51 protein-coding genes, 1 tRNA gene and 2 riboswitches (1 of these 54 only partly in view) are annotated in these 55,953 nt (G+C 67.4%); of the genes, 20 read left to right on the forward strand and 32 right to left on the reverse strand.

The window, feature by feature from the left end; genetic code table 11:
* From purH to htpX, 4 genes are all read right to left on the reverse strand, one after another.
* A partial coding sequence (gene purH / locus ACRECX_RS04635; RefSeq protein ID WP_431557648.1) for a bifunctional phosphoribosylaminoimidazolecarboxamide formyltransferase/IMP cyclohydrolase occupies positions 1-1,007 on the reverse strand: 1,007 nt, incomplete at its 3' end.
* A gap of 4 nt (positions 1,008-1,011) precedes the next feature.
* A complete protein-coding gene (locus ACRECX_RS04640; RefSeq protein ID WP_431557649.1) occupies positions 1,012-2,775 on the reverse strand; it encodes a heparinase II/III family protein in 1,764 nt (587 codons plus the stop codon).
* 124 nt (positions 2,776-2,899) lie between these two features.
* Positions 2,900-4,264: a 16S rRNA (cytosine(967)-C(5))-methyltransferase RsmB gene (gene rsmB / locus ACRECX_RS04645; protein ID WP_431557826.1), complete on the reverse strand. Its 1,365-nt coding sequence runs from the start codon at positions 4,262-4,264 to the stop codon at positions 2,900-2,902.
* A gap of 54 nt (positions 4,265-4,318) precedes the next feature.
* Entirely contained in the window at positions 4,319-5,251 is a 933-nt protein-coding gene (gene htpX / locus ACRECX_RS04650; protein ID WP_431557650.1) for a zinc metalloprotease HtpX, read from the reverse strand.
* Positions 5,252-5,653: 402 nt separating this feature from the next.
* Here htpX and ACRECX_RS04655 point away from each other — a divergent pair, with 402 nt between their 5' ends.
* Positions 5,654-7,324 carry a M10 family metallopeptidase C-terminal domain-containing protein gene (locus ACRECX_RS04655; RefSeq protein WP_431557651.1) on the forward strand — a complete coding sequence of 557 codons (1,671 nt, stop codon included), beginning with the start codon at positions 5,654-5,656 and terminating at the stop codon, positions 7,322-7,324.
* A 96-nt stretch (positions 7,325-7,420) separates the two neighbouring features.
* Complete coding sequence (locus tag ACRECX_RS04660) at positions 7,421-7,897, forward strand: globin domain-containing protein (RefSeq protein WP_431557652.1); 477 nt, start codon at positions 7,421-7,423, stop codon at positions 7,895-7,897.
* Here the strand turns inward: ACRECX_RS04660 and ACRECX_RS04665 are convergent.
* From ACRECX_RS04665 to tsaD, 7 genes are all read right to left on the reverse strand, one after another.
* Positions 7,894-8,271 carry a hypothetical protein gene (locus ACRECX_RS04665; RefSeq protein WP_431557653.1) on the reverse strand — a complete coding sequence of 126 codons (378 nt, stop codon included), beginning with the start codon at positions 8,269-8,271 and terminating at the stop codon, positions 7,894-7,896. The two genes, ACRECX_RS04660 and ACRECX_RS04665, sit on opposite strands and share 4 nt — an antisense overlap.
* A gap of 44 nt (positions 8,272-8,315) precedes the next feature.
* Positions 8,316-10,283 (reverse strand): acetate--CoA ligase, encoded by a 1,968-nt coding sequence (gene acs / locus ACRECX_RS04670; protein ID WP_431557654.1) that lies wholly within the window; start codon positions 10,281-10,283, stop codon positions 8,316-8,318.
* A gap of 93 nt (positions 10,284-10,376) precedes the next feature.
* Positions 10,377-10,793, reverse strand: coding sequence for a DUF1761 domain-containing protein (locus tag ACRECX_RS04675; RefSeq protein ID WP_431557655.1), 417 nt, complete (start codon positions 10,791-10,793; stop codon positions 10,377-10,379).
* 64 nt (positions 10,794-10,857) lie between these two features.
* The gene (locus tag ACRECX_RS04680; RefSeq protein ID WP_431557656.1) at positions 10,858-11,289 is read right to left on the reverse strand and encodes an EVE domain-containing protein; all 432 of its coding nucleotides are present in this window, start codon (positions 11,287-11,289) and stop codon (positions 10,858-10,860) included.
* Between the two features lie 9 nt (positions 11,290-11,298).
* A complete protein-coding gene (locus tag ACRECX_RS04685) occupies positions 11,299-11,604 on the reverse strand; it encodes a YciI family protein (RefSeq protein ID WP_431557657.1) in 306 nt (101 codons plus the stop codon).
* A gap of 55 nt (positions 11,605-11,659) precedes the next feature.
* Positions 11,660-12,655, reverse strand: a complete 996-nt coding sequence (locus ACRECX_RS04690; protein WP_431557658.1) for an NAD(P)H-dependent glycerol-3-phosphate dehydrogenase — start codon at positions 12,653-12,655, stop codon at positions 11,660-11,662.
* Between the two features lie 52 nt (positions 12,656-12,707).
* Positions 12,708-13,802 (reverse strand): tRNA (adenosine(37)-N6)-threonylcarbamoyltransferase complex transferase subunit TsaD, encoded by a 1,095-nt coding sequence (gene tsaD, locus ACRECX_RS04695; protein WP_431557659.1) that lies wholly within the window; start codon positions 13,800-13,802, stop codon positions 12,708-12,710.
* Positions 13,803-13,911: 109 nt separating this feature from the next.
* On the opposite strand from tsaD, the gene hemC reads away from it, so the two are divergent.
* The 8 genes from hemC to ACRECX_RS04735 all read left to right on the forward strand — a co-directional run bounded on the left by hemC (position 13,912) and on the right by ACRECX_RS04735 (position 21,675).
* The gene (gene hemC, locus ACRECX_RS04700; RefSeq protein ID WP_431557660.1) at positions 13,912-14,832 is read left to right on the forward strand and encodes a hydroxymethylbilane synthase; all 921 of its coding nucleotides are present in this window, start codon (positions 13,912-13,914) and stop codon (positions 14,830-14,832) included.
* Positions 14,833-14,837: 5 nt separating this feature from the next.
* A complete protein-coding gene (locus ACRECX_RS04705; protein WP_431557661.1) occupies positions 14,838-15,557 on the forward strand; it encodes a uroporphyrinogen-III synthase in 720 nt (239 codons plus the stop codon).
* A gap of 36 nt (positions 15,558-15,593) precedes the next feature.
* A complete protein-coding gene (locus ACRECX_RS04710) occupies positions 15,594-17,006 on the forward strand; it encodes a mitofilin family membrane protein (RefSeq protein WP_431557662.1) in 1,413 nt (470 codons plus the stop codon).
* A gap of 3 nt (positions 17,007-17,009) precedes the next feature.
* Positions 17,010-18,605 (forward strand): heme biosynthesis HemY N-terminal domain-containing protein, encoded by a 1,596-nt coding sequence (locus ACRECX_RS04715; RefSeq protein WP_431557663.1) that lies wholly within the window; start codon positions 17,010-17,012, stop codon positions 18,603-18,605.
* 128 nt (positions 18,606-18,733) lie between these two features.
* A tRNA-Thr gene (locus tag ACRECX_RS04720) sits at positions 18,734-18,809 on the forward strand.
* Between the two features lie 65 nt (positions 18,810-18,874).
* A complete protein-coding gene (locus ACRECX_RS04725) occupies positions 18,875-19,630 on the forward strand; it encodes a hypothetical protein (RefSeq protein WP_431557664.1) in 756 nt (251 codons plus the stop codon).
* A 188-nt stretch (positions 19,631-19,818) separates the two neighbouring features.
* Positions 19,819-20,697, forward strand: coding sequence for a GIY-YIG nuclease family protein (locus ACRECX_RS04730; protein ID WP_431557665.1), 879 nt, complete (start codon positions 19,819-19,821; stop codon positions 20,695-20,697).
* Between the two features lie 99 nt (positions 20,698-20,796).
* Positions 20,797-21,675, forward strand: a complete 879-nt coding sequence (locus tag ACRECX_RS04735) for a DUF2971 domain-containing protein (protein WP_431557666.1) — start codon at positions 20,797-20,799, stop codon at positions 21,673-21,675.
* Between the two features lie 98 nt (positions 21,676-21,773).
* On the opposite strand, the gene ACRECX_RS04740 is transcribed toward ACRECX_RS04735, so the two are convergent.
* From ACRECX_RS04740 to ACRECX_RS04760, 5 genes are all read right to left on the reverse strand, one after another.
* Entirely contained in the window at positions 21,774-23,195 is a 1,422-nt protein-coding gene (locus tag ACRECX_RS04740; RefSeq protein WP_431557667.1) for an MFS transporter, read from the reverse strand.
* A 114-nt stretch (positions 23,196-23,309) separates the two neighbouring features.
* Positions 23,310-24,467, reverse strand: a complete 1,158-nt coding sequence (locus ACRECX_RS04745) for an osmoprotectant NAGGN system M42 family peptidase (RefSeq protein ID WP_431557668.1) — start codon at positions 24,465-24,467, stop codon at positions 23,310-23,312.
* Between the two features lie 61 nt (positions 24,468-24,528).
* Positions 24,529-26,220 (reverse strand): N-acetylglutaminylglutamine synthetase, encoded by a 1,692-nt coding sequence (ngg, locus tag ACRECX_RS04750; protein WP_431557827.1) that lies wholly within the window; start codon positions 26,218-26,220, stop codon positions 24,529-24,531.
* 103 nt (positions 26,221-26,323) lie between these two features.
* Positions 26,324-28,099 (reverse strand): N-acetylglutaminylglutamine amidotransferase, encoded by a 1,776-nt coding sequence (locus tag ACRECX_RS04755; protein ID WP_431557669.1) that lies wholly within the window; start codon positions 28,097-28,099, stop codon positions 26,324-26,326.
* 252 nt (positions 28,100-28,351) lie between these two features.
* Complete coding sequence (locus ACRECX_RS04760; RefSeq protein ID WP_431557670.1) at positions 28,352-28,909, reverse strand: nucleoside deaminase; 558 nt, start codon at positions 28,907-28,909, stop codon at positions 28,352-28,354.
* A gap of 211 nt (positions 28,910-29,120) precedes the next feature.
* On the opposite strand from ACRECX_RS04760, the gene ACRECX_RS04765 reads away from it, so the two are divergent.
* A complete protein-coding gene (locus ACRECX_RS04765; protein WP_431557828.1) occupies positions 29,121-31,628 on the forward strand; it encodes a L,D-transpeptidase family protein in 2,508 nt (835 codons plus the stop codon).
* A gap of 4 nt (positions 31,629-31,632) precedes the next feature.
* Here ACRECX_RS04765 and ACRECX_RS04770 read toward each other — a convergent pair whose 3' ends face one another.
* The 3 genes from ACRECX_RS04770 to ACRECX_RS04780 all read right to left on the reverse strand — a co-directional run bounded on the left by ACRECX_RS04770 (position 31,633) and on the right by ACRECX_RS04780 (position 34,368).
* Positions 31,633-33,585: a glutamate ligase domain-containing protein gene (locus ACRECX_RS04770; RefSeq protein ID WP_431557671.1), complete on the reverse strand. Its 1,953-nt coding sequence runs from the start codon at positions 33,583-33,585 to the stop codon at positions 31,633-31,635.
* 104 nt (positions 33,586-33,689) lie between these two features.
* A complete protein-coding gene (locus ACRECX_RS04775) occupies positions 33,690-33,974 on the reverse strand; it encodes a hypothetical protein (protein ID WP_431557672.1) in 285 nt (94 codons plus the stop codon).
* Between the two features lie 121 nt (positions 33,975-34,095).
* Positions 34,096-34,368 (reverse strand): hypothetical protein, encoded by a 273-nt coding sequence (locus ACRECX_RS04780; RefSeq protein ID WP_431557673.1) that lies wholly within the window; start codon positions 34,366-34,368, stop codon positions 34,096-34,098.
* 211 nt (positions 34,369-34,579) lie between these two features.
* Here ACRECX_RS04780 and ACRECX_RS04785 point away from each other — a divergent pair, with 211 nt between their 5' ends.
* Positions 34,580-35,050, forward strand: coding sequence for a DUF302 domain-containing protein (locus tag ACRECX_RS04785; RefSeq protein ID WP_431557674.1), 471 nt, complete (start codon positions 34,580-34,582; stop codon positions 35,048-35,050).
* A gap of 6 nt (positions 35,051-35,056) precedes the next feature.
* Here ACRECX_RS04785 and cobS read toward each other — a convergent pair whose 3' ends face one another.
* Positions 35,057-35,809, reverse strand: coding sequence for an adenosylcobinamide-GDP ribazoletransferase (gene cobS / locus ACRECX_RS04790; RefSeq protein ID WP_431557675.1), 753 nt, complete (start codon positions 35,807-35,809; stop codon positions 35,057-35,059).
* A gap of 34 nt (positions 35,810-35,843) precedes the next feature.
* Between cobS and cobT the strand changes: the two genes are divergently transcribed.
* Positions 35,844-36,857 carry a nicotinate-nucleotide--dimethylbenzimidazole phosphoribosyltransferase gene (cobT, locus tag ACRECX_RS04795; RefSeq protein ID WP_431557676.1) on the forward strand — a complete coding sequence of 338 codons (1,014 nt, stop codon included), beginning with the start codon at positions 35,844-35,846 and terminating at the stop codon, positions 36,855-36,857.
* 1 nt (position 36,858) lies between these two features.
* On the opposite strand, the gene ACRECX_RS04800 is transcribed toward cobT, so the two are convergent.
* A complete protein-coding gene (locus ACRECX_RS04800; RefSeq protein ID WP_431557677.1) occupies positions 36,859-38,172 on the reverse strand; it encodes a cobyrinate a,c-diamide synthase in 1,314 nt (437 codons plus the stop codon).
* Positions 38,173-38,225: 53 nt separating this feature from the next.
* Here ACRECX_RS04800 and ACRECX_RS04805 point away from each other — a divergent pair, with 53 nt between their 5' ends.
* Positions 38,226-39,350: a cobalt-precorrin-5B (C(1))-methyltransferase gene (locus tag ACRECX_RS04805; RefSeq protein ID WP_431557678.1), complete on the forward strand. Its 1,125-nt coding sequence runs from the start codon at positions 38,226-38,228 to the stop codon at positions 39,348-39,350.
* Here ACRECX_RS04805 and cobM read toward each other — a convergent pair.
* From cobM to cbiE, 3 genes are read right to left on the reverse strand one after another with little or no spacing between them, the layout of a single operon-like run.
* Positions 39,317-40,078 (reverse strand): precorrin-4 C(11)-methyltransferase, encoded by a 762-nt coding sequence (gene cobM, locus ACRECX_RS04810; protein ID WP_431557679.1) that lies wholly within the window; start codon positions 40,076-40,078, stop codon positions 39,317-39,319. The genes ACRECX_RS04805 and cobM overlap by 34 nt on opposite strands.
* A complete protein-coding gene (locus tag ACRECX_RS04815) occupies positions 40,075-40,458 on the reverse strand; it encodes a cobalamin biosynthesis protein (protein ID WP_431557680.1) in 384 nt (127 codons plus the stop codon). Before ACRECX_RS04815 ends, cobM begins: the two co-directional genes overlap by 4 nt.
* A complete protein-coding gene (gene cbiE / locus ACRECX_RS04820; RefSeq protein ID WP_431557681.1) occupies positions 40,455-41,702 on the reverse strand; it encodes a precorrin-6y C5,15-methyltransferase (decarboxylating) subunit CbiE in 1,248 nt (415 codons plus the stop codon). The genes ACRECX_RS04815 and cbiE overlap by 4 nt, the downstream gene beginning before the upstream one ends.
* Here cbiE and ACRECX_RS04825 point away from each other — a divergent pair.
* Entirely contained in the window at positions 41,680-42,462 is a 783-nt protein-coding gene (locus tag ACRECX_RS04825) for a cobalt-precorrin-6A reductase (protein ID WP_431557682.1), read from the forward strand. The genes cbiE and ACRECX_RS04825 overlap by 23 nt on opposite strands.
* Here the strand turns inward: ACRECX_RS04825 and ACRECX_RS04830 are convergent.
* The 7 genes from ACRECX_RS04830 to ACRECX_RS04860 are packed head-to-tail and all read right to left on the reverse strand — an operon-like array spanning position 42,426 to position 50,578.
* Positions 42,426-43,190, reverse strand: coding sequence for a precorrin-3B C(17)-methyltransferase (locus tag ACRECX_RS04830; RefSeq protein WP_431557683.1), 765 nt, complete (start codon positions 43,188-43,190; stop codon positions 42,426-42,428). The genes ACRECX_RS04825 and ACRECX_RS04830 overlap by 37 nt on opposite strands.
* The gene (locus tag ACRECX_RS04835) at positions 43,187-43,909 is read right to left on the reverse strand and encodes a precorrin-2 C(20)-methyltransferase (protein ID WP_431557684.1); all 723 of its coding nucleotides are present in this window, start codon (positions 43,907-43,909) and stop codon (positions 43,187-43,189) included. Before ACRECX_RS04835 ends, ACRECX_RS04830 begins: the two co-directional genes overlap by 4 nt.
* A complete protein-coding gene (locus ACRECX_RS04840) occupies positions 43,906-44,538 on the reverse strand; it encodes a precorrin-8X methylmutase (RefSeq protein ID WP_431557685.1) in 633 nt (210 codons plus the stop codon). Before ACRECX_RS04840 ends, ACRECX_RS04835 begins: the two co-directional genes overlap by 4 nt.
* Complete coding sequence (cobG, locus tag ACRECX_RS04845) at positions 44,531-45,784, reverse strand: precorrin-3B synthase (RefSeq protein WP_431557686.1); 1,254 nt, start codon at positions 45,782-45,784, stop codon at positions 44,531-44,533. The genes ACRECX_RS04840 and cobG overlap by 8 nt, the downstream gene beginning before the upstream one ends.
* Complete coding sequence (gene cobN / locus ACRECX_RS04850; RefSeq protein WP_431557687.1) at positions 45,781-49,122, reverse strand: cobaltochelatase subunit CobN; 3,342 nt, start codon at positions 49,120-49,122, stop codon at positions 45,781-45,783. The genes cobG and cobN overlap by 4 nt, the downstream gene beginning before the upstream one ends.
* A gap of 5 nt (positions 49,123-49,127) precedes the next feature.
* Positions 49,128-50,162 carry a cobalamin biosynthesis protein CobW gene (gene cobW, locus ACRECX_RS04855; RefSeq protein ID WP_431557688.1) on the reverse strand — a complete coding sequence of 345 codons (1,035 nt, stop codon included), beginning with the start codon at positions 50,160-50,162 and terminating at the stop codon, positions 49,128-49,130.
* Positions 50,159-50,578, reverse strand: a complete 420-nt coding sequence (locus ACRECX_RS04860) for a DUF1636 family protein (RefSeq protein ID WP_431557689.1) — start codon at positions 50,576-50,578, stop codon at positions 50,159-50,161. Before ACRECX_RS04860 ends, cobW begins: the two co-directional genes overlap by 4 nt.
* Before the next feature lie 96 nt (positions 50,579-50,674).
* Positions 50,675-50,862: riboswitch (cobalamin riboswitch) on the reverse strand.
* 63 nt (positions 50,863-50,925) lie between these two features.
* Positions 50,926-51,129, forward strand: a riboswitch (cobalamin riboswitch).
* 36 nt (positions 51,130-51,165) lie between these two features.
* On the opposite strand from ACRECX_RS04860, the gene ACRECX_RS04865 reads away from it, so the two are divergent.
* Genes ACRECX_RS04865 through ACRECX_RS04880 form a run of 4 tightly spaced genes read left to right on the forward strand, consistent with a single transcriptional unit; the run spans position 51,166 to position 54,410 of the window.
* On the forward strand, positions 51,166-51,789 hold the full coding sequence (locus ACRECX_RS04865) for a HupE/UreJ family protein (protein ID WP_431557690.1): 624 nt from the start codon (positions 51,166-51,168) through the stop codon (positions 51,787-51,789).
* 19 nt (positions 51,790-51,808) lie between these two features.
* On the forward strand, positions 51,809-52,333 hold the full coding sequence (gene cobU, locus ACRECX_RS04870) for a bifunctional adenosylcobinamide kinase/adenosylcobinamide-phosphate guanylyltransferase (protein ID WP_431557691.1): 525 nt from the start codon (positions 51,809-51,811) through the stop codon (positions 52,331-52,333).
* Entirely contained in the window at positions 52,330-52,947 is a 618-nt protein-coding gene (cobO, locus tag ACRECX_RS04875) for a cob(I)yrinic acid a,c-diamide adenosyltransferase (RefSeq protein ID WP_431557692.1), read from the forward strand. The genes cobU and cobO overlap by 4 nt, the downstream gene beginning before the upstream one ends.
* 2 nt (positions 52,948-52,949) lie before the next feature.
* On the forward strand, positions 52,950-54,410 hold the full coding sequence (locus tag ACRECX_RS04880) for a cobyric acid synthase (RefSeq protein ID WP_431557693.1): 1,461 nt from the start codon (positions 52,950-52,952) through the stop codon (positions 54,408-54,410).
* Here ACRECX_RS04880 and cbiB read toward each other — a convergent pair.
* The gene (cbiB, locus tag ACRECX_RS04885) at positions 54,394-55,359 is read right to left on the reverse strand and encodes an adenosylcobinamide-phosphate synthase CbiB (protein WP_431557694.1); all 966 of its coding nucleotides are present in this window, start codon (positions 55,357-55,359) and stop codon (positions 54,394-54,396) included. The genes ACRECX_RS04880 and cbiB overlap by 17 nt on opposite strands.
* On the opposite strand from cbiB, the gene cobD reads away from it, so the two are divergent.
* Positions 55,358-55,953, forward strand: partial view of a threonine-phosphate decarboxylase CobD gene (cobD, locus tag ACRECX_RS04890; protein WP_431557695.1) — the 5' portion only. 415 nt of this gene lie beyond the right edge of the window; 596 of the gene's 1,011 nt are visible here — the first part of the coding sequence; it begins with the start codon at positions 55,358-55,360; its stop codon lies off the right edge, out of view. The two genes, cbiB and cobD, sit on opposite strands and share 2 nt — an antisense overlap.

Raw genomic sequence — 55,953 nt, forward strand, 5'->3', positions numbered from 1 at the left:
GCGATGATCACCTCGGTGAAGATCTTGACCATCTCGCGCGCCGCCTCGGCGTCGAGGGGGCGGTTCAGGGCCACGATGCCGCCGAACGCGCTCACCTGGTCGCAGGCGAACGCCTTCTCGTAAGCCTCCCGCAAGGTGGGCGCGATGGCCACACCGCATGGATTGGCGTGCTTGATGATGGCGACGGCGGCCGACTTCTTAGGATCGAACTCGGCGACCAGCTCGTAGGCTGCGTCGGTGTCGTTGAGATTGTTGTAGGACAGCTCCTTGCCCTGCACCTGAAGCGCGGTGGCGACGCCCGCGCGCTGCTCGCCGGTGCGGTAGAACGCGGCCCATTGATGCGGGTTTTCGCCATAGCGGAGCGCCTGGCCTTGCCTCCCGGCGATGACCCGGATCGGTGGCGCTGTCTCGCCAAGCGTCTCGGCGAACCACGATGCGATGGCCGCGTCATAGGCGCTGGTGCGGGCATAGGCCTTGGCGGCGAGCTTTTGCCGCAAGGGGAGGGTGGTTGCGCCGCCGTTCCCCGCCATTTCGGCGAGCACGGCGGCATAGTCGGCGGGATCGACGACGACGGTGACGCTCTCGTGGTTCTTCGCCGCTGCGCGGATCATCGCCGGACCGCCGATGTCGATATTCTCGATTGAGGTGTCGTAGTCGGCGCCGCCCGCGACCGTCGCCTCGAACGGGTAGAGGTTGACCACGAGAAGGTCGATCGGCGGGATGGCGTGATCCTTGAGCGCCTGCTCGTGGCTCTTATTGCCGCGCACGGCGAGCAACCCACCATGGATGCGCGGGTGCAGGGTCTTCACCCGCCCGTCCATCATCTCTGGGCTTCCGGTGATCTCCGCGACGTCAGCCACTTTGAGTCCCGCATCACGCAGGAGCTTGGCGGTGCCGCCGGTCGACACCAACTCGACCCCGAGCCGGGCGAGGCCAGCCGCGAATTCGGCAAGGCCCGTCTTGTCGCTGACCGAGAGCAGCGCACGGGCGATCTTTCTGTCTTCCATAAGGCTAGGCGACTTCCGGGCCGGCGTCGTTTGGATCGACCAGCGGGTGCGCGGCCTCATCGCCGGTCTTTTCGAGGTTCCACACGATGCGCACCTCGCGGGCCTCTCCCATCATGCCGCTCAACACCACTTGCGACGTGGCTCGCGGCCCGCGCTGATCGGCAAGCAGCGCGCTGTCCTCGATGGCGGTCTGCTCGGCGTTGGACGAGAGCCGCCACGTCTCGCCGTTCCGAAGGATCAAGGTCACGGCGTTGCCTTCGCCCACGATCTGCGCCTTCACGCTCGGGTGGAGATGGAAGCGGATGGCGTAGGACCCGGCGATCAACGCGTCGGGGCTCTTCAAGCCCCGCGGCGCCGTGAGCTTGTCCTCGGCGGACAGGAGGTTGCCCGACGGCGCGATCAGGATCTGTCGCGAATGGCTCACGCCGTAGCGGCCCATATAGCCGTCGTGCGAGCCTTTGATGCGGAGCATGTCGCCCTGGTCCGAGAACGCACCTTGCGGATTGACCGGTCCAATCAGCTGGGCGTCGGAGGGCGGCTGGCTGCCGTTGGTCATACCGCTGAACTCGGCGAGCGAGTCGTCCTCGAGGCTCAAGGTGGAGTGCGCGGGGGTGGAGCGGGCGAACAGCCGCCATTCGTCATGGTCGGCGGACGGCGCGCCGCAATTGATGATCAGCGGCGCGTTGCCGGAGCTCATCTCGAAGGACAGAAACCCCGCATGCGCCTGGGTGGTGAGCGCGGCGACGGGCGGCGGCCCGAGATCGCAGACGATGAGCGTCGTGCCGCACTCGACCCGCACATAGCCGGAATTGGCGGCGCTCCTGACCGGCGCGCCTTCGATGTCGTCATAGGCGAGCACCGTGGCAAGCGCGTCGGTCGGCGTCGGGCCGGCGCCGTTGAACCGGGACATGGTGCCGTCGCCGAGCCGGAAGAAACGCAGCATGGGCATGATGCGGTCGATGGCGTCGGCGAGTTCCTTGGGCGGCGGCCGGTCGCGCGCCACGAAGCATTGGCGGAGCGGCAGGAGGTCGAGCAGAAGTTCGATCAGGGCCTCCGGATTGCGCGAGATATGCCCGCCGTCGGGGAGGATCTGGCGCTCGAGTTCCTTGCAGAAGGGCCGCGTGTAACGGTCGACCACGGCCTGCTGCTCGGCGATGCAGAGCCCGGCATAGAGCAGCGCCATGAGGGTGAGGAGGCGCGGCACGCCGTCGGGTGTGTCGCGGTAACTCGCTGACAGGTAGCGGAGCTGCGTCGTCAGCGCCTTGAGGAACTGCTCGTAGGCCTCGGGTTCCCCCGTGTCGAGAATGAGCACCGAGTTGGAGAGCCAGGAGATCACCCTGCGGGCGACGATCTCTGGCTGCCAGGCAAGGCCGTGGATGGAGCGGCGCAGCCTGATGAAGTCGTGGACCAGCGCCTTGGCCTGCTCGCGCGACAACTCGCTGTCGGCGGCGCGCAAATGCCTGAGCCAGCCGAAGCCGTAAAGCTCGCGCGCCCAGTTGGCTGACGGCGGGGCGATCTCGAACGGCGACTGCGCGCCAAGCTCGGCGAGCTTGCCGGCGAGACCGAAATGGCCGTTATAGACCTCGGTGGCGAAGGAGGGATCGGCGGTCCGAAGTTCCTGCGGCGCAAGCAGGAGCTGCTCGGCCTGGCTGCCCGGATAGCTGATGCTCGCCATGCTCGACAGCATGAAGCGGCGGAGCGGGCTCGGGCCGCCAAGATGTACCTCTTGAACGCGTGATCCGCGCTCGAAGGCCTGATCAGCCGCCATTTGGGTCATTCTCCAGCCAAAACCCGCGCATCTCAGATGGCGCAGGCTTCCCCGCCGCGTCGTGCTCCTGCCGGGGCATTTTCGGGCACGGGCGGCCCGGGGGCAAGTGGCATGCGGATAATCGTTAACCGGCGAGCTTAAGCCTGGCCACGAAAAACCCGTCCATGCCGCTCCATTCCGGCGTGCCGAGCTGGAGATCGAAGGGGAAGGTGCGGATGCAGCCGGAATTTTTCGCCCATTCCGTGCCGCCGAACGGCTCGTCGGGCCGGATGGAATCGAGGTGAATGGCGGAATTTCGAGCCATGAGCGCGGCGATCTGGGCCTCGCCCTCTTCGGGTTCGAGCGAGCAGGTCGAGTAGACGAGGTTGCCGCCAGGCTTGAGCAGGGTGACCGCATGGGCGAGCAGCCGGGTCTGGAGCGCCACCAGCTCAGCGATGTCCTTGTCCGACTTGAGGTAGGGAATGTCGGGATGGCGCCTGATCGTGCCGGTCGACGAGCAGGGCGCGTCGAGCAGGATGGCGTCGAAACGCTCGTCCGGCTGCCAGGTGGTCGCGTCCGCTTGGACGGTGTCAACCTTGAGTCCGAGACGTTCAAAATTCTCCCCGAGCCGTCCAAGACGGGTCCTCGACATGTCGACGGCGACAGTCGACGCGCCGGCCAGCACGAGCTGCGCCGTCTTGCCGCCCGGCGCCGCGCAGAGGTCGGCCACGCGCTTCCCTGCGACATCGCCGAGCAGCTGCGCCGGCAGCGACGCGGCGGCGTCCTGCACGAACCACGCGCCCTCGGCGAAGCCGGGAAGCTCCTCGATGCGCCCCTTGGGCAGGAGGCGGACGCCCCCCGTCGGCAGCACGCGGCCCGAGAGCCGCTCGGCCCATAGCGCCGGGTCGGACTTCACCGTGAGGTCGAGCGGCGGCTCGATAAGATGCGCTGCGGCGATGGCGTGCGTTCGCTCCTCGCCCCATGACTGCACCCAGCGCGACCATAGCCAGTCCGGCGTGTTGACTCGCGTCGCGTCGAGCGCTGCGGCGATTGCTCCGCCCTTCTCCGCCACCCGCCGCAGCACGGCGTTGACGAGCTTGTCGTAGCGCTGCGCCCGCGGGTCCCATTGGGCGAGGCGCACGGCAAGATCGATCGCCGCATGCGGCGGCGTCTCGAGGAACAGGAGCTGCGCCGCGCCCGAGAGGAGGATCGCGTAGAGCGAGCCCGACTTCGCCGGGAGACCGCGTTCGAGAAACGTAGTGAGCACCTGGTCGATCTGCCCGCGGCGCCGAAGACTCGCGCCGACAATGGCGCGGGCGAACGCCCGGTCGCGCACCGGCAGGTCGAACATATAGCCGCGATCGCGGGCGCGCGCGAGTACGTCGTCGAGCGGCTGCCTTTTCTGCAGCACGGCGTCGAGCAGGCTCGCGGCAGCGCGCCGCGCCGGCAGTCCGACTTGGTGGTCGCGGGTCGGCGACAACGCGCGGGGCGCGCCTTTGGGCGGAGTCATGGTCATGGGTTTAGCAGCAGTGCGGAACGGAGCCCAGGCGCTTCGCCTTAAGGCTTAGCCCCAAGGGCCGCGCGTTGCGCGGCGCTCACCGCCGGACCACGGGCCCGCTGCCTCGGTACTCATGCGAGGTGCGCCGCCGGTCTCGCCCATCGCCTTCGCCATGTCGGCGAGCCGCGCCACCCGGTTCTCCACATTGGGATGGGTCGAGAACAGATTGTCGATGCGCGCGCCGGACAGCGGGTTGACGATGAAGAGATGCGCCGAGGCGGGATTGCGCTCTGCCGTCATGTTGGGGATGCGGTGCGCCGCGCCGGCGATCTTCTGCAGCGCGGACGCGAGCCACAGCGGCTGGCCGCTGATCTCCGCGCCGCCGCGATCGGCCTCGTACTCGCGCGTGCGGCTGATCGCCATCTGCACGAGGCCCGCCGCGAGCGGCCCGAGGATCACGAGCGCGATCGTGCCGAGAAAGCCGATGCCCTGGTTGTCGCGGCTCCCGCCGAAGAACATCGCGAAGTTGGCGAGCATGGAAATGGCGCCGGCGATGGTGGCGGTCACCGTCATCAGCAAGGTGTCGTGGTTCTTGATGTGCGCGAGCTCGTGCGCGATCACGCCGGCGAGCTCTTCGGGGCTCACCGTGTTCATCAGCCCGGTGGTGACGGCGACCGCGGCGTTCTTAGGATTGCGCCCGGTGGCGAACGCGTTCGGCTGCGGGTTCTCCATGATGTAGACCTTAGGCATCGGCAGCCCCGCGTTGTGCGCGAGCTGCCGCACCATGTCGTGCAGCTCCGGCGCCGAGCGCGCGTCCACTTCGCGCGCGCCATACATGCGCAACACCATCTTGTCGGAGTTCCAATAGGTGAACAGGTTCATACCTGCCGCCACGAGGAACGCGACGATCATGCCGCCCTGGCCGCCGATGATAAATCCGATACCCATGAACAGCGCTGTCAGCGCCGCAAGCAGGATCGCGGTACGGAAATAGCTCATGGCCTCCTCCAAGCTCGCCGGCGGCTCCAAAGCGCCGGCCCCTCAATATGTTGGAAGCGTTGCCCCACGCCACAAGATCAGCCGAGGAGACGCATCCCCTCTCCCCTCCTGCCTTCGCCGAAGCGAAGCCCTGGCACGGGACATTGGTCGGGGATGAGGCGCTTCGGCTTCGCGCAGGCAGGTGTGGGAGAGGGTGAAGTTTCGAAGCGACCACCGCGGACTCCCATCCCTCCCCGCTTCCGCTAGGGCCCCACACCTCGCGGGCCTGACACCAATCTGTGACCTGTGCGTGAGCCCCAGCGTGCCGCACCTCGCGCGCATCACACCGATCTGTGACTTGTCAGTGATGTCCCCGATGCGCTTGGGCTTACCTCCAATGATCGGTTCTGCATGGAGGACGCCATGACCGTCACGCTCGTCAACACCGACAATGTCGCTGACGACGCAACTCTAAACCTCGCCTTCCCCTTCGGCGTGACCTCGGGCGTGGTGGGCGGCACGACCTATGTTTTTGTCACCGGCTCGGTTGACGATGGGGTCAGCGTGTTCAGCCTCGACGCCGGCGGCACTCTGACGAATGTGTTCAATGTCGATGACGACCAGAATCCCAATCTTGAACTCAATGGCGCCGGAGCTCCGACCATTGCGGTGATCGGCGCCGAGACCTTTCTGTTCGTGGCGGGAGGCGCGGATCAGGGCATCAGCGTCTTCTCCGTCGCCAACGATGGCAGCCTGACCAATGTCCATAACGAGCCCGATTCCGGCGGCACCGTTTTCCTCCAGGGCGTGCAGGCGCTCGCCACGGCGGTGATCGGGGACGACACCATTCTATACGCGGGCGGTACCGAGGACGGCGTCACGGCCTTCTCGGTCTCTGCGAGCGGTGAGCTAACACCCATCGGCGGATTGGGAGGAAACTATCGGTTCGAGGATGATGTACGGTCGATTCATACGGCCACGGTTGACGGCACGCCCTTCCTGTTCACGGCCGCAAGAGTCAACAATGTCGTGAGCGTGTTCGATATCACCGACGTTGACTTCGACCTCAGCGACAATACCGACACTGTCGTTGACAATGTTGAGCGGGAGCTTGAAGGCGCAGCAGCGGTCACGACGGCGGTCGTCGGGGGCAGGACATTTCTGTTCGCTGCCGGAAGCGACGACAATGGCATCAGCGTATTCGAAGTCTCGGCCAACGGCACCTTGACCAATGTCGACAATGTTGGGGACGATGCGGCGCTCGAGCTCGATTTCGTCTTCAGCCTGGCGACCGCCGAAATCGCGGGCACGACCTATCTGTTCGCAGCGGGAGCGCTCGATGACGGCGTGAGTGTATTCGCCGTCGCCGCCGACGGCAGCCTCGTGCACATGGCGAGTATAGACGACAGCCTCTCCCCGGACTTGGAGCTGGATAATGCGTTCCACCTCACCACGTCCGTGGTCGGCGGCAACACGTTTTTGACCGTGGCCGGCTCGGCCGACGACGGCGTCAGCGTGTTCCGGGTCGATACCACCGGCCTAACCATCAACGGCACGGCGGGGAACGACATCATCAATGCCTTGAACTCCGCCCCTGGACAGCTGCTGCCGAGCGAGCTTGGCGACATCATCAACGGCCGAGGCGGCAACGATACCATCGCCGGGCTCGGCGGCGATGATTTGCTGATCGGCGGCCATGGCTCGGACAGGCTGAACGGCGGCGCCGGCGACGATGTGCTCACCGGCGGGAGCGGCAGAGACTTTCTTACCGGCGCCCCAGGCAGCGACCTGTTCGACTTCAACGCGCTTTCCCAGTCGCGGCCCGGCGGTCAGAAGCGCGACACGATCCAGGATTTCACACGCGGGCAGGACCACATCGACCTCAGCGGCATCGACGCAAAGAAGGGCGTCTCCGGCAACAACGCCTTCAAGTTCATCGGCAGAGACGATTTCAACGACCGGAAGGGCGAGCTCCGCTACGACGACCGGGGCTCCAAGGTCATCGTCCAAGGCGACGTAAACGGCGACGGCAAGGCCGACTTCGAAATCCTGGTGAAGGTCGGCACGCTCGGAGCGGGCGACTTCCTGCTTTAGCCGCGACCTCAGCCTTAAGGTGGCGCTTACCTTAACGGTTCGTCAACGGCTCGCCTCCATGCTGCCTCGCATCTAGCGTTCGAGGAGTTGCCCGCCATGTCAGCCGCCCTTCAAGCCACCGCCGTCGCCAAACCCAGATCGCGCCGGGCCCGCAGCGTGCCCTCCGCCGAGACCCATCTCACGGCGGAGCAGAAGCGCCTCATCCGCCTGAGCTTCCTCCGAGTCGAGCCGGCGCTCGATCTCGTCGCCCAGCTCTTTTTCTTGAAGCTGTTCCGCCTCGATCCGACCTTGCGCAAGAAGTTCGCGGGCCCAGTCGAGGTGCAGGCGCGCAAATTCGCCTCCGGCGCCAAGCTCGCCATGATCTCGCTCGGGCATGAGGATGGACTGGCGCCGACCTTGAAGCTTCTCGGCGCGCGCCACCGCCAGCTCGGCATCAGGGCGCGCCACTACCGCACCATGTCCCGCGCGCTGGTATGGACCTTGGAGCGCTCGCTGGAGAAGGACTTCGACCGCGACACCAAGGACGCGTGGAACACGCTGCTGGCCTACTTCACCCGCATCATGGCGGGCTAGGGTTCCTCGGGGGCCTCTTCGGAGGCCCCTTCGCCGCTCTGCACCACCTTCACCTGGACCTTGCCGTCCTTGCTCACGTAGACCATGACGTCTTGGTCCGGCTCGATCACCTGGATCTTGCCGTCGACGGTGAGTTGGTCGGGCGAGACGTTGATCTCGTGGCCGTCGACCATGACCTTGACGCCGTCGGTCAAGGATTCCTGCGTGATGTTTTTATAGTGGCCGGCCACCGTGACGGTGCGGCCGCCGACGGTCATGGACAGCGCCTGGGTCTCCGGCCCGCCCGTCCCCCAGTTGCCGATCACCAGCACGATGACGATGAGGAGCGCGAGCGCAATCCCTAGCCCCACCAGAATCCGCATCAGCCACGACATCCGCTTCCCTCCCCCCAAAAGCTCACTTTGCGCCCCGCTGCCGATCAGGCCGATCTGCGGTTCTGGCGGTTCTCCACGAGATCCGAGACGACGCCGGGATCGGCGAGTGTCGATGTGTCACCGAGATTTCCGAAATCGTCCTCGGCGATCTTGCGCAAGATTCGGCGCATGATCTTGCCAGATCTCGTTTTCGGCAAGCCTGGCGCGAACTGGATTTGGTCTGGCGAAGCGATCGGCCCGATCTCGTTGCGCACCCAGTCGCGCAGCTCCTTCTTGAGCGCGTCCGAGCCCTGCTCTCCCGCCATCAAGGTGACGTAGCAATAGATGCCTTGGCCCTTGAGATCGTGGGGATAGCCGACCACGGCCGCCTCGGAAACCTTGGGGTGGGCGACGAGTGCGGATTCGACCTCCGCCGTGCCCATGCGGTGGCCCGAAACGTTGATCACGTCGTCGACCCGGCCGGTGATCCAGTAGTAGCCGTCCGCGTCGCGGCGGCAGCCGTCGCCGGTGAAGTACTTGCCCTTGTAGGCCATGAAGTAGGTCTCGACGAAGCGCTGATGGTCGCCATAGACCGTGCGCATCATGCCGGGCCAGGCATCGAGGATGACGAGATTGCCAGTGGCCTCGCCTTCGAGGAGATTGCCCTCGGCATCGACGAGCGCGGGCTGCACGCCGAAGAACGGCAAAGTCGCCGAGCCCGGCTTCAGCTTGGTCGCGCCAGGCAGCGGCGTGATGAGAATGCCGCCGGTCTCGGTCTGCCACCACGTGTCGACGATGGGGCAGCGGCCTTCGCCGATCACATGATAGTACCACTCCCACGCTTCGGGATTGATCGGCTCGCCCACGGTGCCGAGCAGCTTGAGCGACTTCCGGCTCGAGCCTTTCACGAATTGGTCGCCGGCGCCCATCAGCGCGCGGATTGCTGTCGGCGCCGTGTAGAAGATGTTGACCTTATGTTTGTCGACCACCTGCCAGAAGCGGCCGGCGTCGGGAAAGTTGGGCACGCCTTCGAACATCAACGTGGTGGCGCCATTGGCGAGCGGACCATAGACGATATAGCTGTGGCCGGTGACCCAGCCGACATCCGCCGTGCACCAGAAGATGTCGCCGTCGTGATAGTCGAACACGTATTGATGGGTCATCGCGGCGTAGACCAGATAGCCGCCTGAGGTGTGCAGCACGCCCTTAGGCTGACCCGTCGAGCCCGACGTGTAGAGGATGAACAGCGGGTCCTCCGCGTTCATCTCTGCGGGCGGGCAGTCCGCGGAAACCTTGGCGAGCTCTTCGTCGAGCCAGATGTCGCGTCCCGGCATCCACGGCACATTGCCGCCGGTGTGCTTCACCACGAGAACCTTATTCACACCTGACACCTTGGCAAGCGCCTGGTCGGTGTTGGCTTTGAGGGGAATCTTGCGGCCGCCGCGCAGGCCCTCGTCGGCGGTGATGACCAGGCTCGATTTGCAGTCGGCGATACGGCCGGCGAGCGAATCCGGCGAGAAGCCGCCGAATACTACAGAGTGGATCGCGCCGATGCGCGCGCAGGCGAGCATGGCGTAGGCGATCTCCGGGATCATCGGCAGGTAGATGGTGACCCGGTCGCCCTTCTTGACGCCTTGTGCCTTCAGCACGTTGGCGATGCGGCACACATTCTCGTAGAGCTCGCGATAGGTGATGTGCCGCGCCGGCGTCGCCGGATCGTCGGGCTCGAAGATGATGGCGGTCTGCTTGCCCCGCTTCTTGAGATGGCGGTCGATGCAGTTCGCCGCGACATTGAGCGTGCCGTCCTCGAACCATTTGATCGACACGCTGGGCGGATCGAACGAGGTGTCCTTGACGCGCGTATAGGGCTTGATCCAGTCGAGGCGCTTGCCTTCCTTGCCCCAGAACTTGTCTGGCTTGGCGATGCTCTTTTCGTAGAGTTTTTCGTACTTATCCTTGTCGATATAGGCGCGCTCTTTCCATTTCTTCGGAACCTTCACCGACTCGACTTTGTACGTCTTGTGCTCGGACATTTGTCCGTTCCTCCCTACGCAACGCGCGCTTATTATGCGCAGTATGACCCGGCGACCTTTTGGCGGGAAGCTCCCCCGGCATCGTCCTTTCGCCTATACCCCGAATGCGCCGATTACCGCGCCTTGAATGAGCAACACGGCGAGCCAATACCCGCCGTCGATCAGGGTCAGCGCCGGCTTGGCGCCGGCGAACACGTGGTTAACCCCCATGGTGGTGATCACGAAGCCGACCCAGACGAACAGCCCGCTGATCAGCCCGCCCCGCACCGACACCTGGCCGAGATGGCCCATCAGCCCGGCCAGCATCCAGGCCATGACGAACAGCGCGATGATTGAGATGATGAAGGGCAGCGCCTTCGATGGCCCCGCGTCGCGGGTGAGCTCGGCCTCTGTCTTGCCGACGGCCTTCATCCACGGCCTGGAGAGGACCATGTACCAGACCGCGCCGAGCCCGAACGCGGCCAGGGCGGCGATGATGACCGCAAAGTAGTTGACCCCCGAAAAGCTCATGGCGACCTCCCCCTTGGTTCACGAGCGCGAGTGCGACTTTACCCCAGGAGGCGGCCCAAGGGCACTAAGCTCTTGGTGGATCGGCGAGGCCGCCCATCGCGCAGATTTTGCGCCACTCCACCGCCGTCACCGGCTGCACCGAGAGGCGCGCGCGCCTGACCAGCACCATGTCCTTGAGTTGCGGCGTGGCCTTGATCTCGGCGAGGGTCACCGGGCGGGGCAGGTCGGCGACCGCCGCCACGTCGACGCACTCCCATTGGCCGGTGCCGTCGGTCGAGTCGGGATGCGCCTCCTTCACCACCTTGACGATGCCGACGCAGGCCTTCTCCTCGCCGGTGTGATAGAACAAAGCGAGGTCGCCCTTTTTCATCGCGCGCATATTGTTGCGTGCCTGGAAGTTGCGCACGCTGTCCCATTCGGCGCCCTTCTTGCCCGCCTTCTTCTGCTGGGCCCACGACCAGGTCTCGGGCTCCGATTTCATCAGCCAGTAGGCCATGGCGGTCAGTCACTCTTCCTCGTCGTCCTCTTCGGTGTTGTCGATGACCCAGAGCCACGGGCGGATGTCGACCGAGGCAAACAGGCCTGCGTGGGTGAACGGGTCGCGGCCGGCGATCTCGCGCGCGACTTGAAGCGATGGTGCCTCGATGACGATCAGGCTGCCGTTCATGGTCTGGCCGTCCTCCTCGGTGAACGGGCCGGCGAACACGAGCGCGTCGCCGAGACTGTCGAGATAAGCGAGGTGGTCCGGGCGGTGTGCCTTGCGGACGGAAAGACTGTCCGGCTTGTCCGTGCAGATCAACGCAAACAACATCGGCGTCCCCCCTGGCGGTGAGGCTATTGCGGCACCTTGCGGCTGTCCATGGTCATCACATCTCGGCGCGGAGGGGCCGGGCAAGCAACGCCTCGATCGCCTCGTCGACTGTAGCTAGGCCCGAGACCACGGCATGCACGGCTTGCGCAATAGGCATGTCGATACCGCGCGCCGCCGCCATCTCGACCATGGCGGTGGCGGTGGGCACGCCCTCGGTCACCGTGAGCCGCCCCTTCAGCGCCTCCTCGACGCTATGTCCTTGGCCGAGCGCAATGCCGAGCGACATGTTGCGCGACTGCTTGCTGCCGCAGGTGAGCACGAGATCGCCGAGTCCGGAGAGGCCGGTCAGGGTTTCGAGCCGCGCCCCGAGCGAGACCCCGAACCGCGCCATCTCTGCGAAGCCGCGGGTCACGAGCGCTGCGTGGGCGCTGGCGCCGAGCGCCTTGCCGGCGACGATGCCCGCGGCGATGGCGTAGACGTTCTTCACCGCCCCGCCGATCTCCGCGCCGATCACGTCGCCGCTCCAATAGCAGCGGAACGGCGAGTGACTGAGCGCGTGGCTGATCGCCTCGCCGAGCGTCTCGTCGGTAGTGGCCAAGGTCACCGCAGCAGGAAGGCCCTTTGCCACCTCCGCGGCAAAGGAGGGGCCCGATAGCACTGCGATCTCCGCCGTGGGCAACGGGCCTGCCGCCACTTGCGACATCAGTCTGCCGGTCGATTGCTCGATGCCCTTGGAGCAGAGGATCAGGGGCTGACCTTCGCGCACGTAAGGGGCAAGCTCGCCGGCAATCGCTCGCAGGTGCTGCGCCGGTGTCACCATCAGCAGCAGGTCGCAAGTGGCGACCTCGTTGAAGCGGCCCGTCGCCTCGATGGCCGGATCGAGCGGGACCCCCGGCAGGAACAGATCGTTGCGATGCGTCTCGTTGATGGCGGCGATGGTCTCAGGCTCGTGCGCCCAGATCAGCACGTCGCGGCCGGCGCGGCGCGCGACGACGGCGAGTGCCGTGCCCCACGCGCCCGCGCCGATAATGCCGACCGTTTGCAGTGCCATCCCCGGGCTCCCTGCTTGCCCGCAATATTCATACAGGAAGTGGCGGCGATGCTCACGCCTTGACGCCGGCGCCGAGCGCGGGCGGCGCGTCAGGATCGAGCGGCCAGCGGGCCCGCGCCGGCGCGCCGAGATCGTCGGTGAAACCGCGGGCGAGCCGTTCCGCCCCCGCCCAGGCGATCATCGCCGCGTTGTCGGTGCAGAGCTCGGCCGGCGGCACCACGAGCCGGAATCCGTGCGCGCTTGCGACCTTCTCTAGCGCCACCTTGAGCCGCCGGTTGGCGGCGACGCCGCCCGCCACCACAAGGGCTTTTTGCGCCCCCGGCCCAAGCCGCGCCTCGTAGATCTCCATCGCGCGTGCGGTCCGGTCGCTCACGACGTCGGCCACCGCCTCCTGAAAGCTGGCGCAGAGATCGGCGATTGTCTGCTCGCTGAGCGGCGCCCGCTCCAGCGCCGCATGCCGCAGCGCGGTCTTCAGGCCCGCGAGCGAGAAGTGCGGCTCCGGCCGCCCGAGCATCGGTCGCGGCAACTTGACGGTGGCACGCCCCTTGGCCGCGCGCCGCTCCACCTCCGGGCCGCCAGGATAGGGAAGCCCGAGCAGCTTCGCCGCCTTGTCGAACGCTTCGCCGAGCGCATCGTCTAGCGTAGTGCCGAGCCGCTCGTAGTCGCCCACCTCCTTAACGATGAGGAGCTGCGTGTGGCCGCCCGAGACGAGGAGCAGGAGATAGGGGAACCTCAAGCCGTCGGTGAGGCCTGCGCTCAGCGCATGCGCTTCGAGATGGTTGACCGCGATGAACGATACGCCGAGCCCGAGCCCGATCGCCTTGGCCGTGGTGACGCCGACGATCAGGCCGCCGATCAGACCCGGCCCGGCCGCCGCGGCGACGGCCTCGAGCGCGTCGAAGCCGACGCCGGCCTCGGTCATCGCCTGTTTGATCGCCGCATCGAGCAAGTCCACATGGGCGCGCGCGGCGATCTCGGGCACGACGCCGCCATAGGCCGCATGCAGATCGAGCTGTGCGCGCACGACGTTGGACAGAATTTCCCCGCGCCCGTCCGCGTGGCGGCGCACGACGGAGGCTGCGGTCTCATCGCAGCTCGTCTCGATGCCGAGCACGGTGAAGGGGGCGCTTTTCTCGCGCTTAGGCATGGGTTGTCATAGGCGGCTACGGGGATTCGTTGAAGGGGGGACCGAAAGGGGCCATTAATGCGTTTGCACTCTGGCGCGTTTCGCCCAGCGAACTCAAGGAGTTCCGCCTTTGCCCCGTCAGCTCCTCATCGGCACGCGCGGAAGCCCGCTTGCACTCTGGCAGGCGCGGCACGTAGCGGCGCGTCTCCTGGAGGCGCAAGGGGGCGCCGATGTCGAGCTTCGCGTCATCACGACCTCTGGAGACCGCATCGCCGACAAGCCGCTGCGCGACTTCGGCGGCAAGGGCCTGTTCACCAAGGAGATCGACGAGGCGTTGCTGCGCGGGGAGGTCGCGCTCGCCGTACACTCGATGAAGGATCTGCCGACCGCGCTACCTGACGCGCTGTGCATTGCTGCGGTGCTGCCGCGCGCCGATGTGCGCGACGCCTTCATCAGCCCGAAGGCATCCTCCATCATGGAACTTCCGCGGGCCGCCGCCGTTGGCACCTCATCGTTGCGTCGCGGCGCGCAAGTCAAGCGGCTGCGGCCGGACCTTCGCGTCGTCGACTTCCGCGGCAATGTCGAGACGCGGCTGCGAAAGCTCAACGAGGGCGCCGCCGATGCGACCTTGCTTGCCATGGCGGGTCTCGATCGTCTCGGTCTTGCGTCGCATGCGACGTCGGTTCTCTCGACCGACGAGATGCTGCCGGCGGTGGGGCAGGGCGCCATCGCCATTTTGAGTCGCGAGGACGATGTGGAAACGAGAGCGCAACTGACTGTGCTGAACGATCCCGTTTCGGCAACCGCCGTCGCCTGCGAGCGTGCTTTTCTCGGCCGCCTCGACGGCTCGTGCCGCACACCTATCGCCGGGCTCGCCGAGATCGAGGGTGGACGCCTCAATTTTCGCGGCTTGATCCTCACGCCCGACGGCGCAGAATGGCACGCTGTCGAGATGACCGGCGCGGCGGAGGAGGCGAGGCAGCTTGGCGCCGAGGCCGGCCAAGACCTGCTCGCCCGTGCGGGCCCCAACTTCCTTGCCAGTTTGAACTGATGCGCGTGCTCGTAACCAGACCTGAGCCTGATGCGCGCCACGAAGCGGAGGCGCTCGCCGCGCGCGGCCATGACCCTGTGCTCGCGCCGTTGCTTGAGATCGAGTTCCTGCCGGACGTCGACTTTAGCCTCGAAGGCGCGCAAGCGCTGATCGTGACGAGCCGCAACGCGCTGCGCGCGCTCGCCGCACATGACGCTCTCGATGAAGCGATCGCGCTGCCGCTGTTCGCCGTGGGCGAGACCACGGCGCGCGAAGCCAAGGCGCTCGGCTTCGCCGAGGTGACCATTGGCCCGGGGACCGCTGCCGGGCTCGCGCCTCTGATCCGCCGGGAGGTCCACCCCGAGAAGGGCGCGCTCGTGCACCTCGCGGGCGAGGCCTTGGCCTTCGACTTGAAGCCGGTGCTAGAGGAAGAGGGGTTCGACGTCCGGATCGTGGTGCTTTACCGCACCCATCCTCTGCCCGAGCTTCCCGGCAACGTGCTGGAAGACCTGGCCAACGGCGCCATGGGTGGCGTCATCCTCCTGTCGCCGCGGACCGCCAAGACCTTCGCTCGCCTCCTTCAAGGTCAAGGGGCGGTAACGCAAGCCAAGAGTCCCGTTTGCTATTGCCTGTCGCAGGCGGTAGCAGAGGCGGTGGCGCCGTTGGGCTTCGACGTCCGCGTCCCGGCGCATCCGCGCGAGGAAGATGTCCTTGCGCTCCTGGACTCCGGCGCGCCATCTTCGTGAACGGCGCGATTCTCTGGACGTAAGGGCGATGAGGTGATGGCCGGCTCCTTCGACAAAAAGGGCAGCGGTCCCGGCAAGGCGGGCAAGCGTCCGGCGCCCACCATCGAGGGCACCGCGACCGAGGTGCCGCACAAGGCGCCCGCCGACGAGGCTGCTTCCACCAAGGACGAAGCCCCTACCGAGAAGGAACCCCCGGCATTGTCCGCAGCGGCGGGTAAGGCGGGCGAGCCCGAGCCGGAGGCCGCCAAAGAGCCGCCTCGGACTAGCCGGACGGGGAGCGTCCTCAGCCATCTTGCGGCAGGCATCGCCGGCGGCCTGGTTGCGGCGGCGATCCTTGCCGTTGCCTGGGTATGGCTGCCCCTCAGCGAAACGCCGCAAGGCCCGGATGTGGCGGCCCTCGAAGATCGCATCGCGAAGCTCGAAGCGGTGCCGCTGCCGCAGGGCGACGACGAAGCCTTAGCCAAGCTCGAAGCGCGCCTCGCCGGTCTCGAGGACAAGACGCCGGAGACGCCGGCCGAGGTAGCGGCCCTCGCCGATCGCGTCGGCCAGCTCGAAGCGAGCCTCAAATCGCTGGCGGAGGCGGCGAAGGACGGTGGCTCCGTCGCTGAAGCGGCCGCCATCGACCAGCAGATCGGCGAGGCCGAGCGGCGGCTCGACGAGAAGATCGACACCGCGCTCGGCGAGGCGAAATCGGCGAATGCCGCCGCCCTCGAAACCTTGAAGAAAGAGATCGCCGCGGTCGACGCCAAGTTGAAGGCGCTAGCCGAGGCCGAGTTCGGTTCGGCCGACGCGAGCCGTCTCCTGCCGGAGATCGCCGTGCTCGATGAGCGGCTCGCCAAGCTCGAATCGACGATCCCCGCTTTGCTCGATGCCGTCGATCAGGACGCCGAAGAGACGAGAACCGCCACGCTCGCGATTGCTTTCGCCAACTTGCGGGCGGCCGTGAGCGAAGGGCGGCCTTACGCCGCCGAGCTTTCCACCTTGGCGGCCCTTTCGCCGGGGGCCGGCGACCTCGGCGCGCTGCTCGACTACGACGACGTCGGCATCCCGACAGTTCCTGAGCTTGCGCGCTCGTTCAAAGTGGCGAAGGACGCGAGCCTCGTATCGTCCGCGCCCGATCCCGGCGGATCGATTCTCGATCGCTTGCTGGCGAGCGCGGAGTCCCTGGTCAAAGTCAGGCGCGTGGACGCGGAGGCCGAAGGCGATGCGCCCGACGCCGTGCTCGCGCGCGCCGAGGCGTTCCTCGAGGAAGGCGACCTCGCCGCCACGGTCAAGGAGGTCGAGACGCTTCGCGACGCGCAGGCCGCGTCGTTCGCGACCTGGCTCGATCAGGCGCGCGCCCGGCTCGCCGCCGAGGAAACCTTGCAGCGGCTCGAGAACATCCTGCTCGTGTCGTTGAGCGAGACGGACGCATCGCCCGGCGCCGCCGAAACCGACGGACAAGAATAGACGATGGTTCGCATTCTCCTTTTCGTCTTCGTCGTCGTGGCGGCCGCGTTGGGGCTCGCCTGGCTCGCCGACCGGCCGGGCACGATCACCGTCGAGTGGCTCGGCTATCAGGTCGTCACCAGCGCCTTCGTCGGCACGCTCGCGGTCATCGCGCTCGTCGCGCTTCTGCTGCTCGCGGTGTGGCTCGCGCGTTACCTGTGGACGCGGCCCGCGGTGGTCGCCGCCTATGTCCGCGAGCGGCGGCGGCAGCAAGGGTACGATGCGCTGTCGCGCGGACTTCTTGCCATCGGTGTCGGCGACCGCGCGCTCGCCCAGCGCTACGCTGGCATCGCCGGACGCAATTTGCCGCGCGAGCCGCTGACGGCGCTGCTACGAGCGCAAGCCGCTCAGCTCAAGGGCGACCGCGCCGCTGCGCGCCGCGCCTTCGAGGGCATGCTCGACCGGCCGGAGACGCAGCTCCTCGGCGTGCGCGGCCTGTTCCTCGAAGCCCAGCGCGGCGACGACACCGACGCGGCGCGCACCTTGGCCGAGCAGGCGGTGAAGCGCGATCCGAAGCTAGCCTGGGGCGTCAATGCGCTATTCGACCTCCAGGCGCGCGCCGGCGACTGGGAGGGCGCGCTCGAAACCCTCGCCATCGCCCGGCTGAACGGCCATGTCGACCCCGACACCGCCAATCGCCGCCGTGCCGTGCTGCTCACCGCCGAGGCGCACGAGGTTGAGGCGTTCAAACCCGACAAGGCGCTCGCCCTTGCCAACGAGGCGCTCCGGCTTGCGCCGGCGCTGATCCCCGCGGCCGAAATCGCCGCGCGCGTGCTTGCCTCGAAGGGCGAGGCGCGGGCCGCCTCCCGCCTCGTCGCCAAGACCTGGAAGCTCGCGCCTCATCCCGACCTCGCCGTGGCTTACGCCTTCGCCAAGCCGGGGCTCTCGCCCCGCGAGCGGCTGAAGCGGGTGGAATATCTCGCCGCCTCGACCCCCGGCGACATCGAGGGTGCCATCGCCATCGCCGTCGCCGCCATCGAGGCGCATGAGTGGCAGGCGGCGCGTGACGCGCTGGCGCCCTATCTCGAGGCGCGGCCGCCGGCCCGCGTCTGCGCGCTCATGGCCGAGATCGAAGCCGGCGAAGGCGACAAGGGACGCGAGCGCGAGTGGCTGGCGCGTGCGGTGCGCGCTCCCCGCGACCGTGCCTGGATCGCCGATGGCTACGTGTCGGACCGCTGGCTGCCGGTATCGCCGGTCACCGGCGCCGTCGACGCATTCGAGTGGAAGGCGCCGGTCGACGCCATCGGCCGCGGCGACGCCACGCTGATGATCGTGGAACGTCCGGTGGCGGAAGAGGCGGTCGCCGCCGAGAAGGATGCGGAGGAGAAGGAAGCGCCCGCCGTCGTGGTCGACGTGACGCCCGCCGCGCGCGAGACGAAGCCGGATGAGGCGAAGCTGCCGAAGAGCGTTGAGGCGGCGCCAGTGCCGACGGTCGAGCCGAAGCCCAAGCCTGCCGTGTTCGTGCCGGCGAGACCGCCCGACGATCCAGGGGTGGCGCAGACCGAGACCGACGAAAGCCCGACCTCGCTGGAGCGCCTGCGCGCGGCCCAAATCCGCTAGGGACGGGGCCTGGCGTCCGGCTTGCGCCGCCCCAATATTGGCATTAAGCGTTGGCCGCGAAGGCTTCCTTTACCCCGCGCCGCCTAGGGTCGGCGCCACAGAAACGGCCACCTCAGGTGGCGTACGGGGCCGCAATAGCTCAGTCGGTAGAGCGGCGCATTCGTAATGCGTAGGTCGGGGGTTCGAATCCCTCTTGCGGCACCATTTTTCTCCAATCATTGAGCGGGAATCAGCCTGCTATGCTTGGGCCGCTTGGAGGGAGATCAGCAATGTACCGCATCCTTGCCGCTATTGTTTTCGCCTTGATGGTGATGGGTTGCGACGCGGAAGATGCGTCTGACGCCGAGAAACCGGCTGAGGCCGAGAAGCCGTCTGAGGCCGAGAAGGCATCCGAGGTCGAGAAACCATCTGAGGTCGAGAACCTATCTGAGACCGAGAAACCGTCTGAGCCCGAGATACCATCTCAGGCCGAGATGAAGAAGAATTTTGAAGAGGGCGCGGCCGCTTACAAGCGCGGTGACTATGCGACAGCTCTGCGTTTGCTTGAACCAATCGCGGAGCTTGGCGTTGCCCCAGCCCAACTGACAGTCGGCTTGATGTATGCCGAGGGCTTTGGCGTTCAGCAGAATGCCGCCGAAGCGCTGAAGTGGTATCGCCTTGCCGCAGAGCAGGGCCTGGCTGACGCGCAGGTCAATGTCGGCACCATGTACATGCAGGGCGTCGGCGTCCTGCCGAACGATGCCGAGGCTGCGCAGTGGTTTCGCCGCGCGGCAGAGCAGGGAAACGCTAAGGCCCAAAACAATCTTGGCGTCTTGTACGCCACCGGAAAGGGCGTCCCGCAGGATCCCGTACAGGCATACTTTTGGTTCAATCTCGCAGCGTCGTCGGTTCAACCGGAAGACAGCAGCAACGCGGCCAACAATCGTGACCGCATCGCCTCGCAAATGACCCCCGAGCAGATCGCCCAGGCGCAAAAGCTGGCCGAGGAGTGGAAGCCGAGGCCGGCCGCGATAGGGTCGCAGTAACTCAGTTGGTAGAGCGGCGCATTCGGGCGTAGGTCGGGGTTCGAATCCCTCTTGCGGCACCACCTTCTCACTCAAATTCTTGATATTTTACAATGAGCCGAGATCAACCCCTGGCTTAACCCCCTGGTTGCGGCCCACTCGCATCGCCCCTGCCGATTGTCTAAGGTTCTCACTGGGAGGGTGGGGAAGTGAATTTCAATGACCTGCTCGCAGGCAAGGGCATCGATCCAGAAGGGGTCGTAGTGCTCCGCCACCGGCCCGACGAGCCACAGCTGCGCCGGGTCCTTCCGTGGCTAGCCGCAGAGCACCACCACCTGTTCAACGCCTTCCAGAGCACCCACGGGCCCAGCGTGCAGGCATCACTGACCAGGGCCAGCTACGTCGCGTCGTTCATCGGCCATGAGCCGGGCCGCGCCCTGTTCGTCGGCCTCTACCGAGTCGACGGCTCGACGCCGATGACGTTCGAGCAGTTCTGGCAGGTGCCGGAGTACGTCGAGATGCGGGACCGCTTCGGTATGCGGGGGTGGACCAAGGTCCAGGACCGCCAGTCGATTCTCTTCTTTAAGCTGGCGCAGGCCGACTTCTACGCGGAATGGAAGGGTCGGCTCGTCGTCGGCTGGCCGGGGATTGAGCGAAACTGGCGCCGCTGCGCCTCCGGGGTCGACTTCCCGGTTCTGGCAATCCACGAGGACAGCGCGCTGGTGACCGACATGCTCGACTGGCGCGAGATCGTGCTCCCCTGGGAGCAACTGAAGGTCCTGCCGGTGAAGTGGCAGTCGGCGCTGGAGCAGTGGCGCGCAATCTACTACATCTTCGACTCGTCGGACGGTAAGGGTTACGTCGGGTCCGCGTACGGCGCCGAGAATCTTCACAGCAGGTGGCTGAACTACGCCGCCACTGGCCACGGGGGGAACTGCCTGCTGCGCGAGCGCGACCCCAAGCACTTTCGCTTCAGCATACTCCAGCTACTCGCGCCGGACATGGACGCCGCCGACGTCATCCGCCTCGAGGGAACGTGGAAGGAACGCTTGCACACGCGCGCACCGCTCGGACTCAACGATAACTAGACGGGCGCATGAGGATGTCTAACGAGCGAGCAAAGGCCTTGCGACGGAATAAACACTGTTGGCCGTTGGGCTCCGCTTCGAGTTCATAGATGAGAGCGCGTGGCCGGCAAAAGGTCAATTGTTGTGTCCGACGAAACCCTAGCGCCTGCAACCTTTCGATTGATTACAGCCGCGAGCGCAGGCTTTCCGCTGCTGTATCGCTACCAGCCCTTCGACCATGAGCGGTTAAGCCAGTTGATCGGGGAGCACATTCTTTATTTTTCCAATCCCGCAGACTTCAACGATCCGTGGGACTGCCGACCGTGGTTCGATCTCGATCAGCTGGCAGACCCGGACGGGCTGAACCGCCATATCCAGTGGTACGAGACGATCACTAGACGGCACCGTCCTGACATCAGCGAGGACGAGATTTGCCGCAGATCACAGTTCTTTCGCTCGAACCCGACGTTGTTGCGCGACAAGGCGATCGAACTCACGGCGGAACTGGAATCTGCAATTCACGAGAGATACCGCGTCTACTGCCTCGGGTCTTCGCCCGACAGCGAGCTAATGTGGGCGCATTATGCCGCTAGGCACACGGGAATTTGCCTCGAATTTGCGACACGCAATGCTCTGTTTTGCGGGGCCCTCCAAGTTTCGTACCGGCAAACCTATCCCCTGTTTGATCTGACAGCAGACGAGGAGGAGCACAATCTGGCGGTCCTTCTGACAAAGTCGACCTCGTGGAGTTATGAGGGTGAATACCGCTTGATCGCGCAGGAGAAAGAAACCGCGAACGTTCCGGACACTCTGGTCACGAACAATCATCGCCTTGCGATGCCAGAGGGCGCGCTTTCGGCCGTAATCGTCGGCTGCCTTGCGCCCGAGGCAACCCTTGAAACCCTCAGGGCGCTGGTCCGCCAATCGAGGCGCCAGATTGCGGTGAAGCGTGCAATGAGAGCGCGCAATCAATACAAACTCACCATTGTCGAACAATAAGACGGGCGAGCTCCTACGCTAATGTCCCTGCGAAGGGGTTCGAATTCGAATCCCTCTTACGGCACCATTCTCCTTTCACCGGCAGACCGGAGTCGCTGTCACGCATGCGCGCGATGGCGATGCGGCCACGCCGCTGCGAGCCGCTCCCTGTCGAGCACGCCGCCGATGAACAGGAGAGCGATCGCCGCGCCGACGACCGCCAAGATGGCGTCGACCAGGAAGGCCCAATGGATGCCTTCCGCCAGTGACGGCGCGCCGACCACGATCGCCGTGTTGAGGCCAAGCCCGATCGAGCCGCCGGCGATCTGGAACATGTAGACGATGGCACCCCCGAGACTTGCCCGCGCCGGATCGAGCGAGGTGATCGCCGCCGTGGTGACGGACGAGTAGAACAGGCCGACGCCGATGCCGAGCACGACCATCCCGGGGATGAGCTCGTCATAGGTCGTGGTCGACGTGATCCTGGATAGGAGGAACATGCCCGCGGCCAGGAACAGCGCGCCGCTGGTGACGCTCACCTTGGCGCCGAGCCGCGCATAGAGCCGGCCGGCGATGAACGACGTCACCGCGAACGTGCCCATCATCGGCAAGAGCCCGGCGCCGGAGCCCACGGCGCTGAACTTGAGCACGTTGGACATGAACTGCGGCAGATAGAGCAGCGCGGCGAAGAAAATCGCCGACATGAGAAGCGTGGCGAGGCTCGCTGCGGCAAACCCCCTGCTTCTCATGACGTCGTCGGGGACGAGAGCCCGGTCGCCGGCCCGGCGCTCGACGAAAGCGAACTTGGCGAGCGCGATGCCTGCCATGATGAAGAGCCCGATCACGAGCGCCTTCGTCCAGCCGACGCGGGTGCCGAGGTCGAGCGCGAGCAGGAGGGAAAATAGCCCGATCGTCAGCACCGCCATGCCGAGATAGTCGATCTCCTTGCGATCGTCCTGTGCCGAATCGGCAGGGACGACGAAATACGTGACGAGGACTCCTGCGACCGCGACCGGGAGATTGATGAAGAAAATCCACCGCCAGCCGATCGTATCGGTGAGAAGGCCACCCAGCAGCGGGCCGACCGCGTTGCCGAATCCCGCCGCGCCCAGGATGAGGCCGCCGGCGAGGCCGGCCTTGCTCTTAGGCAGCAGGCTGAAGGTGAGGCCGAGGATGGCCGGCCACATCAAGGCGCCGCCAATCCCCATGAGAAAGCGGCACGCGAGCAGCATCCACACATTCGGGGCAAGTCCGCCGAGCACGGAAAAAAAGGCGAAGATGGCGCAGCCGATGAAGAAGATGCGCCGGCGGCCGAACATGTCGGCGAGCCGCCCGCCGGTGACGATGAACACGCCGAACACCATGGCATAGCCGTTGATGACCCACTGCGAGGTGTTGACGGTCGTGTTGAAGGCTCGATCGATGGCGGGCAGCGCCACGGAGAGCGCAGTGAAGTCGTTGGCGACCACGAGAACGGCCACGCCCATGGCGAACATGCCGAGGATCGTTGTCTTGTCGAGACGGTCCTCTGTGGAGGTCATCGTGCCTCCCCGTTTGTGGCGCGAGGAGAGAGTGTGGCACAGGGGCGGCGATCATGCCACCCGCCGTGGCGCGAGATGACAGACCTTGTCTATCGCCTTAGCAGGAACTGGGGCTCAGTCCTCCTCGATCTCGACGTCGGAGGTGAGCTCCTGCTCCGCCTCCTCGGTCGGCTGGCGCGGGAAGCCCTTCAAGGTGCTGACCTCTTCGACGTCCCGTTTGAAGGCAACCGGGCTCAGGACGTAAGCGGTAATCAGCTCGGCCAGCGACCGCAGCGAATGGATGTGGATGCGCTCCCAGCCGTGGCTCGCGTCGATGCCGAAGCAGATCAGCGCCGTGCGCACGTCGTGGCCAGCCTCGACCGCCGAGGCGACATCCGACCGGTAATGGCGGAACACGTCCTTCTGATAGATGATGTCGTTCTCGACGCACAGCCCGACGAGCTGGCGCGTCAAGTGGTAGTCGAACGGCCCGTTGCGGTCGGCCATGGAGACGGTAACGCCGAACTCGGCGCTGTTCTGGCCCGGCGCCGACGTGCCGTTGTCGACGGCAATGAGCGAGGCCACGTCCTCGGTCAGGATATTGGACGCGCCAACCCCGACTTCCTCCTCGATGGTGAACAGGAAATAGACGTCGACAGGGAGCCGGTCCTTGACGGGCGCGAGCGCCTGCAACGCCGCGAGCATCACGGCGACTCCTGCTTTGTCGTCGAGATGTCTCGAGCAGATGAATCCGTTCTCGAGAAACTCCGGCTGCGGGTCGATGGCGACGATGTCGCCCACGTCGATGCCGAGCTTCCTGGCCTCCTCGACGGTGGATGACCGCGCGTCGACGCGCACCTCCACATGGGCCCAGCCGGACGGCTGCTCGTCGATCTCCTCGCCGAACGTATGGCCGGACGCCTTCAGCGGCAGAATCGTGCCGCGATAGCCGCCTTGTTCGGTGAAGATCGTGCAGCGTGCACCCTCTGCGAACCGCGCGTTCCAATGTCCGATAGGTACGACTTCGATCCGCCCGTTGTCCTTGATGGCTTTGACCTGCGCGCCGAGCGTATCGAGATGGGCGGCGATGGCGCGCGCCGGTCGTCGCGCCTTGCCGCCTAGAATCGCCCTTATGGCCCCGCGCCGCGTGACCTCGAACGGCACGCCGAGCCGGTCCAGCTCCTGCCCGCAATGCCGGACGACGTTGTCCGTGTAGCTCGTCGGGCTCGGGATCGAGAGCAGCTCGTCCAGGCGATCGGCGAGGTACTTAAGGTCGATATGCAGAATTGTCATCTGATCCTTGTCCGGCCGGACGACCTCGGCCACTGGCGCCAGATGGGTAATACGCGAGCGCCTAGATTTGAAGCGTTTCGCGCACGGTGGCCGGCATCGATTGAGGGAACAGGAGGTCGACGAAGCGCTCGGCAGTCGGCTGCGGCTCGTGATTGGCGAGCCCCGGCCGCTCATTGGCCTCGATGAACCAATACTCGGGCTCGGTCGGCGCCCTAACGATAAAGTCGATGCCGGTGACGGGAATGTCGATGGCCCGCGCCGCCCTGACGGCGGCGTCGATCAGGCCGCGATGTAGAATGCCGGTGACGTCGTGAATGGTGCCGCCGGTGTGCAGGTTCGCCGTCTTACGCACGGCGATATAGGCCTCTACCGGCGGCACGTCGTCCAACGTGTAGCCTGCTTCGGCGACGCAGCGCTCGGTTTCGGCGTCGACGGGGATTTTCGATTCGCCACCGGTGGCCGCGGCGCGGCGGCGCGATTGATGGTCGATGAGCTCCCTCACGCTCGATCGGCCGTTACCGACCACCGCCGCCGGCTTGCGGATGGCGCCGGCCACGACGCGGTAGTCGATGACCACGAGGCGGAGATCGACGCCTTCGACGTACTCCTCGACGATCACCTCGTTGCTGAGCTTGCGCGCCGCCGCGATGGCGGTGTTGGTGTCGTCCCAGGTTTTGAGACCGACGACGACGCCTTTGCCCTGTTCGCCTCGCGCCGGCTTGACCACTACCGCCCCGTGCGCCTCCAGGAACGCGCGAACGCGCTCCTTGTCGTCGGCGCTCACCTGCTCCGGCACCCTGACTTTCGCCGCCTTGACGATCCGCCTCGTCACGCGCTTGTCATCGCACATGCTCATGGCGACGGCTGTCGTGAGCGCCGTCAGGCTTTCGCGGCAGACAATTGAGCGGCCGCCGAAGGTGAGCCGAAAGAAGCCGCCCTCCGCGTCGATGATGTCGACGCCAATGCCGCGCCGCCTTGCCTCGTCGATGACGATGCGTGCGTAAGGGTTGAGCGCCGCGTCGTCATAGGGCGGCTCGGTGAATAGCGCCTCGTTGATGACGTTCTTGCGCTTGACCGTGAAGGTCGGTAGCCGCACGAAGCCGAGCTTCTCGTAAAGCGCGATGGCCTGCTTGTTGTCGTGGATCACCGAGAGGTCGAGAAACGCCGCCCCGCGTTCCTTGAAATGTTCGGCGAGCCTCTGGACCAACGCCACGCCAATCCCTGGCAAGGTCGCCTGCGGGTCGACCGCGAGGCACCACAGCGACGAACCGTGCTCATGGTCCCCGAATGCCGCCCAATGGTCGACCCCCGTGATCGTGCCGATGATCCCCCCCGTCGCCTCGTCCTCGGCGATGAAATAGGTGATGGCCCGGCTGTCGCGCCGCGACCAGAAGAAGTCCGGCGCCACGGGCACCATGCCCCGCCCGGCATAGATGCGGTTGACCTCCTCGGCGTCCTGAACCGAGCTCAGCCGGCGGATATAGAAGCCGCGCGGGCCCTCCTTGGCGGGCTCATAGGCGGCGAGATCGAGCCGGTAGGTATGCGAGGGATCGAGAAACAGCTCCTGCGGTGCCGCGGCGAGCAGCACATGAGGGTCGCTGATATAGAAGGCGATGTCGCGCCGCCCCGGCCCTTCGGCGCGGATGCACTGCGCGAGCGCGGCGGCCTTGTCGAATGTCTGGCCGAACAACAGCCTCCCCCAGCCGCAATCGAGCGCCACGTTCTTCTTCTCGACGGTGTCCGTATTGGACATCAGGGGCTCCGTCTTGGCCGCCAGCACGTGCGGCGCGGGCTTGGCGCCGTCACCGGACTGCGTCTTACCGTGCTTTTCGATGCTCATCGCCGTCCTCTGTCCTCTAGATGTTGTGGGCCTGAAGCCAGAGCTCCAGCAGCGCGCACTGCCATAGCTCCGACCCCCGCAGCGGCGTGATATGCGCCTTGGGATCTTCGAACAGGCGCCCAAGATACTCCGGCCTGAACAGCCCGCGGTCGCGCGCCGCTTGCGAGGTCAGCGCATCCTTCGTCATCTCCAGCACCGGCCCGTCGATATATTTGAGCGCCGGCACCGGGAAATATCCCTTGGGCCGATCGATCACCTCGGAAGGGATGACGTCCCGTGCGACGTCCTTCAGGACGCCCTTGCCGCCGTCCTTCAGCTTAAGCTCCGGCGGCGCGCGCGCCGCAAGCTCGACCAACTCGTGATCGAGGAATGGCACGCGGGCTTCGAGCCCCCAGGCCATGGTCATGTTGTCGACGCGCTTCACCGGATCGTCGACCAGCATCACCGTGGTGTCGATGCGGAGCGCGCGGTCGAGCGGTGTCTCCGCGCCCGGACGGTCGATATGCGCCGCGACGAACTGCACCGGCTCGTCGTCCCCTGTCATCCATGCATCGGCAAGGTGTTGCGCGAGCCGCTCGCGGTCGCGGTCGAAAAACAGCGCTCGATAATCGGAGAGAATGTCGTTCGAGTTCTCGAGCTTCGGGTACCAGTGGTAGCCGGCGAACACCTCGTCGGCGCCCTGGCCGCTCTGCACTACCTTGACGTGTTTCGCCACCTCTTGCGACAAGAGATAGAAGCCGACATTGTCGTAGGACACCATGGGCTCAGACATGGCGGCGATGGTGTCCGGCAACGCATTCAGCATGCTGGCCGTCGGGATCATGATCTTGGTGTGGTCGGTGTCGAAGCGCTCGGCGACGAGGTCGGAGTAGATGAACTCGTCGCCCGCCTCGCCGTGTGCCGCCTCGAAGCCGATGGAGAAGGTCTTCAAGCCGTCCTGCCCGGCCTCGGCGAGGAGCCCGACGATCAAGCTCGAATCGACGCCGCCGGAGAGCAGCACGCCCACCGGCACGTCGGCGAGCATGCGTCGGCCGACGGCGCGGCGGAGCGCCGTGCCGACCCGGTCCTTCCACTCTGCATCGTTCAACGCGAGGTCCTCGCGCGAACGCGTGAAGCCGAGCTCCCAGTAGATGCTGTCCTTGATGCGGCCGTCCGGCTCGATGATGCGCAAAGTCGCCGCCGGCAGCTTGCGCACGCCGCACAGAATCGTGTGTGGCGGCGGCACCACGGCGTGGAAGGTCATGTAGTGAGCAAGGCCGACCGGATCGATTCCCGTATCGACACCGCCGGCGGCGACGAGGGCCGGCAGAGTTGAGGCAAAGCGGAGCCGTGCGCCGTCCTGCGCGTAGTAGAGCGGCTTGATGCCGAGCCGGTCTCGGCACATGACGACCCGGCCCGTGTCGCGCTCGTGGAGGACGAAGGCGAACATGCCGTTGAAACGCCGGGGCGCCTCAAGCCCCCAGGCGTGCCACGCCTTGAGGATCACTTCGGTGTCGCTCGTCGAGAAGAAGCGGTAGCCCTTTTGCTCGAGCTCGGCGCGCAGGTCTTTGTGGTTGTAGATGCAGCCATTGAAGGTGAGGGTGAGCCCAAGCTCGGAATCGATCATCGGCTGCTGGCCACGCTCGGAGAGATCAATGATCCTGAGCCGCCGGTGGCCGAGTGCGACCCGGCCTCGCGCCACGAGGCCTTCGGCGTCCGGCCCGCGGGGGGCCATCGCCCCCGTCATGGCGCTGACGGCCTCAACTGACGCGGGCGAGCCGTCGAAAGTGATTTCGCCGCACAGACCGCACATGAAAGAACGCCTCGGAAAATAGAGTTTCTTGCCACCGCGAATAGCAACGCAGGGTGGCGAGCAAGAATGGGGCCGAATTTCGCGGAATGCCCTATGGGACATAACGCGTGGCGGCCAGTCTAGGTTCGATGTGATTTCAGGGGTCATTGCATCAATTGGGCGAGCGATCAAATCTCGCTCGGGCAAGATTCGGGCAAAAACTGCCGAAAACGCGTTAAGGCGCCTAATTTCGCTGCAAAATTCCGGAATACATCACTTGAACAGCTTCAGCGACTGCTCGGCGAGGACGCCGCCGGTGATCGCAATCGTCTCGAACGGGGTGTTTGCGGCAAGGTCGGCGCTGCTCACCATGATCTGGCCGATTTTGGTGGCGAGCTGCTCGATCGAGGCGCCAAAGACCACCCGCCCGATCCCGCACCAGATGATGGCCCCCATGCACATCGGGCAGGGCTCGCCCGAGGCGTAGATGGTCGTGCCTTTGAGCTCTTCCGGACCGTAAAGGTTAAGGAAGCGCCGGATGGCGATCATTTCCGCATGCGCCGTCGGGTCTTGGGTCAACTTGCCGATATTGCGGGCGCGGACCAATACCTCGCCGTCTCGGGTGATCGCCGCGCCGAACGGGTAGTCGCCGAGCGCGGCCTCTTCCAGCGCCATCCGCATGAATCGCTGATCGTCGGGCCCCTCGGACACCTCGACGGCCCGGGCGCGGGCCGGCGTGCCCGCGGGCAGCAGCGCGACCGCGGCGAGCGTGCCGCCGATTAGGCGGCGCCGGCTCAGTCCGGACAAAATTTTCGTCGAATGTGACGGCATGGCGAACTTCTGACCCCCTCGGAGCGTTTAGCGTTCGTAGGGGCAGAAGACACCCGCCGCTGTTAGCGTCAGGTGAAGGCGGGGCAAAAAATCGCCAGCAATTTCAGGGTAGCGGCGGCGTTCCGCCGGGTTTACCCTAGCTGGGCGAAGGGGACCAGGGATGGGCGGACGCTCCCCAGTTGCAGGCCGAGGCGCTGTAGCTGTTGCCGTGATGCTTGCGGTGGGCATGCCCGCCGGCATGGCGTTTGCGGAGCAAATCCGCGCGCCCGTGCTCGATGGCGCCCCAAAACCCGCCAAAAAGAAGCAAGTCTTCCGGCCGACCATGCCGGAACGCAATCCGACCCGCGCGCCGGATGCGGAAGCGCTCGCTGCCGCCATCGGCGAGGGCGCGCAGGAGGCGGCGGCCGTGGCGGCAGGATCGGCGGAGTTGGCGGCGGGAGCGGCGGAGTTGACGGCGGAAGGGGCGCCTCCGCCGGATGAGACATCTGTGACGGCGGTAGACGCCGCCGAGCCGCCGAGCAGTGATGATGCAGACGCGGTCGCCACCGGCAGCGTCGACCCGGACCCCACCGAGACAAGCGCCGAGGCTTCGACGGAGTCCGCGCCGAGCACCCTTGCCGCCGCCGAGCCGCCTGCCGAGACGCCGTCAGCCGAGCCCGCCGAGCAGGCAACTGTCGTCACCGAAGTGTCGCCGCCAGCGGAGCCTGTACCGTCCGTTTCGACCGCGCCGCCTGAGCCTCTGACTGAGGTGGTGGCTGCCGAGTCATTACCGGTCGAACCCGCCGAGCAGGCCATTGTCGCGACCGCCGTGGCCGAAGCGCCGGTGAAGGACTTGATCGGGCATGAGGTCGTGCTCGAGATCGCTCCACCCGATGCGGCAACACCCGCGCCGGCGCCTGTTGCTGAACCCGAGTCGCCCACAGGCGCGGCCGAGACCAAAGACCAGCCGCCTGCTGCAACCGAGCCGGAGGTGCAAACCGCTGCGCTGACACCGCCGAGCGAACCGGCCCCTGCGCCTGCTGAGCCGGCCAAGGACGAGGAGCCGGCGTCGGTGGAGCTTGAGCCCGCGCCAAACGAAGCTGAAGCCGCGCCCGCCGACGCCGAAGCATCACCGGACGGCGACCAACCGGCCGCAACTTCGGACGAGTCGCCGACCGACGCTGCCGCCGAGCCGGCGGGTCCCTCCGAAGCGGCAACGCCTGAGGACGATGCGGACAAGCCCGTGGACGCGACCGACGCCGCAACTCCCATCGAGGAGGCCGAACCCGAGCCGGTCCCTGCGCATCCCATCGTCGCCGAGATCCGCGCCAAGCTCGCCGAGCCCGGGACGAAGAAGGGAGTTGCTCCCGATGATCTTGAAGCCCTCAAGGCCTTCTACGGCGCGCATGAGGGGCCACCGCTCTGGGTCACCGATGAAGGCTTTAGCGAAAAGGCGCACGCGCTCATCGAGGAGATCGGCAAGGCCGACGACTGGGGCCTCGATGCCGGATCGTTCGAGCTGCCCCCCGCCAACGATCTCTTGGCCACGCCGAACGCGCACGCCGACGACGAGCTCCAGCTCTCGCTCGCCGTCTTGAGCTATGCGCGCGACGCCCAGATCGGCCGCCTGGCGCCGTCGAAGGCGAGCCGGCTGTTCGACCAGGCGCCGTCCTTGCGCGACCCGAAGACGGTGCTTGCGGAAATTGGTGCGGCCTCCGACCCGGCCGCCTATCTCACCGGGCTCCATCCGCAGCATGCTCAGTTCAAGCGCCTGCGTGAGGCATTGCAAAACGCGCGCGCCAAGGCCGAAGCGGCCGGCAAGGATCCAAACGCCGATCGCGAGGTCCAGCTCATCGTCATCAACATGGAGCGCTGGCGCTGGATGCCACGCCAGCTCGGCGCCTTTCACGTCTGGAACAACGTCCCCGAGTTCAACGCTCGCGTCGTCAAGGGCGGCAAGCCGATCTACCTCGAGAAGACCATCGTCGGTCAGTTTAAGTACGCAACGGCGTTCTTCTCCGCGCCGATGCGTACCATCGTGTTCCACCCGGACTGGACCGTGCCGCCTACGATTCTGAAGGAGGATCTGGCGCCGCGCTTGCAGGGCGACGGCGGCTTCTTCGGCAACGCCAATACGGCAATCCTCCGCCAGCATGATCTCAGGGTGAGCCTCAATGGCGAGCCCGTTCACCCAGACAATGTCGACTGGCGCAACGTGAAGATCTGGCAGTACACCTTCACCCAGCCGCCGGGACCGGCCAACGTGCTCGGCCAGCTCAAGTTCAACTTCCCCAACCGGCACGCCATCTACATGCACGACACGCCGCAGCGCGAGCTGTTCGCCGAGACGGTGCGGACCCTGAGCCACGGCTGCATCCGCGTGCGCGAGCCGGAGCGGTTGGCTGCGTTGTTGTTGGCCGAGGACAGGGGGTGGCCGGCCGAGCGCGTGCGGGGCCTCCTTGCTGGAGGTACCACCAACGTCGTCAAGCTCAACCGTCTCGTACCAGTGCATCTCACCTATTTCACAGCGGTGATCGATGAGGACGGCAAGCTCGACACGTTCGGCGACATCTACGGCATCGATAACCGCATGGCCGCCGCCTTGTTCGACAAGCCTGTCCGCTTCCCGGTCCCGGCCGAGCCGGCCGTCGTCGCCGAGACCGAGCAACCGCGCGCTCAGCGCCGACAGGCCAGCGGCGGCGGACTGGACGAGTTGATTTCTGGCCTGTTCGGCAACTGACCGGTCAGGCCTTCGGCCTGCCGCCTTGGAGCGTGCCGAGAATCGCGTAGGCCAATGCCGTGAGCGAAGGGTCGCGCGCGCCCATCACCAGCACGAGATCGCCGTCCTGCGCCGCGCTTGCGATGCGCGCGATGAGCCAATCGCGCGACGGCGCGAACTCCGCGCGGACGCCGCGCTCGGCGATCTCCGCCACGATGTCGGCGGCGGAGAAGTCCCGCGTCGCGGTGCCGCCGGCATAGAACACTTCGAGCATCCACAATCGATCCTCCGGCGACAGTTCGCGCGCGAAGGTTGTGATGAAGTCCTGGCGCAAAAACCGGGTGGGCCCGTAGCCGTGCGGCTGATAGATGGCGAACACGCGATTCGTACGCAGCTTCGCGGTGCGGATCGCCGCGGCGATCTTCTCGGCATTGTGGGCGAAGTCGTCCACCACCTCGACGCCGCGCGCCACGCCGATGGTCTGGAACCTGCGGCCAATGCCGGAGAAGCGCGATAGCGGCTCCGCCATCTCCGCGAGCGCGACACCGGCCGCCTGGCAGACGGCAATCGCGGCGAGCGCGTTCGCCACGTTATGCGCGCCCGGTACCGGCACCTCGAACGATGTGCTGCCGACCTTGAAGCGGCTCGATGTGGCGCCGAGTACAACATCTTCGCCACACACGTCCGCCCGCGCCGTGAGGCCGAAGCGGAGCGAGCCGCCGGCGAACGGATCGAGATTCTCCGCGTCCCCCACGACCAGCGCCTCGCGGGTCCGCGCCCGCAATGTGGCGAACATGGCGGCGACTTCCGCCATTTCCTTGTGGTCGCGCTGGAGGTTGAGGATCATGCCGATGGCCGGCGCGTAGCGCACCAGCGAGCCGTCGCTCTCGTCGGCCTCGACCACGAGAAGGTCGGAGCCTCCGGCATAGGCGTTGCCCGGGAGCCCCTCCGCTTGCAGGCAGGGGAGATCGCCGCCGGTGATGACGGAAGGGTCGCGGCTCGCGCCGCGCAGGATCTCGAAGATCATGCCGGAGACCGTGGACTTGCCGCTGGTTCCGGTGACGGCGATGGTGCGGTGGGACGCAACGAAATGGGCGAGCATCTCCGAGCGGTGCACGATGGGAATTCCTCGCGCCGTGGCGGCAGCGAAGTCCGGCACCTGTTCCTCGACCGCGGTCGATACGACCAGCGCGGTGCAATCACCGCCGACGCCGCTGCCATCCTGGGGCAGTACCGCGATGCCGAGCGCTTCGAGCTGCGCGCGCAAGCCGCCGCGCTCGCCGTGATCGAAGGCGCGGTCGCTGCCGCTCACCCGTCCGCCGGTCATGGCCTGGAACTGGGCGATGGCGCTCATGCCGGAGCCGGCGAGCCCGGCGTAGTGGAAGCGGCCGCCTTTCGGATCGGGGATCGCGCGCTCCTCCGGCGCCGCGACCAGCACGACATCGCCTTCGCGCGCCAGAGCGAACAGCGCGCAGACATCCGCGTTCGACAGACGCACGCAGCCATGGGACGTGGGGCGGCCGAGCAGGCCTTCGTGGTTGGTGCCGTGGAGATAGATGTAGCGATGAAGCGAATCGCGACCGGGCCCTCGATTGACCCCGTCCTCCAGTCCGTCGAGGGTGAGGATGCGCGTGAGTATGAGGTCGTCCTCGCGCGTCTCCCCGCACCATGTGTCGCCGGTCGGCGCTCGCGACACGAACACGGCGCCCGCGCATGCGTCCTCGCCGATTTTCGCATGGATGCGGTGCCACCCCGGCGGGGTCTTGTAGGAGTTCTCCTCGCCGCCGATGCCGGCCCGCGCGGTCGACACCGGCCATGCGGTGGCGGCGCGTCCGCCTTCGAGCCAAACCGCGGTCTGGCGCTCCGCGTCGACCACGAGCAGGCGCGCTGGAAGCTCGGCCGGCGCACCTGGGCGGGCAAGCGCGGCGCGTGCCAGCGAAAGCGCGCGGGTGGCGAGGGAATCGAGGGGAGCCGTCACGGCGCGCACTCTGCCACAAGGAGAGGGCGGACCGTCACCCCCTTGTTCAGATCTCAAGGGGATGGACCGGCGGCGTGTTGCCGCCGGTCTTCAACAGCTCGCTATCACCAGTAACGGCGGCCGTAGTAGGGCCGGTACCCGTAGCCGTAGCCCCGGTAGTACGGGTAGCCGTAATAGTAGCGCCGCGGCGCGTAGTAGTACGGCCGGTAGTAGGGCCGATAATAGGGTCGATAGCCGTAGCGGTAGCGATAGTAGCGTACCGGCTCGGCCTGCGTGGCTTGACCGGTCAGGCCATCGAGTTTGGGAAGGGATGCCGCCTTGGCCGGCCCCGATCCGAGCACAAGCCCGGCGACGGCCGCCGCGGCAGCGAATGTGAGGAGGTGACGCATCTTAAGCTCCTAATACGCCAACCCTCCCCGGCAACCATCAAACGTAGCGACGGCGTAGGCGCGCGGCAACGCGCTCCGCGGTCACAACCCCGTGAAACTCGTTCAGGAATCGAGCCCGCGTTTAGAACAGCGGGCCGCCATACGGGTAGTAGAACTGCCAGTAGTGGTACTGGTAGGGCCGGTAATAGGGATAGCAGGTCCAGTTGCAGCCATAGCGGCGCCCATAGCGGCGGGATTTGTGGCGCCAGCCCGCTTCCTCGACAACCGCCCCCGCCTCGCCGACGGACTTGGTCAGGGCTGTATGGTCGGAGAGGGCGAGCGGCGCCGCGGTGGCGGCGGCCGGCGTCAGAAACACGGCACCGGCAAGGAGCGAAAGGGCAAGGGCGATACGCATGAGAAACTCCCTGTATGCGAAGTCCTCTATCGAGACTTCTATTGTTGGAGAAACTACCACGCGGCCCGTTTAGGTCCCGTTAGCGGCATCTTATCGTTTCGCTCACCATAGCCTTGGCGCATCGCCATGGTAGCGAAGCGGCATTTCAGCTTGGCGACGCCTTGCGCCATTCTCTCCGATAGGCAAAACGCGCCGCACAGGAGAAGCTCCCATGTTGACCCGCCGCATTTCATCCGCCGTGATCCTTCTACTCGCGCTCCTGCTCCTGATGCCAGGTGCGGCCAGCGCCGCCGACGACGGCATCGTCCGGGTCAAGAGCGCCTATGACATGTCCGAGACCGTGGATCGCCTGAGGAAGGACATCGCCGCCAAGGGCATCATGTTTTTCGATGAGATCGATCAGTCGAAGCTCGCCGCCGACGCCGGCATCGAGCTCGCCCCCTCGACCTTGCTGATCTTTGGCAACCCGCCGCTCGGCACCTTGTTCATCACCGCCGATCCCGACGCAGGGCTCGACTGGCCGGTGCGGCTCCTCGTGTTCCAAGACGACAAGGGCCAAGTCTGGGTCGCCTATACTGATTTCGCCTGGATCGCCAAGCGTCACGGCATCACGACCCGCGACAAGGAGTTCAAGACGGCATCCGATGTCATTGGCTCCATCACCTCCGCGGTGAAGGAGTAGCAAGCCTTACAGTAGGGCCGAGGCGGTGAGCAGGATCAGCATTTCGCTGATCTGCTCCACCGCCCCGAGCACGTCGCCGGTCTGTCCGCCGATCTGCCGCAACGAGATCCACGCCATTAGGGCCACGGCCGCCGCCACGAGCATCGCCGCCATGAGCGCCGCGGCGACGCCGAGACAGAGCAGAAGCGCGAGCAGTCCGAGCACGCCGGCGGCGATGGCGCTGCCGAGCGGCGGCCTGCCGGCTCCCGCCGATAATCCGTCCCGGCGCGCCGCCGGCACGAGCAGCATGAAGAGAGGCATGGTGGCGCGCGCGGCCGCATGTGCGGCGATGAGCGCCGCCGCAACCAGCACCGGGTCGGCGAGACTGGCGATGGCGGCCACCCTGAGCAAGACCGAGAGCACGAGCGCCGCCACGCCATAGGCGCCGCTCCTGCTGTCGCGCATGATCTCGAGCTTGCGGTCCTTGGTGGCGCCGCCGCCGAAGCCGTCCGCCGTGTCGGCGAGGCCGTCTTCGTGCAGGCACCCCGTGACGAGCAGAGTCGCGGCGACGGCGAGCGTCGCCGAGACAAATGGATCGAGCCCGACCGTATCGGCCAGCCAACAGACCGCCGCGCCGATGGCACCGACGAGAGCGCCGATGAGCGGGAAGGTCCAGCTGGCGCGCGCGAGGCTCGCGCCTTCCGGCGCTGCGGCGCGCCCGAGCGGCAGCCGCGTGCAAAAGGCTAGGCCCGTCCTGATGTCCGTGGTAATGCCGCCCATCCCCGCTCCTTGACACCCGCAAGTCTAAGCCCAAATGAGCCGATTTGCCTCACTTGCCGAGCTCCGTGCCGCCTGCCTCGATCTGCCCGGCGGCCACGAGGCGGCGGCGGCCGTGGCGCGCCGCGAGGCGCGTCTCACCAAGCCGCCCGGCAGCCTGGGCCGCCTCGAGGAGGCGGTAGCCTGGCTCGCTGCCTGGCAGGGGCGCAACCCGCCGTCGCTCGGCCGGGTCGAGATCATGGTCTTCGCCGGCAATCACGGCGTGACGGCGCAAGGTGTGTCCGCCTATCCGCCGGAGGTCACGGCGCAGATGGTGGCGAATTTCGCTTCCGGCGGCGCGGCCATCAATCAGCTCGCGCGCGAGGCCTGCGCCGAGCTTCGAGTCGTCGCGCTGTCGCTCGATGAACCGACCGCCGACTTCACCGAAGGTCCCGCCATGAGCGAGGCCGAGTTTCTCGATGCGGTGTCGGCGGGCTACGAGGATGTCTCCGACGCGCCAGACCTCGTTGTCCTCGGCGAGATGGGCATCGGCAACACCACGGCGGCGGCGGCGCTTGCGGGCGCGCTGTTCGGCGGCGGTGCGCGCTTCGCAGGCACCGGAACCGGCGTCGACGGGGAGGGCCTTGCGCGCAAGCGCGCCGCCATCGAGGCGGCGCTGGCGCGTCATGCCAACGTGCTGAACGATCCGCTGCGCGCGGCCGGGGCGCTTGGTGGCCGCGAGCTCGCTGCCATCCTCGGCGCCTGCCTTGCGGCGCGCAAGAAGCGCGTTCCCGTGCTGCTCGATGGCATGGTGTCGACCGCGGCGGTGGCGCCCTTGAAGGCACTGCGCGGCGATGCGCTCGACCATGCCTGGGCCGGCCACGTGTCGGCGGAGGCGGGCCATCGTCTCTTGCTGCAGGAGTTGGGCATGAGGCCGCTGCTCGATCTCGGCATGCGGCTCGGCGAGGGCTCCGGCGCCGCCGTCGCGGTGCTGGTGCTCCGCGCCGCGCTCGCCTGCCACACCGGCATGGCGACTTTCGAAGAAGCGCACGTGTCCGACAAGGGCACGTGAGTCACCCTGCGGCAATAGCGTGGAAGAACGTGCCGGTGACGTTGCCCCGCCGCCCTCCTGTCGTGCCAAGCGGTTTACCTTCGCCGTCGGCGATTTCGGCCAAAGGCGGGTCGTTCCCCGTCTCGATCAGCGACGCATAGTGGAACTCGTGGCCGCGCACCTCACCACCCTCTTTGCCGAGCGCGCAGTCCGACAGAAGCCGCGCCTCCCGATACCCGAGATGCAATTTCCGTTGCGCGAAGCTCGTGGCGTGGCCGAGCAGCCTCGCCATGGCGTGGCGCACGCCGCTCGCATCGACGAGCCCTTGTCCGAGCACCATGTAGCCGCCGCACTCGCCGTGCACGGGTCTCGTTGCGGCGAACGCGGCGAGGCCCGCTTTGAAGTTTGTTGCGGCGGCAAGCGCGCCGGCATGCAATTCCGGATAGCCGCCGGGCAGCCAGCACGTGTCGCAGCTCTCATGCGGCGCCTCGTCGGCGAGCGGCGAGAATGGCACGATCTCCGCGCCTTGGCGCCGCCAGCCCTGCACCACATGCGGATAGACGAAGGTGAAAGCGGCGTCCTGCGCGAGCGCGATGCGCATGCCTGGCGGCGGCAACGCGGTGTGCGTGGCGGAGGGAGACACGAACGGTGGCGAGGCCAGCGCAACGATGGCGTCGAGATCGAGATGGCGCTCCGCCATGTCGGCAAGCGCGTCGAGTCGTGCGTCGAGATCGCCGTGCTCGCGCGCCTGCACCAGGCCGAGATGGCGTTCGGGGAGCGCGATCGTCTCGTCGCGCGGCACGGCGCCGAGGATCGGCATCGGCAAGGCGTCGATGGCGTCGGCGACGAGCCGCTTGTGCCGGTCGCTGCCGAGCCGGTTCAGCACTAAGCCGGCGATGCGCACGTTCGGGTCGTGGCTCGCGAAGCCGCGCACCAGCGCCGCCGCCGATTGAGATTGCCCCGAGGCGTCGATCACGAGCAGCACCGGCAGGCGGTAGCGCGCGGCGAGGTCGGCGGTGGCCCCGGTGCGGCCCGCTTCGCGGCCGATGCCGTCGAACAGGCCCATGACCCCTTCGATGACCACGATATCGCTGTCGGCGGTCACTTGGTGCAACAGCCCATCGAGGAAGGCCAGGTCCATGGCCCAGCTGTCGAGATTGACGCTCGCACGCCCGGTTGCCGCCGCATGGAAGGTGGGGTCGATATAGTCGGGGCCGGCCTTCGCTGCCTGCACCTTGAGGCCGCGGCGGCGCAGCGCCGTCAGCAGCGCCAAGGTCACCGTGGTTTTGCCCGCGCCGGAACGGGGCGCGGCAATGATCAGAGCGGGCGCGGTCACCTTGCGGCGCTCCTTGAGTGACGCGGCGCCCCTGGCGCTCTATAGCGGTGGGCATGAGCGAGACGTCGCGCCCGCTGCGGCGAGGCTGGACCACCGGCGCCTGCGCCACGGCAGCCGCCAAGGCCGCCTATACGGCGCTTTTGACCGGGGCGTTCCCCGATCCCGTGGAGGTGACCTTGCCGGGCGGCAGGAGCGTGGCCTTCGCCCTCGCCACCGCTGCCCGCGGCAACCGCACGGCAACGGCAGGTGTCGTCAAGGACGCGGGCGACGATCCCGACGTCACCCACGGCGCGCTCATCCTGGCCACGGTTCGCCCGGGCGAAGCGGGCACAGGCGTCGGCTTCACGGCGGGTGAAGGCGTGGGCACGGTGACCCGTCCCGGTCTGCCCATCCCGCCCGGCGAGCCCGCCATCAATCCCGTGCCGCGCCGCATGATCCGCGAGGCAATCGCCGAGGTCGCGGGCGCGCACGGCGATGCGGGTGACGTCGAGGTCGAGATCGCCATTCCAGGAGGCGAGGCGCTCGCCGCCAAGACCTTGAATAGCCGGCTTGGCATTGTCGGCGGCCTGTCCATCCTCGGCACCACCGGCATCGTCATTCCCTATTCCTGCTCGTCGTGGATCGCTTCGATCCATCAGGGCATCGACGTCGCCCGTGCCGCGGGGCTCACCCATGTCGCCGCCTCGACCGGTTCCACCTCCGAGGCCGCCGTGCAGAAGATGTACGATCTGCCTGAGACCGCGCTCATCGACATGGGCGACTTCGTCGGTGGCACGTTGAAATACGTAAAGACGCATCCCGTGCCGCGCATCACCATCGCTGGCGGCGTGGGCAAGATGACGAAGCTGGCGCAAGGCCTGCTCGATCTCCATTCGAAGCGCGGCAGCGTCGATCTCGCCGCGCTCGCTAAACTTGCAGAAGCCGCAGGCGGGTCGCGCGACTTGAGTGCGCGCATCGTCGCGTCCAACACGGCGGCCGAAGCCATCGGCCACGCGCAAGCCGAAGGCATTGCGCTCGGCGACGCGGTGGCGTGCGCGGCGCAAGAAGTTGCGGCTGCGGTCGTCGCCGGCAAGCCCATCGGCATCGAGATCGTGGTGTTCGACCGCGAAGGCGTCCTCGTCGGCCGTGCGCCATTCGCGCCCGCTCACCTCGCGCCACCGCGGAAGCGCCGGCGATAATCGGCGTCGTAGAGCGCGCTGTCGCGAAAGCTCTCCGCTTCGAGCGCGCGGCCGACCAGGATCAGCGCCGTACGCTCGATCGGCGCTTCGGCGAGTTTCGCGCAAATGTCGGCGAGCGTGCCGCGCACGATGCGCTCTTCCGGCCAGCTCGCGTGCGCCACGACCGCCACCGGGCAATCGGGTCCGTAGAATGGGACCAGGGTAGCAACCACATCGTCGATGGCCTGGATGGCGAGATGGATGGCGAGCGTGGCGCCGGTCGCGGCGAAGGCGGCTAATTTCTCGCCCTCGGGCATGCGCGAGGCCCGGCCAGGCACGCGGGTCAGGACCAGGCTCTGCGCCACCTCCGGCACGGTCAATTCGCGCCCCAACGCGGCCGCGGCGGCGGCGAAGGCCGGCACGCCAGGGGTCAAGGTGTAGGGGATGCCGCACCTGTCGAGCCTCCGCATCTGCTCCGCCACGGCGCTGAACACCGAGAGGTCGCCTGAGTGGAGGCGCGCCACATCGTACCCCGCTTGGTATGCGGCGACGAATTCAGCCTCGATCTCGTCGAGCGACAGTGGCGCCGTGTCGACGATGCGGGCGCCCTCCGGGCAGTAGGCGAGCATCTCCTTGGCGACGATGGAGCCGGCATAGAGGCACACCGGACAGCTTGCGAGAAGCGCGCCCCCGCGCACCGTGATGAGGTCGGCCGCACCTGGCCCCGCGCCGATGAAATGCACGGTCATGGCGCATCGTCCGTGGCGATGGCGCAGGTCGCGGGGCCGACCACGATGCGCGGCAGGACAAGCCGCGCCTTCGGCCCGCATGCCGCGAGCGCCGCCGCTTCCGCCACGGAGGGCACGCCGAACAATTCCTTGACGCGTGGCGAGGAGGACTGCGTGCGGGGGCCGGCCGCTTCGAGCTCCGCCGGTTTCACCAGTACGATCCTCAAGCCGCGCCCGGCCGCAGCTTCGATGATGCCGCCCTCGCTGCCCTTTCCGTCGGACGTGGCGATGGCGCCAAGTTGCGTGCGCGCGTAGCCCGCTTGCGCCAACGCCGCGTCGATGGCGGCGTCGATCTCCACGCCCGAGGCACCTTTTCGGCAGCCGATCCCCGCGACAATCATGACTTCCCCCATACCCATTGAGTCACCGGCAGCGCGGGCCGCCAGCCCGTCTTGCCGCCGATACTGTCGGCGCGCGCTATGGCCATGCGCGTGAGCGCGCCGCCGAGGTCTGCATGCCGCGCCATCAGTACTGCCTCGGTTTCCAGGGTCACCGCGTTGGCGACGAGACGGCCGCACGGCTTGAGCGCCTCAATCGCCGTGTCGAGCATGCCGGGAGCGCTCGCGCCACCACCGATGAAGATGGCGTTGGGTTGCGGAAGATTTTGGAGTGCGTCGGGCGCCGCGCCCTCGATCACCTCGAGCCCTGGGACGCCGAACGCCGCCGCGTTGCGGGCGATGCGGTGGGCGCGGTCGGCGCGCGCTTCGACGGCGATGGCACGTAGGGAGGGATCGGCCAGCAGCCACTCTATGGCGACGGAGCCTGAGCCGGCGCCAATGTCCCACAGCAGCTCGCCGCGAAGCGGCGAGAGCGCCGAGAGCGTCACGGCGCGGACCTCGCGCTTGGTTATCTGGCCGTCATGCTCGTAGAGATCGTCGGCGAGGCCGGGCGTGTAGGCGATGATGCGCGCCCCCTGTGCCGCTACGACCTCGATCGCCACGGTATTGAGCGCGGCGATGCCGACGAGATCGAAATGGACGGCGGTCGCCGCGCGAATGCGCTCCTTGTCGCCACCGAGCGATTCAAGCACGGTGATCTGCGATGAGCCGAACCCGGACTCTGCGAGCAGCCGTGCGAGCGCCGCCGGGCCGTCGCCGTCCGAGGTGAGCGCGAGAATGCGTGCGCCCGGATGGAGGTGCGGCCTGATGCGGTCGAGCGCGCGGCCGTGGAGCGACAGCAGCACGGATTCCGGCAGCGGCCAGCCCATGCGCGCCGCGGCGAGGCTGAACGCCGACGGCGCCGGCACCACCACCGTCTCCTCGGGCGCCACGTGGCCCGCGAGTACCGAGCCGACGCCGTAGAAGAAGGGATCGCCGGAGGCGAGCACGCAGACCTGGCGGCCGCGCTCGGCCATTACCTCCTCGACTGCTCGGGAGAACGGGCTCGGCCAAGGCTTCCGCTCGCCGTTGATCAGCGGGGCCGCGAGCTTCAAATGCCGTTCGCCGCCGAACACGATGTCGGCGCGGGTCACGAGATCGCGGGCTGCGGCGCTCAAGCCCTCGATCCCGTCCTCGCCGATGCCGACGATGGACAGCCAGCGCCTCGTTGGGGCAGGGTCCGGCATGACCGGTTCAGCGCGCGCCATGCGGATCCTCATTCTCGGCGGCACGGCGGAGGCTCGGGCGCTCGCCGCGGCGCTGGCCAGCCGCGAAGACCTCGCCGTCACCGTGTCCCTTGCGGGGCGAACGGCAGCCCCTGCGCCGCAACCCGTGCCCGTGCGCATCGGCGGGTTCGGCGGCGCCGATGGCCTTGCGCAATATCTCCGCGACGAACGCATCGGCGTGCTGATCGACGCCACGCATCCTTATGCCGACATCATCTCCGCCAACGCCGCGCGCGCCGCAGAGCTGGCGGACGTGCCACTGATCGCACTGCGGCGACCCGCCTGGACGAAACTTGACGGCGATCGGTGGATCGAGGTCCCGGCGATCAGCGGCGCCGTCGCCGCGCTGGGGAAGGCGCCGCGCCGCGTGTTCCTCGCGCTTGGCCGAAAAGAGATCGCGCCGTTCGCCGCGGCGCCGCAGCACGTCTATCTCGTGCGAAGTGTCGATCCCGTCGACCCGCCGCTCGCGGTGCCGCACGCCATCTATCTCACCGCACGCGGGCCGTTCAGCGAGGCGGAGGATCGCGCGCTTCTCGAGCGCCACCGCATCGAGGTGGTGGTCGCCAAGAATAGCGGCGGCGACGCGACCTACGGCAAGATCGCCGCAGCGCGGGGCTTGCACCTGCCGGTGATCATGCTGACGCGGCCCGTTCTGCCCGACGTGCCCGCGGTCGAAACTGTCGACGAGGTGTTGGCGTGGCTCGATCATGCAGGGACCTCGGCCGCTTCGCGCGGCGTATAGACGAGCGGCGCGCGCCCGTCGCGGGCGATGATCCGCGTTTCCGGCGAGCCGACGATGATGAGCGTCGCCATGTCGGCCTTCTCCTCGCCGGCGCAATCGAGCGTGGTGATGGTGAGCGCCTCGCCGACGCGTCCCACGGCGCGCCCGAACACCACGGGCGTCGATGGCGCCAGATGGCGGCCGAGCCGCGCGAAGGCCTCGCCGAGCTGCCACGGCCGCGCCTGTGAAATCGGATTGTAGAGCGCGATGACAAAGCCGCCTGACGCCGCGGCGTCGAGCCGCCGCACGATCGCTTCCCAAGGCTTGAGATTCTCGGACAGCGAGATGGCGCAGAAATCGTGGCCGAGCGGCGCGCCGGCGCGTGCCGCGACCGCCAGCATGGCGGTGATGCCGGGCACCACGGCGATGTCGAGCGCGCGCCAGGCTTCCGGACCAGCCTCGATCTCGCCGCACACCGCCGCCGCCATGGCGAACACGCCAGGGTCGCCGCCTGAGACGATGGCGACCCGCGCGCCCTGTGCGGCATGGGCAAGCGCCGCCGCTGCTCGCGCTCCTTCGACGCGATTGCCGGAAGAAAAGCGCGCCTGACCTTCACGCGGCGGCACGCGGTCGAGATAGGGGCCATAGCCGTAGAGCGCCTCGGCGCTGGAAAGTTCCTCCTCCGCTTCGCGCGTGAGATAGCGGTCGTCACCGGGCCCGAGTCCGATGATGGCAAGGCGCCCGCTCATGGCCGCCCCTCCCATCCCGGCACCAGCACGATGGCGAAATAGGGCGCGCACGTATCGAGCTTGTCGGCAAGCGGGATCATGGCCGCATTGGCCATGGTGCCGCGCTCCACATAGATGGCGCGGTCGAGCCGCCCGGCCCGGTCGAGCGCGCGGCGCACCTTGGCGAGATGGCGCCCGATCTTCATCACCACCGCGGCGTCGGCGTCGGCGAGGCGGCGCTCCAGTTCGTATTCGGGAAGCGTGCCGGGCAGCACGGTGAACACGTCGTTGCCTTGCGCGATCGGCGTGCCGACCGCCGACCAGCAGCCCGACATGCCGGTGACGCCGGCCACGATCTCGGTGGGATAGCGGCTTGCGAGCCGCACATGGAGATGCATATAGGAGCCGTAGAACAAGGGATCGCCCTCTGACAGCACGGCGACGGTGCGGGCCCGGTCGAGATGCGCCGCCACGGCCGCGGCCGAGGCATCGTAGAAGGCGCGGATCGCGTCGCGATAGGCGGCATCCTCCTTGGGAACCTCCGTGGTGACGGGATAGAGCAGGGGCAGTTCCTCGGCGCCGTTGAGATGTGCGGCGACGATGGTCCGCGCGTTGCTCGCGTTTCCCGTCTTGGCGAAATAGGCCACCACGTCGGCGCGCCTCAGCGCGTCAATGGCCTTCAAGGTGATGAGCCCCGGATCGCCGGGGCCGGTGCCGACACCGATGAGCTGCCCGGTCATATCCCCTCCTTGGCGAGCGCGTTGATCGCCGCCGCCGTCATGGCGCTGCCGCCCATGCGGCCGCGCACGATGAGATAGGGCACGCGCTGCGGATTGGCGGCGAGCGCCTCCTTCGATTCCGCAGCGCCAACGAAACCGACGGGAATGCCGAGGATCGCCGCAGGCTTCGGCGCGCTCGACTCGAGCATCTCCAGCAGATGGAACAGGGCAGTCGGTGCGTTGCCGATGGCGACGACGGCGCCTTCGAGCTTGTCGCGCATCAGCTCGAACGCGGCGGCCGAGCGCGTGGTGCCGAGCTTCTCGGCGAGCGCCGGCACCTGAGGATCGCGCAAGGCGCAGATCACGTCGTTGTCGGCAGGAAGCCGCGCGCGGGTGATGCCGTGCGCCACCATCTCTGCGTCGCACAGGATCGGTGCGCCGGCACGTAGCGCGCCGCGCGCCGCCGCCACGAAGTCTGGTGTAAACTCGATGAACTCGGCGACGCCGACCTGTCCGCAGGCATGGATCATGCGCACAACGATGTTCGCCTGCTCCGGCGTGAAGCGCGCGAGGTCGGCTTCGGCACGGATGATGGCGAAGGAGCGCTCGTAGATCGCCGCGCCGTCGCGCAAATAGTCCTGCTTAAGCATCGGCCGGCTCTCGTACTGAAAACTCATCGACCGCGGCGGCGACGTCCGCCTCATTCACATAGCACGACGGCGTGGCGCGCGCCGTGGCGTTGCGCACGAGCCCCGCGCCTTGCGCGGTGCCGATCACGGTGAGCGGCGCAGGAAAAGGATGCGCGCAGCCCTTGGCACAGCCCGACACGTGCAGGGCGATGCCCGCGCCGGCGAACTCCACCTCCTCCGCGATCTCCGCCGCGAGCCTCCGCGAGGCGATCAGGCCCGAGCCGCAAGACGGCGCGCCGGGACACGCGACGATACGGCGGCGCGGATCTGCCGCCTCCACCGCGAAGCCCAAACGTCGCGCCTCGTCCCTTATCGTCTTTACTTTTGTCCTTTGGAAAGGCCCGAGCAGCAGCGTGCGATCTGGCGCAGGCCGTGCCCACAGGGCGCCGTGTACACGGGCAATCTCGGTCAGCGCGTGCAGCGTGTGGGCTTGGGTGTGGCCGAAGGCGAGCCCCATACCCAACGCATAGAGATCGCCTTTGAGAGAGTGCGTGCCAACCATATCGACTGGGAGCCGGGGTGGCGGCGGTGGTCCAAACTCAATGCGGGTCCGGATGGCGTCCCGGAACGCCGTCAACCCGCAGCTTCGCAGCACATCGGCGCCGCGCGCTTCTGGACCATGTGCCGCAATCACCGCAAGCAGGCACGAAACGGCATCGCACGCCTCATCCGGCGCGACCGTGCCGAGCGGCGTGGCCGCTGCTGCGTCACCCGCGAGCGCAACGTGAAGTCGCGGACCGTTCGTCGTGGTGACGGCCCGGACTCTGATGTCCGCCGCGAGCGCATCGAGGTGAAGCCTGCCGCCGCCATCCGCGATCACCGACACTTTCGGCGCAAGCACAAGTCGCGAAGCGGCGAGAACCTGGCGCAGCTCGATAGCAAGCGCGTTCATGTCAATTAGAGCGCTAGGGTCGCCCGGCAGCGGATCGGCGAGAACCGGCACACCGTCGCTGATATCGATACCGAGGGCCGCGACCCGATCGGCAAAAAGCGGCGCCGAGCCCGGTGTAAGCCCGCGAATCTGGAGGTTGCCGCGGGCTGATATCTCGATCGTGCCGTTGCCATGCGTCCTTGCGGTGGTGCAGAGGCAGGCGAGCGCCTTGAGCGGCATGGGACCGGAGGGCACGATCCGCGCCAGGAGTCCGTCGCCGGTCTCCATCGGCGCTGCGAGACGCGGACAAGCGCCGCGGGCGAAGGCTTTGCTCATAGCGCCGCCTCCGCTTTCGTCGCGATGAGATGCATGCCGAGATCGTTCCGCCGCGGGTGCCATAATCCCTTGCGCCGCGCCGTCTCCAACCGTTCGGCGATGGCGTGCGCGGCCTCCGGGTTCTCGCGCAGGAGAAAGTCACGCACCGTGGCGTCGCCAAGATAGGCGCCGTGCACCGCGTCGAACAGTGCGCTCGACACCGCGCCCGTGGTCTCGGCGAAGTCGACCAGCCGGTCCACGGTCTCGGCGAGCTCGGCGGCGCCCCGCGCGCCGTGGCGCATCATGCCTGCGATGAATTTCGGGCTCGTGGCGCGACCACGCACGATACGGGCGAGCGCTTGATCGAGCGGCCGCGCGCGCGGGCGCTTCGGGTCGGTCACGTCGAGCATGACGAGGTCCGGTGCGGCGCCCAAAGACGCTGCGGCGGCAGCAAAGCCGCCGATATGCGCCGCGTCCTCCGCGCCTTCGAGGAGGTCTCGGCTCGGGTCGTCACTGATATGGAGGAGCAGGTTTGCGGCGGCCACGCGGCCGGCGAACCCGCCTGGCTGCGCCACACCTTCCGCCTCGGCGCCACTGTAGGCGTGCGAGGTGGCCGCGAGATAGGCCGCGCCGATCTCCTCCTGCGGCGTGTCGCGCCCGAGCAGGTCCTCGACGCCGACGCCGTAGGCGCCTGGTGCGTTGCCGAAGATACGAGCAAGCCCATCGCCGGTGCCGTTGGCGGCGCGGCGCGCACCGGCGAGCGGATTTTCGTCATCGTCCTCGTCGCGGGCGGCGACAAGCTTCGCGGCCGCATCGATTAGGGCGATCTGCGCCGGGAACAGGTCGCGGAACAGGCCGGAAATGCGCCAGGTCACGTCGACCCGCGGGCGCTCCATGACCGCGGGCGGCAGCACCTCCATGCCCGTGACCCGGCCCGTGGCGGGGTCCCAGGTCGGGCGGCAGCCCATCAGCGCGAGGCCTTGGGCGATCTCCTCGCCGCCGGTGCGGAGCGTGGCGCTGCCCCATAGATCGATGACCAGCGCGCGCGGCATCTCGCCGTGGGCTTGCATATAGCTGCGGATCACCTCACTGGCGGCGAGACGCCCAAGCTCCATCGCGGTCGGCGTCGGCAGCATCCTGGGATCGGCAGTGAAGAGGTTGCGTCCCGTCGGCAGCACGTCGCGGCGGCCGCGCGTCGGCGCGCCGGCAGGGCCCGGGGCCACGCGTTTGCCGTCGAGCGCCGCGATCAGCGCCTCACGCTCGGCGGCGGCGCAACTGAGCCACGCGGGATCGTCCGTATGGGCGGGACGTCCATAGATGTGCAGGCCGTCCTTGATGGCGAGGTCCTTGAGGTCGCACAGCCACGCATCGATCTTCTTGAGCGCGTCCTGATCCCCGTGGCCCGCATCGACGCCCGCCTCGCGCGCGAACCCAGAGCCTTGCGCCTTGTCGACGATGAGCCGCGCCAGGCGCTCGCGGCGGCGGCGGTCGAGGCCATCGGCGATGGCGTACTCGTCCACCAGGCGCTCGAGCTCCTGCGCCGCGCCGGAGAGCTCTGTGTTTGTGAGCGGCGGCGGCAGATGGCCGATGGTGACGGCGGCGATCCTGCGCTTCGCCTGCGCCGCCTCGCCGGGATTTGACACGATGAAGGGATAGACGACCGGCAATGCGCCGACGACCGCCTCAGGGAAGCATGCGTTGGTCAGCGCCACCGCCTTGCCGGGCAGCCATTCCAACGTGCCGTGCGCGCCGAGATGGAGCATCGCAAGCGTTTCGATCGCGTGTTGCAGCCATAGTCCGAAGGCGACGAGCGCGTGGCGTGGCGGCAGGCTTGGATCGTGATAGTCGGCGCGACGATCGTGGGCGCTGCCGCGGTCCGGCGGCAACGCTACCGTGACATTGCCGAACTGCGCGGCGCGGAAGCGGAACGCGCCGCCGCGGAAGTCGGGGTCGTCTTCCGGCTCGCCCCACGCCGCGCTCACTGTTTCGGCGACTCGGCCGGGTATGCGCACGAGCAGCCGCTTGTAGTCGGCGAGCGTAAGCGCTGGGTTGTCCGCGCCACGCTCCAAGGAGTCGAGCAGCGCCGCGGAGGTAACGGGCACGTCCTCCACCGCGTAGCCCGCATCGCTAAGATCGGCGAGGAGCGCGAGCACGCTCGCCGGCACGTCGAGGCCGACGGCATAGCCGGTGCGGCCCGGGGCCCCCGGATAGTCGGGCATGACCACGGCGATGCGCCGCTTGTCCCGCGGCGTCCGCTGAAGTCGCGACAGCGCCGCGACCCTCTCGGCGACCGCCGCGATGCGGTCGGGCTCAGGCCTGCTCGCGAAGGCCGCAAAGCCGAGCGCCTCGTCCTTCGGCAGCGCGTCCTTGAAGGCGAGCGCGCCGGCGAGCACCCTGCCATCGAGCTCCGGCAGGACCACATGCATGGCGAGGTCGGACGGCGCGAGCCCGCGGGGATTCTCCGCCCACGCCGCGCGCCGCGTCGTCGCGATGATGGCTTGCAGCACCGGCGCGTCGGTGCCGTCGAACGGCGAGGTTACGCCGTCGCTCGCCGCGAACGCCGTGGTGGTGACGACGACCGATGGCGCGAGACGCGCCAAGGCGTCGCGCGCGAAGGAAGCCGCCTCCTCGTCTTTCAGGCTCGGTACGTAGATTGGCGCCGGCGCAAGCCCGCGCGAGCGCAACGCCTCACACAGAGCGTCGATGGGCGCGGTGTCGGCGGCGAGCAGGGCCGCGCGGTAGAAGAGGATGGGGACGATGGGACGCCCCGGCGCGAGCGATGCACGGAGCGCTTCGAGGTTCATCGCGCCGTTGCCCGGCAGATACGCGGCCACGCGCGGCACTGCTAGTGGTTCAGGGACATCGACGGCAGCGCCGGTGCGCCCCGCGAGATGGCGCAGGAGCCCGCGCATGTTTTCTCGCCCGCCTTCGCGAAAGAACCGGAGCAATGTGGCAAGCTCGTCTTGCGGCAGGGTCGAGGCTTCGAACAGCCGCGCGTCGTCACGGTCCTCTCCGGGCAAAATCGCGAGCGCGATGGTGTTGTCGCGTGCCAGCGCCGACAAGGTTTCGACCCCGTAGCGCCACCAATCGAGCCCGCCGAGCAGCCGTACGACAATAACCTTCGCGTGCCGCGCGCTCCTGTCGGCCCACAGATCGATGGACATCGGGTGGCGCAGATCGCGCAGATGCGCAAGTCGCAACGACGGCAACAGGTCGCGCTCCGTCGCATAGGCGGCGGCGAGCCCCGCGAGATCGCTGTCGGCGAACGACAACACCACGATGTCGCCCGGGCTCTGGTCGAGATCGACGGGCTCGACCAGATCATCGAGAGTCGCTGCGCTGGTCTGCAACAGGTGCATTGGCGTTACCCGGCGAGCGACTTGGCGATCGTGGCGCGGTCGAGACCTTTCAGGCCTATGACGACGAGGCTGCCTTGGCGCGCTTCAGAAGCGCCCCAGAGCCTGTCGTAATAGTGGCTGACCCGCGGGCCGACCGCCTGAATCAAGAGGCGCATGGGCTTGCCGTCGACCGCGGCGAAGCCCTTCACCCGCAACACGCTGTGGGCCTCGGCGAGACGCGCGATGCGCTTCGCGATGGACGCCGGATCGCTCACCTCGGCGAGCGGCACGACGAAAGAATCGAAGTCGTCGTGATCGTGGTCGAGCTCGCTGTCGTGGTGCGTCATGCGATTGTCGATGTCGTCCTCTGTGCCGACGCCAAGGCCCAGCAGCGCCTTGGGGTCGACCTTGCCGTCGGCCACGGTGACGATGCCGACGGCGCGCGGCAGCGCGTTCGTCACCGCCGCCATGGCTCTATCCAGGCCCGAAGGATCGAGCAGGTCGCGCTTGTTGAGCACCACGAGGTCGGCGCAGGCGATCTGGTCCTCGAACACTTCCTCGATGGGGTCGTCGTGGTCGAGCGCCTGGTCCGCCGCGCGCTGGCGCTTGAGCGCGTCGAGATCGGCGGACACTTGGCCGTCGGCGAGCGCCGCGCCGTCGACCACCACCACCACGCCGTCCACCGTGACCCGGCTCTTGATCGCCGGCCAATGGAACGCCTGCACGAGAGGTTTCGGCAGGGCGAGGCCCGAGGTCTCGATGACGATGTGATCGACCCTAGGTTCGCGCGCGAGGATCTGATCGAGCGCCGGCACGAACTCGTCGGCGACGGTGCAGCACAGGCAGCCATTGGCGAGCTCGACGATGTTCTCCTCTGGGCATGAAGCGTCGCCGCAGCCTTTGAGGATCTCGCCGTCGATGCCGACATCGCCGAACTCGTTGACGATCACGGCGAGCCGCCTGCCGTTGGCGTGCGCCAGCACGTGGCGGATGAGCGTCGTCTTGCCCGAGCCGAGAAAGCCGGTGACGATGGTGCAGGGGACGCGGACCAGCGAACTCATTCACGCTCCTCCTCAAAGCCGATGGGCGGCATGCGGGCGATCAGCCCGCGCTTCAGGATTTCGGGGCGGCCGCGCCAGGGCAGGATGCCGTCTTGGGCGCGGGCGAGGAGCCGCGCACCTTCGATGAGTGCTGGCGCGTCCCGGTCAGGTTCGAGGCCGCCGAACACGTAGGCCCAGGCGCCGTCGCAGCGCATGGCGGCGCTGCACGGCCTGGAGCAATTGGCGAGGCATTGCACTTGGCACACGGCGACGCCCGTACCCTGCGCGGCTTGCGCGGTGGCGCGGGCGAGCGCAAGGCCGGGCCGCGGGCCATCCTCGGGATCGTCAGGACGGCGGCAGGTGATGCAGACATAGACGGTCGCCGCGGCGAGCGTCGCCGCCTCGTCCTCGTCCGCGTCGATTCCGGTGAGAGTCACCCCTTCCAAAGCCGCTCCTCTGGCCTGCGCTTGGGGTGCTGGGCGGCCGCAGCGCGCAGCCAGGGTCGCTAACCGCCGCCGAGGCACCCCGCCCGGCAAGCGACCAGATCGACGGTAGGTCTCCTGGCTCGCGGGTCTCAGCCCTCGCCGCCTTCCCGGGTGTTCCCCAGTGGCTCTGGCTTGGGCTCGCCGCTTACAGTTGCGGGGGCAGCCGCGGAATTGGATCGCTCCGTACCGCGTTCCCTGTTTGCTCTCATCGAGCGACCGCCGATCAGGCACTTAAGGGGGCCGCAGCCGCCTTTGTCAATGCGGCGCCTCGGGCCGCTTGCGCACGGGCGCACCGCCGCTATAGTCGCCCGGTCGTCGGTTCCCGCATTCCGTGGGACGAGAAAGGGAACGCGGTGAGGGGAAACCCCTAAATCCGCGGCTGCCCCCGCAACTGTAAGCGGCGAGCACCCCTCCGTAAGGCCACTGGGCTCTGGGCGCCCGGGAAGGCCGAGGGAAGGCGTCGACCCGCGAGCCAGGAGACCTGCCGGCGGCATAACCTAGAACCGCGCCCTCGGGTGGAGGGCGCAAGGGGGACCTAGATGAACGCTTCTCTGCTTGGCCGTATCGCCTTCCTCGCCATTCTTTGCCTCGCCGCCTCGCCGGCCTCGGCCCATCACGTCATGGACGGCGAGATGCCCTCGACCTTCGCCCAAGGCCTGTTGTCGGGCCTTGGCCACCCGGTGATCGGCCTCGACCACCTCGCCTTTCTCATCGCGGTCGGCGTTGCCGTCGGCGTCGGCGGCTTGAGCCTTGCGCTTCCCGTGGTGTTCGTCGCCGCGTCCGCGCTTGGCGTCGCCTATCATATGTACGGCTTTGAACTTCCCGGCGCCGAGCTGATCGTCGCCGCCTCGGTGGTGATTCTCGGCATTCTCGTCGCTTCGGGCCGCGCACTCCCGCTCGCTGCTTGGGCTGCTTTGTTCGGCCTCGCCGGCCTCGCCCACGGCTATGCCTATGGCGAATCGATCTTCGGCGCCGAACCCACCCCGCTTTTCGCCTATCTCATCGGCCTCGTCGTCATCCAGAGCGCGCTGTCCGTCGGAATCGCCATGCTGTGGCGTATGAGCGGCATGACTGTCTCCGCCGTCGCACCGCGGATCGCCGGCGCCGTGGTGGTCGGCATCGGCCTCGCGGCGCTGCTCGGGCAGATCATCCCCGAAGCGTGATGCCTCGATGACAACCGCCATGACCGGGGGCGGGGGCGTGACCCTGGTCCTCGGCGGCGCCCGTTCCGGCAAGAGCCGCTACGCCGAGAGCCTGATCACGGCGCAGCCGCAGCCTTGGGTCTATGTCGCGACCGCCCAAGTTCGCGACGACGAGATGGCGGCGCGCATCAAGGAGCACAAAGCGCGCCGCGCCGCAGGCTGGCAGACTATCGAAGCGCCGCACGAAGTGCCGGAGGCGCTGAACGCGGCGCCGCAAGGTGCTGCTATCCTGGTCGACTGCCTGACCTTGTGGCTGTCGAATCTGATGCACGCCAAGTTCGACATCGACAAGATGACAGTGCTGTTGGAGCAGGCGCTGGCAGCGCGGAGCGGCGCGACGGTCCTTGTCTCGAACGAAGTGGGTCTCGGCATCGTGCCGGAGAATGCGCTTGGGCGTGAGTTTCGCGACAGGCAAGGCGTGCTCAACCAGCGGCTCGCCGCGGTCGCCGACCGGGTCGTGTTCATGATCGCAGGCCTGCCGAACGTTGTGAAGGAACGCCCATGACCAAAGCAATCGACGACAAAGAGGCCGAACGCCATCGCGCCAAGATGGCGAAGCGGAAAGAGGTTCAGGACGAGGAGGTGGCCGGCAAGACCTTGGAGAAGGGCCTGCTCATCGTCCACACCGGCACCGGCAAGGGCAAATCGACGGCGGCCTTCGGCCTTGCGCTCCGCATGCTGGGCCGTGGGCGTCGGGTCGGCGTCGTGCAGTTCGTCAAGGGCGCCTGGCACACCGCCGAGCGCGACGCGCTGGCGAAGTTCGGCGACCAAGTCGCCTGGTACTCCATGGGCGAGGGCTTCACCTGGGAGACCCAGGATCTCACACGCGACATCGCCGCCGCCGAGCGCGCCTGGGCCAAGTCGCGCGAGTTGATGGACGACCCGAGTTTCGCCCTCGTCATTCTCGACGAGCTGAACATCGCGCTCCGCTACGACTATCTGCCGCGGGATCAGGTGATCGCCACCTTGAAGGCGCGCCGTCCCGATCTCCACGTCGTCGTCACCGGGCGGAACGCCAAGCCCGACCTGATCGAGGCCGCCGACCTCGTCACCGACATGACCCTGGTGAAGCACCACTTCGCCGCCGGCGTGAAGGCGCAACCCGGCATCGAGTTCTGAACGTGACTGCCCGGGCGCTCATGTTCCAGGGCACGGGCTCCGATGTCGGCAAATCGCTGATCGTCGCCGGCCTTGCCCGCGCGCTCGTTGCGCGCGGGCTGAAAGTGCTGCCGTTCAAGCCGCAAAACATGTCGAACAACGCCGCAGTCACCGCGGATGGCGGCGAGATTGGTCGCGCTCAGGCGCTCCAGGCGCTCGCCGCACGCAGGCCCCCAAGCGTGCACATGAACCCCGTGCTGCTGAAGCCGCAAAGCGAGATCGGCGCGCAAGTGGTGGTGCAGGGCCGCGTCTATAGCACGGCCAAGGCCGCTGACTATCAGCGCCTCAAGCCCGAGCTGATGCTGTTCGTGCAGGACAGCTTCGCGCAACTGAAGCAGGAGGCGGACATCGTCCTGGTCGAAGGCGCCGGCAGCGCGTCCGAGGCCAATCTCCGCGCCAACGACATCGCCAATATGGGCTTTGCCCGTGCTGCCGATGTCCCGGTGGTGCTGATCGGCGATATCGACCGTGGCGGGGTGATCGCGAGCCTGGTCGGCACTAAGGTCGTGCTCGCGCCGGAGGATGCGGCGCTGATCGAAGGCTTCCTGGTCAACAAGTTCCGCGGCGACCCGGCGCTGTTCGCCGCCGGCATGGCGCAGATCGCCGAAGCCACGGGCTGGCAGCCGCTCGGCCTCATCCCGTTCTTTCCCGAGGCGCGCAGCCTGCCTGCGGAGGATGCGCTTGCTCTCGACGGCGCGCGGCCTGAGAAGTCGGCGACGCGGCTCAAGATCTCCGTGCCGATCCTGCCGCACATCGCCAATTTCGATGATCTCGACCCGCTCGACGCGGAGCCCGCCGTCGGCCTCGTGCGCGTGCGGCCTGGTGAGGCGCTGCCTGGCGACGCGCCCCTCGTCATTTTGCCCGGCTCTAAAGCGACCATCTCCGACCTTGCCGTGTTGCGCGACACAGGCTTCGACATCGATATCGCCGCGCATGTGCGCCGCGGCGGAACGGTGCTCGGGCTATGCGGGGGCTATCAGATGCTCGGCCGCACCATCCACGATCCTGCAGGCATCGAGGGCCCGCCTGGCACGGTGCCGGGGCTTGGGCTGCTCGACGTGGAGACGACCTTGACCGGCGACAAGCGCCTCGAGCCGGCGATGGGCGCGACCTTCGATGGCGCGCCGTTCTCCGGCTACGAGATGCATATGGGCGTGACCGCAGGGCCTGATCGCGCCTGCCCCTTCGCCCGCCTCGCCGATGGGTCGCCCGAAGGCGCGCTATCCCAGAGCGGCCGGGTCATGGGCACCTATGTGCACGGCCTCTTCGCCGATGACCGGCAGCGCGCCGGCTGGCTCGCCCGCTTCGCCGCGGGTCCTGCGCGAATCTCATACGAATCCGCTGTGGATGCGATCCTCGACCGCCTCGCCGCGCATTTGGAAGCTCACGTCGATGTCGATCGTCTGCTTACAATATCGCGGTAAGCGCCGCGAGCACGAACACGATGGCGATGAGCAGTCCGTCGGCGCGGCTGTAGAGATTGAGCGCCGCCTGGATGTCCGCCGCCTTCGCGTCACGCCTCCCGTCGCCGAGCCACGCGCCGTCGGTCTCCTTGCCATCGTAGCGGCGCGGCCCGCCGAGCGACAGCCCGAGCGCGCCGGCCATGGCCGCTTCGGGATAGCCGGCGTTGGGCGAAGCGTGCTTCGACGCATCTCGCGTCAGAGCAGCCCAAGCGCCGCCCGCGGACGCGCCGCCCGTCATCGCCGCGGCCGCGACGATGAGGAGAGCCGACAGCCGCGAGCCCGGCAGATTGACGAGATCGTCGAGCTGTGCCGCCGGCTTGCCGAAGCTCTCGTGGCGCGGCGTGCGGTGGCCGATCATGCTGTCGGCGGTGTTGATCGCCTTGTAGACCGCGCCGCCGGTGAGGCCTGTGAGCGCGATCCAGAACACCGGCGCCACGACGCCATCGGAGAAATTCTCCGCGAGGCTCTCGATCGCCGCGCGCGCCACGCCCGCCTCGTCGAGCGCCGCGGTGTCGCGGCCGACGATATGGGCGACCGCCGCGCGGCCCTTGTCGAGTTCCCCTCCCTCGAGCGCGTCGGCGACGTTCGCCACATGCATGTAGAGGCTGCGCTGGGCAATGAAGGCGCTGCACGCGATGCCGGCGATGATCAGCCCGAACGGCAAAAGGAGCAGCGCCGTCTCCACCGCGAAGGCGATGGCGCCGATAATCAGGACAATCAGGAACAGCGCGACGGCGCCTGCCTTGCGCCGCGTCTCTGGCTCGGCGTCGTCGCGGTTGAGGCGCTTGTCGAGGAACGCGATGAGACGGCCCATCCAGGTGACCGGATGGCCTATTGTCCTCATGATCCAGTCCGGGTAGCCGGCGATGAGTTCGGTCAAAAGCGCGATAAGCGCAAGCGGTGCGGCCATGATCCCTCCAAGCGCTCTTGAGCCGCTGTCCCATGGCGGCGATCTCGACGCGGCGCGAAAGCTGTTTCCCGGCGCGCCAGAACCTTTCCTCGACCTGTCGACCGGGATCAACCCCCATCCCTACCCCATCCCGCCGTTTGCCCCCGAGCTTTTTTCGCAGCTGCCGGAACCTGCCGCGCTCGAGCGCCTCAAGGCCCTCGCCGCGGCGTTCTATGGCGCGCCATCGGCGGGCAATGTCGTCTGCGCGCCTGGCTCGCAGATCCTCGTGGCCTTGTCGGCGGGGTTCGTGCCGCCGGGCCGCGCGATCGTCCTGGGGCCAACCTATGCCGAGCACGCACGGGCGGCGGAGCTTGCCGGGCACGAAGTGTCAACCGTCTCCGCGCTCGAAGCGCTCGGCGACGGTGATCTCGCCATCGTTGTCAATCCCAACAACCCGGATGGCAGGGTCGTCGCGCGGCAGGAATTGTTGTCGCTTGCCGCGCGCCTGCGCGGCAGAGATGGACTGCTCGTCGTCGACGAGGCGTTCATGGACGTGGGACCGAGCGAGGAAGGCCTGAGCAGTGCTGTGGATTGCGGCAACGTCGTCGTACTGCG

Origin of the sequence: Methyloceanibacter sp., from assembly GCF_050726195.1 — a bacterium.
Classification (GTDB): domain Bacteria; phylum Pseudomonadota; class Alphaproteobacteria; order Rhizobiales; family Methyloligellaceae; genus Methyloceanibacter.

Bases quoted from the DNA above. Each gene is read 5' to 3' on its own strand.
- ACRECX_RS04640 (WP_431557649.1), bottom strand. From the start codon at position 2,775: ATGGCGGCTGATCAGGCCTTCGAGCGCGGATCACGCGTTCAAGAGGTA.
- rsmB (WP_431557826.1), bottom strand. From the start codon at position 4,264: ATGACTCCGCCCAAAGGCGCGCCCCGCGCGTTGTCGCCGACCCGCGAC.
- htpX (WP_431557650.1), bottom strand. From the start codon at position 5,251: ATGAGCTATTTCCGTACCGCGATCCTGCTTGCGGCGCTGACAGCGCTG.
- ACRECX_RS04655 (WP_431557651.1), top strand. From the start codon at position 5,654: ATGACCGTCACGCTCGTCAACACCGACAATGTCGCTGACGACGCAACT.
- ACRECX_RS04660 (WP_431557652.1), top strand. From the start codon at position 7,421: ATGTCAGCCGCCCTTCAAGCCACCGCCGTCGCCAAACCCAGATCGCGC.
- ACRECX_RS04665 (WP_431557653.1), bottom strand. From the start codon at position 8,271: ATGTCGTGGCTGATGCGGATTCTGGTGGGGCTAGGGATTGCGCTCGCG.
- acs (WP_431557654.1), bottom strand. From the start codon at position 10,283: ATGTCCGAGCACAAGACGTACAAAGTCGAGTCGGTGAAGGTTCCGAAG.
- ACRECX_RS04675 (WP_431557655.1), bottom strand. From the start codon at position 10,793: ATGAGCTTTTCGGGGGTCAACTACTTTGCGGTCATCATCGCCGCCCTG.
- ACRECX_RS04680 (WP_431557656.1), bottom strand. From the start codon at position 11,289: ATGGCCTACTGGCTGATGAAATCGGAGCCCGAGACCTGGTCGTGGGCC.
- ACRECX_RS04685 (WP_431557657.1), bottom strand. From the start codon at position 11,604: ATGTTGTTTGCGTTGATCTGCACGGACAAGCCGGACAGTCTTTCCGTC.
- ACRECX_RS04690 (WP_431557658.1), bottom strand. From the start codon at position 12,655: ATGGCACTGCAAACGGTCGGCATTATCGGCGCGGGCGCGTGGGGCACG.
- tsaD (WP_431557659.1), bottom strand. From the start codon at position 13,802: ATGCCTAAGCGCGAGAAAAGCGCCCCCTTCACCGTGCTCGGCATCGAG.
- ACRECX_RS04710 (WP_431557662.1), top strand. From the start codon at position 15,594: ATGGCCGGCTCCTTCGACAAAAAGGGCAGCGGTCCCGGCAAGGCGGGC.
- ACRECX_RS04715 (WP_431557663.1), top strand. From the start codon at position 17,010: ATGGTTCGCATTCTCCTTTTCGTCTTCGTCGTCGTGGCGGCCGCGTTG.
- ACRECX_RS04725 (WP_431557664.1), top strand. From the start codon at position 18,875: ATGTACCGCATCCTTGCCGCTATTGTTTTCGCCTTGATGGTGATGGGT.
- ACRECX_RS04740 (WP_431557667.1), bottom strand. From the start codon at position 23,195: ATGACCTCCACAGAGGACCGTCTCGACAAGACAACGATCCTCGGCATG.
- ACRECX_RS04745 (WP_431557668.1), bottom strand. From the start codon at position 24,467: ATGACAATTCTGCATATCGACCTTAAGTACCTCGCCGATCGCCTGGAC.
- ngg (WP_431557827.1), bottom strand. From the start codon at position 26,220: ATGTCCAATACGGACACCGTCGAGAAGAAGAACGTGGCGCTCGATTGC.
- ACRECX_RS04755 (WP_431557669.1), bottom strand. From the start codon at position 28,099: ATGTGCGGTCTGTGCGGCGAAATCACTTTCGACGGCTCGCCCGCGTCA.
- ACRECX_RS04760 (WP_431557670.1), bottom strand. From the start codon at position 28,909: ATGCCGTCACATTCGACGAAAATTTTGTCCGGACTGAGCCGGCGCCGC.
- ACRECX_RS04765 (WP_431557828.1), top strand. From the start codon at position 29,121: ATGCTTGCGGTGGGCATGCCCGCCGGCATGGCGTTTGCGGAGCAAATC.
- ACRECX_RS04775 (WP_431557672.1), bottom strand. From the start codon at position 33,974: ATGCGTCACCTCCTCACATTCGCTGCCGCGGCGGCCGTCGCCGGGCTT.
- ACRECX_RS04780 (WP_431557673.1), bottom strand. From the start codon at position 34,368: ATGCGTATCGCCCTTGCCCTTTCGCTCCTTGCCGGTGCCGTGTTTCTG.
- ACRECX_RS04785 (WP_431557674.1), top strand. From the start codon at position 34,580: ATGTTGACCCGCCGCATTTCATCCGCCGTGATCCTTCTACTCGCGCTC.
- cobS (WP_431557675.1), bottom strand. From the start codon at position 35,809: ATGGGCGGCATTACCACGGACATCAGGACGGGCCTAGCCTTTTGCACG.
- cobT (WP_431557676.1), top strand. From the start codon at position 35,844: ATGAGCCGATTTGCCTCACTTGCCGAGCTCCGTGCCGCCTGCCTCGAT.
- ACRECX_RS04805 (WP_431557678.1), top strand. From the start codon at position 38,226: ATGAGCGAGACGTCGCGCCCGCTGCGGCGAGGCTGGACCACCGGCGCC.
- cobM (WP_431557679.1), bottom strand. From the start codon at position 40,078: ATGACCGTGCATTTCATCGGCGCGGGGCCAGGTGCGGCCGACCTCATC.
- ACRECX_RS04815 (WP_431557680.1), bottom strand. From the start codon at position 40,458: ATGATTGTCGCGGGGATCGGCTGCCGAAAAGGTGCCTCGGGCGTGGAG.
- ACRECX_RS04825 (WP_431557682.1), top strand. From the start codon at position 41,680: ATGACCGGTTCAGCGCGCGCCATGCGGATCCTCATTCTCGGCGGCACG.
- cbiE (WP_431557681.1), bottom strand. From the start codon at position 41,702: ATGGCGCGCGCTGAACCGGTCATGCCGGACCCTGCCCCAACGAGGCGC.
- ACRECX_RS04830 (WP_431557683.1), bottom strand. From the start codon at position 43,190: ATGAGCGGGCGCCTTGCCATCATCGGACTCGGGCCCGGTGACGACCGC.
- ACRECX_RS04835 (WP_431557684.1), bottom strand. From the start codon at position 43,909: ATGACCGGGCAGCTCATCGGTGTCGGCACCGGCCCCGGCGATCCGGGG.
- ACRECX_RS04840 (WP_431557685.1), bottom strand. From the start codon at position 44,538: ATGCTTAAGCAGGACTATTTGCGCGACGGCGCGGCGATCTACGAGCGC.
- cobG (WP_431557686.1), bottom strand. From the start codon at position 45,784: ATGAGCAAAGCCTTCGCCCGCGGCGCTTGTCCGCGTCTCGCAGCGCCG.
- cobN (WP_431557687.1), bottom strand. From the start codon at position 49,122: ATGCACCTGTTGCAGACCAGCGCAGCGACTCTCGATGATCTGGTCGAG.
- cobW (WP_431557688.1), bottom strand. From the start codon at position 50,162: ATGAGTTCGCTGGTCCGCGTCCCCTGCACCATCGTCACCGGCTTTCTC.
- ACRECX_RS04865 (WP_431557690.1), top strand. From the start codon at position 51,166: ATGAACGCTTCTCTGCTTGGCCGTATCGCCTTCCTCGCCATTCTTTGC.
- cobU (WP_431557691.1), top strand. From the start codon at position 51,809: ATGACCGGGGGCGGGGGCGTGACCCTGGTCCTCGGCGGCGCCCGTTCC.
- cobO (WP_431557692.1), top strand. From the start codon at position 52,330: ATGACCAAAGCAATCGACGACAAAGAGGCCGAACGCCATCGCGCCAAG.
- cbiB (WP_431557694.1), bottom strand. From the start codon at position 55,359: ATGGCCGCACCGCTTGCGCTTATCGCGCTTTTGACCGAACTCATCGCC.